General features: G+C 45.7%; 44 protein-coding genes and 1 tRNA gene. 17 read left to right on the top strand and 28 right to left on the bottom strand.

Going from position 1 to position 46,946, the window contains the following annotated elements; all coding sequences use genetic code 11:
• Nucleotides 1-300: ISAs1 family transposase (locus tag Q384_RS11955; RefSeq protein ID WP_037588525.1), on the top strand; the 300-nt coding region annotated here is incomplete at its 5' end.
• 261 nt (nt 301-561) lie between these two features.
• Here the strand turns inward: Q384_RS11955 and Q384_RS11950 are convergent.
• From Q384_RS11950 to ilvB, 3 genes are all read right to left on the bottom strand, one after another.
• Nucleotides 562-1,509 carry a LysR substrate-binding domain-containing protein gene (locus Q384_RS11950; RefSeq protein WP_037588523.1) on the bottom strand — a complete coding sequence of 316 codons (948 nt, stop codon included), beginning with the start codon at nt 1,507-1,509 and terminating at the stop codon, nt 562-564.
• A 115-nt stretch (nt 1,510-1,624) separates the two neighbouring features.
• Complete coding sequence (gene ilvN / locus Q384_RS11945; protein ID WP_084224490.1) at nt 1,625-2,122, bottom strand: acetolactate synthase small subunit; 498 nt, start codon at nt 2,120-2,122, stop codon at nt 1,625-1,627.
• Nucleotides 2,119-3,903, bottom strand: coding sequence for a biosynthetic-type acetolactate synthase large subunit (gene ilvB / locus Q384_RS11940; RefSeq protein ID WP_037588521.1), 1,785 nt, complete (start codon nt 3,901-3,903; stop codon nt 2,119-2,121). The genes ilvN and ilvB overlap by 4 nt, the downstream gene beginning before the upstream one ends.
• Before the next feature lie 32 nt (nt 3,904-3,935).
• Between ilvB and Q384_RS14445 the strand changes: the two genes are divergently transcribed.
• The 4 genes from Q384_RS14445 (at nt 3,936) to Q384_RS11925 (ending at nt 9,484) form a co-directional block, all read left to right on the top strand.
• The gene (locus Q384_RS14445) at nt 3,936-4,070 is read left to right on the top strand and encodes a hypothetical protein (protein ID WP_281174547.1); all 135 of its coding nucleotides are present in this window, start codon (nt 3,936-3,938) and stop codon (nt 4,068-4,070) included.
• A gap of 175 nt (nt 4,071-4,245) precedes the next feature.
• Complete coding sequence (gene purL / locus Q384_RS11935; protein ID WP_037588519.1) at nt 4,246-8,181, top strand: phosphoribosylformylglycinamidine synthase; 3,936 nt, start codon at nt 4,246-4,248, stop codon at nt 8,179-8,181.
• A gap of 343 nt (nt 8,182-8,524) precedes the next feature.
• On the top strand, nt 8,525-9,028 hold the full coding sequence (gene luxS, locus Q384_RS11930) for an S-ribosylhomocysteine lyase (RefSeq protein ID WP_037588516.1): 504 nt from the start codon (nt 8,525-8,527) through the stop codon (nt 9,026-9,028).
• Nucleotides 9,029-9,049: 21 nt separating this feature from the next.
• Nucleotides 9,050-9,484: a surface-adhesin E family protein gene (locus Q384_RS11925; protein WP_037588513.1), complete on the top strand. Its 435-nt coding sequence runs from the start codon at nt 9,050-9,052 to the stop codon at nt 9,482-9,484.
• A gap of 38 nt (nt 9,485-9,522) precedes the next feature.
• On the opposite strand, the gene Q384_RS11920 is transcribed toward Q384_RS11925, so the two are convergent.
• The gene (locus tag Q384_RS11920) at nt 9,523-9,723 is read right to left on the bottom strand and encodes a hypothetical protein (protein WP_156956580.1); all 201 of its coding nucleotides are present in this window, start codon (nt 9,721-9,723) and stop codon (nt 9,523-9,525) included.
• Nucleotides 9,724-9,773: 50 nt separating this feature from the next.
• Here Q384_RS11920 and Q384_RS11915 point away from each other — a divergent pair, with 50 nt between their 5' ends.
• From Q384_RS11915 to Q384_RS11900, 5 genes are all read left to right on the top strand, one after another.
• The gene (locus Q384_RS11915) at nt 9,774-10,094 is read left to right on the top strand and encodes a hypothetical protein (RefSeq protein WP_037588506.1); all 321 of its coding nucleotides are present in this window, start codon (nt 9,774-9,776) and stop codon (nt 10,092-10,094) included.
• Between the two features lie 810 nt (nt 10,095-10,904).
• Nucleotides 10,905-11,267, top strand: coding sequence for an FAD/NAD(P)-binding protein (locus Q384_RS12790; protein WP_051941005.1), 363 nt, complete (start codon nt 10,905-10,907; stop codon nt 11,265-11,267).
• Between the two features lie 212 nt (nt 11,268-11,479).
• Nucleotides 11,480-12,718, top strand: coding sequence for an FAD/NAD(P)-binding protein (locus tag Q384_RS11910; protein ID WP_156956579.1), 1,239 nt, complete (start codon nt 11,480-11,482; stop codon nt 12,716-12,718).
• Nucleotides 12,715-13,905, top strand: coding sequence for a YbfB/YjiJ family MFS transporter (locus tag Q384_RS11905; protein ID WP_051940999.1), 1,191 nt, complete (start codon nt 12,715-12,717; stop codon nt 13,903-13,905). Before Q384_RS11910 ends, Q384_RS11905 begins: the two co-directional genes overlap by 4 nt.
• Before the next feature lie 168 nt (nt 13,906-14,073).
• On the top strand, nt 14,074-14,700 hold the full coding sequence (locus Q384_RS11900) for a glutathione S-transferase family protein (RefSeq protein ID WP_037588505.1): 627 nt from the start codon (nt 14,074-14,076) through the stop codon (nt 14,698-14,700).
• 258 nt (nt 14,701-14,958) lie between these two features.
• On the opposite strand, the gene Q384_RS11895 is transcribed toward Q384_RS11900, so the two are convergent.
• The 7 genes from Q384_RS11895 to Q384_RS13560 form a co-directional block, all read right to left on the bottom strand.
• A tRNA-Leu gene (locus tag Q384_RS11895) sits at nt 14,959-15,044 on the bottom strand.
• A gap of 20 nt (nt 15,045-15,064) precedes the next feature.
• Entirely contained in the window at nt 15,065-15,397 is a 333-nt protein-coding gene (gene secG / locus Q384_RS11890; protein WP_037588503.1) for a preprotein translocase subunit SecG, read from the bottom strand.
• 8 nt (nt 15,398-15,405) lie between these two features.
• Nucleotides 15,406-16,167 (bottom strand): triose-phosphate isomerase, encoded by a 762-nt coding sequence (gene tpiA, locus Q384_RS11885; protein WP_156956581.1) that lies wholly within the window; start codon nt 16,165-16,167, stop codon nt 15,406-15,408.
• A 116-nt stretch (nt 16,168-16,283) separates the two neighbouring features.
• The gene (locus tag Q384_RS11880) at nt 16,284-16,481 is read right to left on the bottom strand and encodes a hypothetical protein (protein ID WP_156956578.1); all 198 of its coding nucleotides are present in this window, start codon (nt 16,479-16,481) and stop codon (nt 16,284-16,286) included.
• Between the two features lie 77 nt (nt 16,482-16,558).
• Nucleotides 16,559-17,089, bottom strand: a complete 531-nt coding sequence (locus Q384_RS11875; protein WP_037588553.1) for a P-loop nucleotide/nucleoside kinase family protein — start codon at nt 17,087-17,089, stop codon at nt 16,559-16,561.
• A gap of 141 nt (nt 17,090-17,230) precedes the next feature.
• Nucleotides 17,231-17,995 (bottom strand): class I SAM-dependent methyltransferase, encoded by a 765-nt coding sequence (locus Q384_RS11870; RefSeq protein WP_037588497.1) that lies wholly within the window; start codon nt 17,993-17,995, stop codon nt 17,231-17,233.
• A gap of 266 nt (nt 17,996-18,261) precedes the next feature.
• Nucleotides 18,262-18,459, bottom strand: coding sequence for a hypothetical protein (locus Q384_RS13560; protein WP_156956577.1), 198 nt, complete (start codon nt 18,457-18,459; stop codon nt 18,262-18,264).
• On the opposite strand from Q384_RS13560, the gene eno reads away from it, so the two are divergent.
• The 4 genes from eno (at nt 18,458) to Q384_RS11840 (ending at nt 23,606) form a co-directional block, all read left to right on the top strand.
• Nucleotides 18,458-19,741, top strand: coding sequence for a phosphopyruvate hydratase (eno, locus tag Q384_RS11860; protein WP_037588491.1), 1,284 nt, complete (start codon nt 18,458-18,460; stop codon nt 19,739-19,741). The genes Q384_RS13560 and eno overlap by 2 nt on opposite strands.
• A gap of 95 nt (nt 19,742-19,836) precedes the next feature.
• Nucleotides 19,837-20,643, top strand: a complete 807-nt coding sequence (locus Q384_RS11855; RefSeq protein ID WP_156956576.1) for a hypothetical protein — start codon at nt 19,837-19,839, stop codon at nt 20,641-20,643.
• A 189-nt stretch (nt 20,644-20,832) separates the two neighbouring features.
• The gene (locus tag Q384_RS11845; RefSeq protein WP_037588486.1) at nt 20,833-21,108 is read left to right on the top strand and encodes a septum formation initiator family protein; all 276 of its coding nucleotides are present in this window, start codon (nt 20,833-20,835) and stop codon (nt 21,106-21,108) included.
• A gap of 1,007 nt (nt 21,109-22,115) precedes the next feature.
• Nucleotides 22,116-23,606: an alanine/glycine:cation symporter family protein gene (locus Q384_RS11840; RefSeq protein WP_037588484.1), complete on the top strand. Its 1,491-nt coding sequence runs from the start codon at nt 22,116-22,118 to the stop codon at nt 23,604-23,606.
• Between the two features lie 303 nt (nt 23,607-23,909).
• Here the strand turns inward: Q384_RS11840 and Q384_RS11835 are convergent, their stop codons facing one another.
• The 4 genes from Q384_RS11835 to rplM all read right to left on the bottom strand — a co-directional run bounded on the left by Q384_RS11835 (nt 23,910) and on the right by rplM (nt 26,663).
• A complete protein-coding gene (locus Q384_RS11835; RefSeq protein ID WP_037588482.1) occupies nt 23,910-24,848 on the bottom strand; it encodes a BapA/Bap/LapF family prefix-like domain-containing protein in 939 nt (312 codons plus the stop codon).
• A gap of 90 nt (nt 24,849-24,938) precedes the next feature.
• Nucleotides 24,939-25,523, bottom strand: coding sequence for a tetratricopeptide repeat protein (locus Q384_RS11830; protein ID WP_051940996.1), 585 nt, complete (start codon nt 25,521-25,523; stop codon nt 24,939-24,941).
• Between the two features lie 308 nt (nt 25,524-25,831).
• Complete coding sequence (gene rpsI, locus Q384_RS11825) at nt 25,832-26,224, bottom strand: 30S ribosomal protein S9 (RefSeq protein WP_037588480.1); 393 nt, start codon at nt 26,222-26,224, stop codon at nt 25,832-25,834.
• Nucleotides 26,225-26,234: 10 nt separating this feature from the next.
• Nucleotides 26,235-26,663 (bottom strand): 50S ribosomal protein L13, encoded by a 429-nt coding sequence (gene rplM / locus Q384_RS11820; protein WP_037588478.1) that lies wholly within the window; start codon nt 26,661-26,663, stop codon nt 26,235-26,237.
• 61 nt (nt 26,664-26,724) lie between these two features.
• On the opposite strand from rplM, the gene Q384_RS13555 reads away from it, so the two are divergent.
• Nucleotides 26,725-26,919, top strand: a complete 195-nt coding sequence (locus Q384_RS13555) for a hypothetical protein (RefSeq protein ID WP_156956575.1) — start codon at nt 26,725-26,727, stop codon at nt 26,917-26,919.
• Here Q384_RS13555 and serC read toward each other — a convergent pair.
• Both serC and Q384_RS11810 read right to left on the bottom strand, forming a co-directional pair.
• Entirely contained in the window at nt 26,888-27,997 is a 1,110-nt protein-coding gene (gene serC / locus Q384_RS11815; protein ID WP_084224489.1) for a phosphoserine transaminase, read from the bottom strand. The two genes, Q384_RS13555 and serC, sit on opposite strands and share 32 nt — an antisense overlap.
• A gap of 328 nt (nt 27,998-28,325) precedes the next feature.
• Nucleotides 28,326-29,912 (bottom strand): lytic transglycosylase, encoded by a 1,587-nt coding sequence (locus Q384_RS11810; RefSeq protein WP_051940992.1) that lies wholly within the window; start codon nt 29,910-29,912, stop codon nt 28,326-28,328.
• Nucleotides 29,913-30,014: 102 nt separating this feature from the next.
• Here Q384_RS11810 and Q384_RS11805 point away from each other — a divergent pair, with 102 nt between their 5' ends.
• Nucleotides 30,015-30,788: a class I SAM-dependent methyltransferase gene (locus Q384_RS11805; RefSeq protein ID WP_037588476.1), complete on the top strand. Its 774-nt coding sequence runs from the start codon at nt 30,015-30,017 to the stop codon at nt 30,786-30,788.
• Nucleotides 30,789-30,860: 72 nt separating this feature from the next.
• Here the strand turns inward: Q384_RS11805 and Q384_RS11800 are convergent, their stop codons facing one another.
• The 7 genes from Q384_RS11800 to Q384_RS11770 all read right to left on the bottom strand — a co-directional run bounded on the left by Q384_RS11800 (nt 30,861) and on the right by Q384_RS11770 (nt 41,073).
• Nucleotides 30,861-32,090 carry an aspartate kinase gene (locus tag Q384_RS11800; RefSeq protein WP_037588474.1) on the bottom strand — a complete coding sequence of 410 codons (1,230 nt, stop codon included), beginning with the start codon at nt 32,088-32,090 and terminating at the stop codon, nt 30,861-30,863.
• An 82-nt stretch (nt 32,091-32,172) separates the two neighbouring features.
• Nucleotides 32,173-32,589 carry an RNA polymerase-binding protein DksA gene (gene dksA / locus Q384_RS11795; protein ID WP_037588473.1) on the bottom strand — a complete coding sequence of 139 codons (417 nt, stop codon included), beginning with the start codon at nt 32,587-32,589 and terminating at the stop codon, nt 32,173-32,175.
• A 162-nt stretch (nt 32,590-32,751) separates the two neighbouring features.
• Nucleotides 32,752-33,315, bottom strand: a complete 564-nt coding sequence (locus tag Q384_RS11790; RefSeq protein ID WP_037588471.1) for a YggT family protein — start codon at nt 33,313-33,315, stop codon at nt 32,752-32,754.
• A 1-nt stretch (nt 33,316) separates the two neighbouring features.
• Complete coding sequence (locus Q384_RS11785) at nt 33,317-33,955, bottom strand: MBL fold metallo-hydrolase (protein ID WP_037588469.1); 639 nt, start codon at nt 33,953-33,955, stop codon at nt 33,317-33,319.
• A gap of 29 nt (nt 33,956-33,984) precedes the next feature.
• Nucleotides 33,985-37,194, bottom strand: a complete 3,210-nt coding sequence (carB, locus tag Q384_RS11780; protein WP_037588467.1) for a carbamoyl-phosphate synthase large subunit — start codon at nt 37,192-37,194, stop codon at nt 33,985-33,987.
• Between the two features lie 919 nt (nt 37,195-38,113).
• Nucleotides 38,114-39,565 (bottom strand): NADH-quinone oxidoreductase subunit NuoN, encoded by a 1,452-nt coding sequence (gene nuoN / locus Q384_RS11775; RefSeq protein ID WP_037588465.1) that lies wholly within the window; start codon nt 39,563-39,565, stop codon nt 38,114-38,116.
• 11 nt (nt 39,566-39,576) lie between these two features.
• The gene (locus Q384_RS11770) at nt 39,577-41,073 is read right to left on the bottom strand and encodes an NADH-quinone oxidoreductase subunit M (protein WP_037588463.1); all 1,497 of its coding nucleotides are present in this window, start codon (nt 41,071-41,073) and stop codon (nt 39,577-39,579) included.
• A gap of 77 nt (nt 41,074-41,150) precedes the next feature.
• Here Q384_RS11770 and Q384_RS13860 point away from each other — a divergent pair, with 77 nt between their 5' ends.
• On the top strand, nt 41,151-41,585 hold the full coding sequence (locus Q384_RS13860; protein ID WP_211251116.1) for a hypothetical protein: 435 nt from the start codon (nt 41,151-41,153) through the stop codon (nt 41,583-41,585).
• A 286-nt stretch (nt 41,586-41,871) separates the two neighbouring features.
• On the opposite strand, the gene Q384_RS11760 is transcribed toward Q384_RS13860, so the two are convergent.
• The 4 genes from Q384_RS11760 to Q384_RS11750 all read right to left on the bottom strand — a co-directional run bounded on the left by Q384_RS11760 (nt 41,872) and on the right by Q384_RS11750 (nt 46,735).
• On the bottom strand, nt 41,872-42,654 hold the full coding sequence (locus Q384_RS11760) for an SPFH domain-containing protein (protein WP_037588459.1): 783 nt from the start codon (nt 42,652-42,654) through the stop codon (nt 41,872-41,874).
• Nucleotide 42,655: 1 nt separating this feature from the next.
• Nucleotides 42,656-42,808 carry a hypothetical protein gene (locus Q384_RS13545; RefSeq protein ID WP_156956573.1) on the bottom strand — a complete coding sequence of 51 codons (153 nt, stop codon included), beginning with the start codon at nt 42,806-42,808 and terminating at the stop codon, nt 42,656-42,658.
• A gap of 266 nt (nt 42,809-43,074) precedes the next feature.
• A complete protein-coding gene (locus Q384_RS11755; protein WP_169740867.1) occupies nt 43,075-46,422 on the bottom strand; it encodes a calcium-binding protein in 3,348 nt (1,115 codons plus the stop codon).
• On the bottom strand, nt 46,361-46,735 hold the full coding sequence (locus Q384_RS11750) for a hypothetical protein (protein WP_037588455.1): 375 nt from the start codon (nt 46,733-46,735) through the stop codon (nt 46,361-46,363). The genes Q384_RS11755 and Q384_RS11750 overlap by 62 nt, the downstream gene beginning before the upstream one ends.
• Nucleotides 46,736-46,946 lie beyond the last annotated feature (211 nt).

The raw sequence follows: 46,946 nt of genomic DNA, 5'->3' as shown, positions 1-46,946 counted from the left end.
GAATGGCGATATTTTATTACTTCTTTGAAGGATATAGATAAATTTGCTTATTCGGTTCGTCAGCATTGGTCGGTGGAAAATCATTTACATTGGCGATTGGACGTGATTTACGGAGAAGACCGTGCTTGCGCCCGTAAGGATAATTCTCCCATCAATATGAATATATTGAGAAAAACAGCTTTATCACTGGTGCAGAAAGCTGATTTCAAACAGAAGCGATTAAGCAGTAAAAAGAAAAGACTTAAAGCTGCGTTAAATCCGGAGGCTTTGATAACCATATTATTGGCAGGGTGCGGGTAAAAGTAAATGCTGTTGGTCTGGTATTTTTCTTGCATTGTTGTATTTTTGTTACAACCATACAAATACAGGTAAATCAAAGTCTTGTTTCAATAAACTCCATGCGTTCGAGTGCTCGCATGGGCTTTATTGAAATGGTTTGGCTGTGATTGCCATGATTACTTTGTACCTTGCCTCACCAATGGCAAACCTTAGGCTTACTTCAGGCTGCCTGAAATTGCAAGGGGAAAACCGAAGCAATATTTTTAAACGCAATCTGTTGTATTAAATAGAGAAATCTTCCACAACAGCGGTGTATAAAGCCTCGTCAATCCGTTCTCGGGTGAATGAAGAATCAAGCAGTAATAAAAACGCATACACAAAGCCGCGCAGGTAGTTGTCTTTGCGCAGTATCACATGGGGAAATGCGGAAGCGAATAAATGCTTTGTATCCAAATACATTAATTCTTTTTCATCGTTGTTAAATAAAGCTGCTGCGGGCAATAAGCCCAAACCAAAGCCTTGTTTAACACAATTTTTAATCATATTTGAGTCATCGCTGGTTAAAGCCGTTCGCGGTAATGGCAGATGCGCTTGCTCAAAAGCTTGTTTAATGGGTGAACCATCACAAAAGGCGAATGAATCCGCAATCAATGAATATTGGCTAATGTCTTTTAAACTCGGCGGATTGGGGCATGTGCTGTCTAAAGGTGCAATCAGGCGGTATTCATAATCCAAATTCGGGCAGCGGAGGCGGCATAATTCGGGATACGCGGAAGTGGGTTTCATGCCAATGGCAAAATCCACTTCGCTGTCTAAAACCATTTGATTTAAGACGGATTCGTTTGCCGTTAAAACAATCAATTCAACCGATTGATATTGATTCAAAAATTCTGTAATCGTTTGTATTAAGCCAATGCTTGCGATGGCAGGCAAGGCGGCAATGGTGAGTTTGCCTGCGGTTTGATCGGCAAATTCTGCGCTGATGTGTTTCATTCTGTCCACATTGCGTAAAATTTGCGCCGCTGTGTCCAACAATATTTTTCCCGGCTCGGTAACCGAAGCGATGCGCTTGCCGTGCCGCACAAAAATCGGTACGCCCAATTCTTCTTCCAACAGCCGAATTTGCTTGGATACGCCGGGCTGTGAAGTAAAAAGCACATCAGCGGCATCGGAAACATTTAAATTCTGCCGATAAACGGCAAGCGCGTAACGCAATTGCTGCAATTTCATTGCACACTCAATTCATTTATTTTTGAGGAAACGGTGTTAAATTCACAATAAAAGGCTGCCTGAAAGCACATAAAATCACTTTCAGGCAGCCTTTTCCAACATTGCAAAACAATGTTTAAATCCGCAACATTCTCTCGCCGCGCCCAATGCCTGCGGCACCGGTACGCACGGTTTCAAGAATGATGCTTTTGCCCAAAGTTTCAAGGAACGCATCAATTTTTTCTGACGTTCCGGTTACTTCTACGGTATAGCTTTTATCGGTAACATCAACCACGTGGGCACGGAAAATTTCTGCCAGCCGCAATACTTCGTCGCGGTCTTTGCCGACGGCGCGCACTTTCACCAGCATCAATTCACGCTCAACAAAACGATTGTCGTCCAACACATTGACTTTAATCACTTCAATCAATTTGTTTAATTGTTTGGTGATTTGTTCCAAAATCGCTTCGTCGCCGTGGGTAACCAAAGTCATGCGCGATAAGGTTGTGTCTTCTGTGGGCGCAACCGAAAGGGAATCAATATTGTAGTCGCGCGCCGAAAATAACCCAACAATACGGCTCATGGCACCCGATTCATTTTCCATTAAAATGGATAAGATGTGTCTTTGATTCATGGCACGCTCCGTGTGTCGTAATGGCGGTTGTGGACATCATTCACGTCGCTGTCGGCAGCGGTTTCGCGCATGTGCGGCGGCAGCACCATTTCGTCCAACCCTTTGCCGTTGCCCACCATTGGAAATACATTCTGTTTGCGGTCGATGATGAAATCCATAAATACCAAACGGTCTTTGAGGGCAATGGCTTCTTTCAGCGCACCTTCCACATCAGCGGGTTTATCAATGCGCATACCAACATGCCCGTAGGCTTCAGCCAGTTTAACAAAATCAGGCAATGAATCCATATACGATTCGGAATAACGATCGGCGTAATAAAATTCCTGCCATTGGCGCACCATGCCCAAATAGCCGTTGTTTAAATTCACAAGTTTTACGGGCAAACGATATTGATAACACGTTGAAAGCTCTTGAATATTCATTTGAATAGAGCCTTCGCCGGTGATGCAGAACACGTCTTCATTCGGGCAAGCCAGCTTTGCGCCCATCGCATAAGGCAAGCCCACGCCCATCGTGCCCAAACCGCCGGAATTGAGCCATTGGCGCGGGCGTTCAAACGGATAATATTGGGCGGCAAACATCTGATGCTGTCCCACGTCTGATGTAACGATGGCGTTGTTTTGGGTGAGCCGCGCCAAGGTTTGCACCACAAACTGCGGCTTAATCACGTCGTTCGACGGTTCAAACCAACGGCAATCGCGCGCGCGCCATGATTCGATGCTTTGCCACCATTTTTCCAATGCGGCACTGTTTAACACTAAAGACTGTTTTTTCCACAACGCCAAAACATCATTCAGCACATTTTTTACATCGCCGACAATCGGCACATCAACTTTCACGCGCTTGGCAATGCTGGAAGGGTCAATATCGATGTGAATGATTTTTTTCTGGTTGTCGGCAAATTTACCCGGCACGGAAATCACGCGGTCGTCAAAACGTGCGCCCACTGCCAGCACCACATCGGCATTTTGCATGGTTAAATTGGCTTCATAACTGCCGTGCATGCCCACCATGCCCAAAAATTGACGCTGTGATGAGGGATATGCACCCAAGCCCATTAACGTGCCGACACAAGGCGCGCCGATGAGCTGCACCAATTCCGTCAGTTCAGGAGAAGCATTGCTCAGGATCACGCCGCCGCCGAAATAGACCACCGGCCGTTTCGCCGCTGCCAAAACCTGCACCGCTTTTTTGATTTGCCCTGTGTGTCCATGCGTAACCGGCTGATAAGAACGAATAAAAATATCTTCCTGCGGATAGCTGAATTTTGCCATCGCTTGGGTTACATCTTTGGGAACATCAATCACCACCGGACCGGGGCGGCCGCTTTTGGCAATTTGAAAGGCTTTTTTCACCGTTTCAGCCAGTTTATGGACGCTGGTTACCAAAAAATTGTGTTTCACGCATGGGCGGGTGATGCCCACCATATCGACTTCTTGGAAAGCGTCCGAACCGATCGCGGGTGTGCCGACTTGCCCTGAAATCACCACCAGCGGAATCGAATCCGAATAAGCGGTGGCAATGCCGGTAATGGCGTTGGTGGCACCCGGGCCGCTGGTTACCAATGCCACGCCGATTTTTTCACCATTGCTTGCCCGCGAATACGCATCGGCAGCATGAACCGCCGCTTGTTCGTGGCGAACCAATATGTGGCGGAATTTATTTAACTGGAAAATGGCGTCGTAAATCTCAAGAACTGCGCCGCCGGGGTAGCCGAATACGTATTCCACGCCTTCGGCTTTAAGACTTTGCACCAAAATCTGTGCGCCGGAAAGTTGCATATGAACCTCTGTTGTGTCAGGTAGCCCAACTGATGCACTGCCGTCTTGCCTATGCTTTGTGGGCTGATGTGTGTTACAGCGATTTCGGGTACGCGCAGACACACATCGTGGCAACCAACGGCACAGCACCCAATAGTTGGAGTAGCTGCCTTGGGTTTGTCAATTGAATAAAGCGAAACGAAACAATATCGCAACCGCATTATTTGTGCAAGCCATTATCACCAAAGCGCATTGAATATTTTTATAGTTTGTTGTGTACTGATTTCTGCGTATCGAATAAGCCATCTTTATCGTGTAAAATAATCCGCTTAATCTAACTTTAAATGCGTTGCCGCACACATCATGTCTGTCTTATTCTCTTTGCGCGGTCAATCCGCTTTGTCTGATTTCCGCCTGAAAAAATTGCGCCACCGTGCGTCTTTGCTGGGTTTGCCTGCCGATATTGAAGTCAGCAGTCAATTTTGGTATTTCGTTGCCGCCGCCCGTGCGCTGAGCGAGCAAGAACTAAGCCGTTTAACCCGTTTATTGGCAGCCGAACCAAGTGCCGATGAACCGCGTTCAGGCAGCCAATTTTTAATTGTTCCGCGCATCGGCACTATTTCACCGTGGGCATCAAAAGCCACCGACATTGCACACAACTGCGGCTTGCGTGAAATTGAACGCATTGAGCGCGGCATGTTAATCATGCTTTCAGGCAGCCTGAACGATAAAGACCGCGCAGCATGGGCAGCATTGCTGCACGACCGCATGACTGAAAGCGTCTTGCCGCACATCAGCGATGCCGCCGCTTTATTTCAACACCCGAATGCGCAAACCCATGCTGAAATTGATGTATTAAACGGCGGGCGCGAAGCCTTGGTACATGCCAATCAAAACATGGGTTTGGCGTTGTCCGATGACGAAATTGATTACTTACTGGAAAACTACCGCTCATTGCAGCGCAACCCCGGCGATGCGGAATTGATGATGTTTGCGCAAGCCAATTCCGAGCATTGCCGCCACAAAATTTTTAATGCCGATTTTGTGCTGAACGGTGAAAAACAACCGAAATCATTGTTCAGCATGATACGCGACACCCACAATGCCCACCCCGACGGCACCATTGTCGCCTACAAAGACAATGCTTCTGTCATTGAGGGCGCACGCATTGCCCGTTTTTATCCGCATGCCGACGCAGACCAAGCCTACCGCTTCAGTGATGAAGACACCCACATCATTATGAAAGTGGAAACCCACAATCACCCCACCGCAATCGCTCCATTTGCGGGTGCGGCAACGGGTGCGGGCGGTGAAATTCGCGATGAGGGCGCTACAGGCAAAGGTGCACGTCCCAAAGCGGGCTTAACCGGATTCAGCGTATCCAATTTAAACCTGCCCGATGCCATACAGCCTTGGGAACACTATTCCGCCGCACAAGCACAATACGGCAAACCCGAGCGCATCAGCAGTGCTTTAGACATTATGATTGAAGGACCGATTGGCGGCGCGGCGTTTAATAATGAGTTTGGCCGCCCCAATTTGCTGGGTTATTTCCGTACCTTTGAAGAGCAATTCCACGGACAGCGGCGCGGCTATCATAAGCCGATTATGATCGCAGGCGGTTTGGGCAATATTCAGGCAGCCCAAACCCATAAAGACATTATTCCCGAGGGCGCGCTGCTGATTCAGCTGGGCGGACCGGGTTTGCTTATCGGCTTGGGCGGCGGCGCGGCTTCAAGCATGACAACCGGTGTAAACAATGCGGATTTGGATTTTGATTCCGTACAGCGCGGCAACCCTGAAATTGAACGGCGGGCGCAAGAAGTTATTGACCGTTGCTGGCAATTGGGTGCGGAAAACCCAATTGTTTCTATTCATGACGTGGGCGCAGGTGGTTTGTCCAATGCCTTTCCGGAATTGGTAAACGATGCCGGACGCGGCGCGGTGTTTCAATTGCGCAATGTACCGCTGGAAGAACACGGCATGAATCCTTTGCAAATTTGGTGCAACGAAGCACAAGAGCGTTATGTGCTGTCGGTTTTACCCGAAGATTTGCCCGTATTTCAAGCCATTTGTGAACGTGAACGCTGCCCGTTTGCCGTTATCGGCGTGGCAACCGACGACGGACATCTGCATGTGCGCGATGATTTATTCGGCAAAGATCCCGTGGATTTGCCTTTAAATGTATTGCTGGGCAAGCCGCCCAAAACCACGCGCACGGATAACGCCGAGCGGCTGCCTGAAATCCCGTTTGATGCCGATAAAATCGATTTGCATAAAAGCGTTTATCGGGTACTGCGCTTGCCCACGGTAGCGAGTAAACAATTTTTGATTACCATCGGCGACAGAAGTGTCGGTGGCTTAACCCACCGCGACCAAATGGTTGGCCGTTTTCAAACCCCTGTTGCCGATGCAGCAATCACGCTGATGGGCTTTGATACCCACCGCGGCGAAGCAATGAGCATGGGTGAAAAAGCCCCGCTTGCGCTCTTTTCCGCACCCGCATCCGCACGCATGGCAATTGGTGAAGCGATTACCAATATCGCCGCAGTACCCATTGGCGACATCGGCAAGATTAAATTGTCTGCCAACTGGATGGCGGCATGCGGTACGGCGGGTGAAGACGAAAAACTGTATCGTGCCGTGGAAGCGGTATCGCAATTGTGTCAGACCCTGCATTTGAGTATTCCGGTAGGCAAAGATTCTTTGTCGATGAAAACGGTGTGGCAAGACGGCGGCGAAGAAAAAGCCGTGATCTCGCCTTTATCGCTTGTCATTACTGCCTTTGCGCCTGTGTCTGATGTGCGTTTAAGCATTACCCCCGAATTACAAAACATTGCCGACAGCGTGTTGCTGCTGGTGGATTTGGGTTTCGGACGTGCGCGCATGGGCGGCAGCGTATTGGGGCAAGTGTGGAAACAACTCACCGGCACCGCCCCTGATGTGAACGAGCCGGCACATTTGGCTGCTTTTTTCCGTGTGATGCAAGATTTATCGGCAAGCGGCAAAGTCTTGGCGTATCACGACAGAAGCGACGGCGGCTTGCTGGCAACACTTGCCGAAATGCTGTTCGCTTCCCGTTTGGGCGTGAGCATTGACATTACTTCAGTAATTGAAAAAATCTACATTCATTCCGACAACATCAAACTGCACGATGCCGTTATCCGTGCCTTATTCAATGAAGAATTGGGTGCGGTGCTGCAAGTGAATGAAGCCGATTTACCCGCTGTTCAGGCAGCCTTTGCCGATGCGGGCTTGGCTGATGCTTTGCACACATTGGGCAAAACCAATCACGTTGAACGATTGCTGATTAATAACGGCAACACCATGTTGCTCAACGAAACCCGTTTGGATTTACAAAAAGCGTGGAGTCAAACCGGCTACCACATTCAAAAACTGCGCGATAACCCAAAATGCGCCGACAGCGAATACAGTTTATTGGCAGACGATAAACGCAGTGCCTTATTTGCTTCGCTTTCATTTGACATCAATCAAGACATTGCCGCTCCGTTTATCGGCGGTGCAAAACCCAAAATCGCGGTGTTGCGCGAACAAGGCGTTAACGGACAAGTGGAAATGGCGGCGGCATTCACCCGCGCCGGTTTTGATGCTTACGATGTTCACATGAGCGATTTAATGGCAAACCGCGCCGATTTGGCAGACTTCCAAATGCTCGCCGCCTGCGGCGGATTCAGCTACGGCGATGTGTTGGGTGCAGGTGCCGGCTGGGCAAAAAGCATTTTATTTAATAACCAGCTACGCGATATGTTTGCTCAATTTTTTGCCCGCCCCGATACCCTCACCTTGGGTGTGTGCAACGGCTGCCAAATGGTGAGCTTATTAACAGAAATTATTCCCGGCACTGCCAACTGGCCGCTGTTTAAACGCAATATTTCCGAACAGTTTGAGGCACGTTTGAGCATGGTCAGCATTCCCGCTTCGCCCTCGCTGATTTTGGCAGACATGGCAGGCAGCCAATTACCCGTTGTTGTCAGCCACGGTGAAGGCCGTGCTGATTTTACTCATTTGGCTTTCAACAAAACCCCGACAGCCTTAGGCGTTACCCTGCAATATATTGACGGTGAAGGAAAAATCACTCATGACTACCCGCTCAATCCCAACGGTTCGATTAACGGTATTGCCGGTGTTACCAACAACGACGGGCGCGTAACCATTATGATGCCACACCCTGAACGCGTTTATCTGACACAGCAAATGAGCTGGAAACCACCTCAATGGGACGGCGAATTATCAGGCTGGTATCGCTTGTTTGCGAATGCCAGAAAAGTTTTGGGGTAAATGCGTACCCAAACGCTGTGCTTTTTATGGCTGCCTGAACACATAAGCGCGGGAAAGTATCTATGTCTTTAAACAAAGCCAATGCTGTATTGTGTTCGTTATTAAAGACAGCACAGCGTAAGCAATTCAGCTGCCGCACCGCCGTTCCTCACCATAACGGCGGTGATGATTTACAGATTTAAATTTTTCAGGCAGCCTGAAAAATAAATTCTGCGGTCATGCCGCTGCCATGACGCGGCAACTTGTTTGCCAATCCGCAGTTAAAAATCGGAACACAAAACACAGCCTTACCGCATGATTTCCCCTAAAATAACCGCTTATTACTTCAAGATAAGGATACCCCATGCCGCTTCTCGATAGTTTCACTGTAGATCACACCCGTATGCACGCCCCTGCCGTGCGCATTGCCAAAACCATGACCACGCCTAAGGGCGATACCATAACCGTGTTTGACCTGCGCTTTTGCGCGCCCAACCACGATATTTTGCCGGAAAAAGGCATACACACGCTGGAGCATTTATTTGCCGGCTTTATGCGCGACCGCCTTAACGGCAGCAATGCAGAAATCATTGATATTTCACCGATGGGCTGCCGCACCGGCTTTTATATGAGTCTGATTGGCACGCCAAGCGAAGAACAAGTGGCGCAAAGCTGGGCAGCCGCCATGAATGACGTGTTGGCAGTTAAAGAACAAAGCCAAATCCCCGAATTAAACGAATACCAATGCGGCACTTATCAAATGCACTCACTTGAAGAAGCGCAAGACATTGCCCGCCGCGTATTGGCACAAACAATCGGTGTGAACCGCAATCAAGATTTGGCATTGGATTTAACCTTGCTGCCATAAAGGCTGCCTGAAAGGAAAAGCATGAATCGTTTACACACTCACTTTACCTGTTTTTTATCCGGTATTATTTTATTATTGAGCGCATGCGCAATAAATCCGCCAACCGGTTCTGCCGAACAATGGCAGCACGTTGGTCTTTCCGGCGACGGCAATATTCAATTTGCCATTGATAAAAACAGCATTCGCCGTCAAAAAGGCATCGTTTACTACCGCGATAAAAAAACCGTTACCGACGTAGAAAAACAAAGTTACACCCAAACACCCATTTATAAAACCGCCATTGGCACTTGGGAAATGGACTGCAACCGCAAAACCTATCGCCTCACCGCGCTTACATTATTAAACAACCGCGGCGTGTCTGTGGGTGAATACCGCTACGGCAGTAATGATTTGCGTCCAATGCCGATTGCCCGCGATACCGTTGCCGAAAAACAACAGCAACTATTGTGTAAATAACAGGCACAGCGGCGTGTGCTTTTAAAATCTTGACCACATTATTCATCTGCCGCAGCATCAAAACCAATAATGCTTTTAAAATAAAGCCGCTGCATTGGCAGGCTGTCTGAAACGCATAAAGTATCATTATTGCAAACGAGGTATAAAAACACACTGTTTACCGCTTGGGTGTATTGATGCAGCACACCCAATCGCGGCAATAGCAGATTATTTGTAATGCCGAAGAAACCGCACCGCATATTTTTTAAACACTGTCCAAAATGCAACCAAAAACAATAAGGAAACACAAATGAAAAAAAGCGTATTACTGATGCTTCTGTGTGCGGCAACAGCTGTGATGGCAGAAAGCACCACCGATGTAGAATTGCTGAGTGCACAAAAAGCCTACCAAACCGCTTTACAAGCACAAACCAATATACAAAGCAAAACCTTAACTTTGCAGGAAAATTTAAATTCGGCACAAACCCGTTTAACGCAAGCACAAGCCGAAGTATCGCGTTTACAAAACGAGTTAAATCAAGCTGATGTTGAACGCCAGCAAGCCGAAAGCCTATTACAATCAGCGGGTGAACGTTTAGACAACGCTTGGCGGGCGGTACACGTTCGCTGATACACGATTTTTCAGCAATATTTGCTTGCCGCCGCATTGAAAAAACAGTCTTGAAAATAGGCTGTTTTTTTCTGCCAATCGCAACCCTTTTTTACTGTTTCACCATATTTCGGTGGAAATTAAAAACAGCCAATTGAACTCAACGGTAAAAATCTTGAGGATAAAAACGTGGAAGAAGCGGCGTGAGCAGAAAAAGGCGCGGTTTTGGCGACAAATTTATGCCTCTTGATGCCCTGCGATCACCGCACAAACGCCAAGCGAGACAAAGTAAGCAGCGAGTGTTATCGCACGGCTTCCGAAACGGTGCATTGGCGGCAAGCCTGCCTTAAGTTTCACACAAGCAAAAATCCAACCGCCTTGATAAATCTTATAGCTAAACCATTAAATTTTTCAAAACGACTTGCCGGAAAAATTACGGCTAATTGTCTGAAATCTGCTGAATAGGCTGTGTTTGCTTATTTTGAAAATAATAATAGTATAGCTATATCAAGACGTTTTTTATCTTTTTATAAGTTTTAAAGCAGTGTAATTACACAGAGTTTAATAACATTAAATAATATTACTTTGATAATACAATTTAATAATATTATTATATTTTACTTAATGACGGAACTTAATAGAATTTTTCAAATAAAACCAATAGTTTGCTGTTTTTTATTCTTCCACAATTGATTTATAAATACACAAAATATAAAATTAAAATGAATTCATATTTAAATTTACAGAATTTGTTAAGTCTATGAATCAATTGATAACATGATTTTGTTTGTTGTTCTTAAAAAAAGCAGTTAACAAATGAGGAGAAATTGAATGGATATTACAACCATTGGTATCGTAGGCATGGGACCCAGGGGGTTAAATTTATTGGAAAGAATTATTTCAGCCGTGAACAGCGAATTGAATACCAAAGTTAATTTATTAATCTTTGAACCTTGTTTACCCGGTTCAGGCTGCCATAATATTAAGCAACCTGATTATTTGTTAGCTAATACCATTGCGGGGCAAATTACTATGTTTGCTGACCGATCCGTTAAAAATATAGAAAACATGATAGAAGGGCCAACATTTTATCAATGGCTATGTGATAAATCATTATCTATACCTGATTTAAGTCCTGTTGATTCAGATGCTTATTATTCAAGGCAGCTTTTGGGTGAGTATTTAAGTATCTGATTAATTTTTCTCATCATAATCTTTCTATTCAATACATCAGAATAGAAATCAATGATATAGAAAAAATTGATGATTACTGGTCGCTGGAAGACAAAGATAACCAGAGATACCATGTTGATTATCTGTTTTTAGCCACAGGACACGCACAAAATACAATTGGTAATCAAAATAATTTACTTATTATTGATAATCCATATCCTATTTCCGAAAAATTGTCTCATATTAATAATAAAATGCGTGTTGCCATTCAAGGAATGGGTTTAACAACTTTTGATGTATTATCTGCTTTAACAGAGGGCAGAGGAGGAAAATTTTTTCGTTCCGATATTGATAATAAATTAGTTTATATTCCATCCGGACAAGAGCCGATAATAATTGCATTTTCTCGATCAGGCTTACCTTTATCTGCAAGAGCGCGTAATCAAAAAGGAGCATCAGGGCAATACCAAGCTAAATTTTTAACGCTTGAAACGGTTAAAAAACTACGGCGGCAAGGTAAAATTGACTTTGAAAAACAAATATTACCATTGTTAATCCATGAAATGGAATATGTTTATTATGAAGCATATGTTCGCGCTAAAGAAGGGTTTATTGCAGCTTCCATATTTTGTAATCATTACTGTCATGCAGATAAAGAAGAAAAAATATCATTGATTAATAAAAATATTCCTAAAAAAGATCAATTTTCTTGGCATAAATTATGTAACCCCATTCCGCCGGAAGTTTTGATAAGTCAAGAAAATTTTTCAGACTGGCTGCATTGCTATTGTATGGAAGATTTGGCAGAAGCAGGAAAAGGTAATGCAGATAGTCCCATTAAAGCGGCAAGTGATGTATTGCGTGATTTACGTGATATCATTCGCCAGGCTGTTGACTTTTCAGGATTAACAGAAAATTCGCATCGATGGTTAAATACAATTTTTGTACCCATTATGAATAGAATTGCAGTAGGCCCTCCAAAAAAACGAATTGAAGAAATGCTGGCTTTAATAAACAGCGGTGTTCTGAAAATCGATTTTGGCCCAAATGCGCAATGTCAATTAAACAAAAATATGCACTCCGTCATCATTCAATCAAATTTGTGGGCAGAATATCAGGTTAGGTGCGATGTCCTGATACAAGCAAAAATAAATACAGTATTGACTGAAGAAACGGCAACACCTTTATGGCGTAATATTCTGTCCAAAGGATATGCTTATTTATGCCGTAATGGAGAATATTTTTCCGGTGGTATTGCGGTTTCCGAGAATATGCAAGTGTTAAATCATTCAGGAGCAGTTCATGCAAATTTATGGGCAATCGGATTACCAACAGAAGGCAGTAAGTTTTATACGTTCATTATGCCGCGGCCGGGTGTCAATTCAACTGCCATTATTGATGCCGAAAAAGCAGTAAGCAGCTTGATAGAGGTTTTAAAAAAACACACTGAGCCGGAGGAGAACGCAATATGACCCAAACCACTTTTTTCAATCGTTTCAGCCTTGCCGGTTTTGCAGCAACCCTAATCGGCAACGGTATTGGCCGCTTTGCCTACATTGCCTTAATGCCCGCCTTGATTCAGGCAGGTTGGTTCAGCAAAAGCGATGCGTCTTTGCTGGGATCGGCAACCCTGATTGGTTATATTTTCGGCGCACCTGCATCCAACTGGCTCACTCGCTATCTGGCGGTGGGCAACGCGATTCGGATAGCGATGTTGGCAAGTGGCATCAGTTATTTGGCGTGCTCGATACACGGTATGCCGCTGGCGTGGTTTTACAGCTGGCGGCTGGTAGCAGGCATCAGCGGGGCGATGTTGATGGTGTTGGCACCGCCGTTTATCGTGCGTCTGCATCAAGCCAAAATCAAGGCAAGGGTGAGCGGCGTGGTGTTTTCCGGTATCGGGCTGGGGGCAATGTTGTCAGGAACACTGATTCCCTTGTTGCTGCTGCACACCGTCGAAACCGCGTGGGTGGGCATGGGTATGATTACTTTGTTGGCAACCGCGCTGACATGGACGGTATGGTCGGAGCCGCTGACAACAGCACAGGACACGGGCAGTAAAACCTATACTGATTTGTCAAGCGCACAGAAAAAAGTGTTGGTGCTAACCCTTGCCGCCTATGTGTTCAACGCCATCGGCTATTTACCGCACACCATGTTTTGGGTGGATTTTGTGGTGCGCGAATTGGACAAAAGCATGAGTGTGGGCGGGTTTTACTGGGCAGTGTTCGGCGTGGGCGCAGCGATAGGCCCCATCATCACCGGACAACTGGGTGATAGCATCGGCGTGCGTAAATCCCTGTTGGTGGCGTTTGCCTTAAAATGCTTCGGTGTTGCCTTGCCCCTGCTCAGCACCACCGCACCGTCTTTATTGCTGTCCTCGCTGTTGGTGGGAATATTCACCCCCGGCACTGTTACCCTGATTTCAATTTACACCCTCGAATGTGTCGGCGTGAGCCTGCACAGCCGTGCATGGGGCTTGATGACCAGCGCATTTGCCCTGTCGCAGGGCGTTGCCAGCTACATCATGGCGTATTACGCCCCAATCATACCGTCTTATTTCCCGTTGTTTGTGGTCGGCAGTGTGGTGTTGGCATTATCGGTGGGTTGTATTTGGTTCACCAAACCACCGAGGGCATTGACTGAACAGGCTGCCTGAAATGCTTCGGCAGATACTGTATTAATTAAATGAAATGCTTGGTTAAAAGGTTTATCAGAATATCCACACCTGTTTGGGAAGCAATTTAATAGGTAATCCAATCATACAAGAGACGCACAATTGTGCGTCTCCCCCCGATACAATAAAACAACCACAAAGGAGCAAATCATGAAGCTGTATTTAAACGCCACTTCCCCCTTTTCCCGAGCAGTCCTTGCCGCTGCGATACTGAGTAACCACCAACTGGAATTGGTGTGGACTGATCCATGGCAAGAATCTCCCGAACTGATTGAGGTTACCCCGTTTGTCACCATTCCTGTATTGACGATTGATAATGGCAGCAGCATCAGTGAAAGCCTGTGTATTTGCCGCTACTTGATTGAAAGCGGCAAGGGCGAATCATTGTGCGACACCGATTTCAGGCTACCTGAAAACGTTGCCGTTTTGGGCTTTGCCAAAACCCTGATGGAAATCGCTTTTCGCACCGCCGTATTGCCGCGCTTTGACATGGCAGAATCAGCATGGGCGCGTAAAGGCAAGCAAACCTTGCAGCAAGCGGTGAAACAATTGGAGCAAGACTTAGCCGAACAGCCTGCCCGTTATCAAACAGCGGATTTAGCGGTGTTGTATTTGCAGGTGGCACTGGATTACCTGCAGCTGCGCCACGCTGATATTCTGTCCTTGAATGAATACCCTTATATTCGATCCTTTTTGCGGGAAACACCGTTTACGGCGGTATTACAACAAATCAGTTTGGCAACATTGGCAAAACAACCGCGGTATGGAGATTGGTGAGCGGATTAGAGGAGAAATATTGCGCCCTCAACTGGTTTCAGTTGGGGGCATATTTTTTGGGCAATTTTACAGGCAGCCTCAAATATACCCCCCATGAAATAAGTAATGCGTTTTGATTAGATGACTTTAAAACAAATGAAGCGAAGAAAAAAGGGCAAGGAATTTTAGATTAGTTATTGATAATCAAATAATTGATTTAAAATATTAGACTGTTTTAGGCATAAAAAAACATGCCGAAGCATGTCTTTTTTATGTATTTGGTGCCGACAGCGAGACTTGAACTCGCACGACCTGCGGTCACTACCCCCTCAAGATAGCGTGTCTACCAATTTCACCATGTCGGCAAGAAAATTCTGTGAGGTATTTATTCCGGAATAATCGGCTTGGAGGCTTCTGCCGGCTGAGTTTGCGCCGGTGCGGTTTGTTGCACAGTGCTGAAATCCAGATTGCTCTTACCTGCGTTTGTGGCAATAAAACCCAAACCCAAACAAGTGGCAAAAAATACAGTAGCGGCAAGCGCGGTGCTGCGGCTCAAGAAATTGGCATTACCCGCCGCGCCGAAAACCCCTTGCGCACTGCCCGAACCAAATGCCGCGCCTGCGTCCGCGCCTTTGCCTTGTTGCAGCAATACCAACACCACAACCGCCAGCGCGGAAAAAATATTCATAATCCAAATAAGGGTTTTAAAGGCTTCCATAGTCTGCTTTAGTTTTGGGCTTCAATTTTCGCGGCGGCTTGGATAATGGCGGCGAAGCTGTCTGCTTTTAAAGATGCACCGCCAACCAATGCCCCGTCCACATGCGGCACAGTCAAAATATCGGCGGCATTGCTTTCATTAACACTGCCACCGTAAAGGGTGCGGATTTTAACATTGTTTCCGCACAAAGACAAGATTCGTTCATGAATGAACGCGTGCATCGCACCGATTTGTTCATGGTTTGCCACTTTGCCTGTACCAATCGCCCACACCGGTTCATACGCCGCAACGACATGGCTCAATTCCCTGCCGTCCAGTATTGACAATTGTTCTGCCACCACGCTTTCAGCCAGCCCTGCCTCACGCTCGACCAAAGTTTCACCCACACACAACACCGGCACTAAATCGGCATTTAAGCTGTTTTGCCATTTTTCGGTTAATATTGCATTGTTTTCGCCAAAATACTGCCGCCGTTCGGAATGACCGATTAACACAAACTGCACACCCGCATCTTGAAGCATGGCGGCATTGATTTCTCCTGTGTATGCACCGTCTGCGGCAAATCGGCTGACGTCTTGCGCGCCGATAACACATCGGCTGCCTGAAACTTGCGCTGCCGCCGCGCCGATGTAAACCGACGGCACGGCAATGCCGACAAACACATTTTCCGAAGCGATTGGCTGCTTCAGTAATCCGCTCAACACATCAGCGTTTTGCGCCAGCCGCCCATTCATCTTCCAATTACCCAATATCCATTTTTTCTGCTGCATCATTCTGCCTCACAATGACATTCTACTTAACGTTTTTGCGGCTGCGATAAAGAAAACCGTGGGTTTTCGGTAAGTGCAAAAGTACGGCAAAGAAAAACCGCACAAAGGGCGTAAGCTCAAAAATGCTGCTGCACCCAAAGCACATACAATCCCGCAATCCCGCTGTGTGCTGTTACTTTAATTATTTTAAACCATTTTTTTGTATTATTGGCTACTTTTACCGGAATGTGCATTATCGAAATTTCAATCAATACACCGACAATCGTTGCAAGAACAACAGGGCTTTGGATTCCGAAAATAGATATTGCAACCATAACAAGTAATTCAAAAAAATTGAATCTCCAAACCATGCCAACGAGGTTGGCTATATTATGCGGAAACTTATATTTTGCTATATTTTATTTAATTCATTATTTATTTTTTCCAACAGCTCTTTTGTACATTTCTCTATTGTTTTATTTGCCGTATCTATTATTATATGCTCTTCTTCCCAAGGCTTATAATATAAATAATAATTTGGATCATTTTCTCTTTTTATTACATCTTCCCATGTATTTAATTTTCTTTTTTCAATTCTATTTTTATATTCAATTTTATTTGAACATATAATTTCAATATTTATATATTTGCAATTATTGTCTATTGCAATATTATTAAATTCATGGCGGGTTAAATCCCACGGGTTACATTGATCTGAAACAACACTATTTCCTATTTTTAAATTATCCTCAATGATTCTATGTGCCAGCCGATAGCCTTCTCCCTGCACCTTAAAATTACACAAATCCACAAGACCTTGTTCAATCGTATCAATTCTTAAGTAAACCGCTTTTAATACATTTGAGATGTTTTTTGCCAATGTGGATTTACCGCTACCGGGCAATCCTGAGAAAATATATAAAACAGGCTTTTTATTTTCCATTATGTCTTCCATAAATAACCTTATGTTATTTCATAAAAAATAAAACCTATTTATAATCATTATTTACATATATTCAAACCAATTCAGCCTGTATTCTATATAACATATATTATACGAAGCAGCAGCATATATCATTTTATATTATATTTTTTGTCCAATATAAAATACATATCCATAATACTGTTTATATTTTGAATACAAATCTGCCTCACGCCTCATAAATGCAATCATATCTTCAACGGTTTTATTTTCTGCATATTTTTTTAAGAATTCTTCCTGCCTTGCTTTTTGCGGAATAAAATAATTGTCTATCCAACAATTTTCAGGCAGCGTAAATGAGGCAACGGGAATATAACCTGCTTTTTGCATAATGGAAATATTATGCCCTATTGTGTTCATTTCAGGAACTGCGCCCAACCACCACTTCTCAATTTCAGCGGGGCGTTCATCGGTAAACCATAATTCATATGTTACGGCAAAAAATCCGCCTTTTTTCAGGAAGCCCTTCCAGTGATTCAATCCTTTTTCAAAACCGATATTGGCAATAGCCCCTTCAGACCATATCAGATCAAATTCATCACTCTGAAACGGTAAATTATCCATTGACCCGACAATGCCTTTTACCCTATCTTGCAAACCCATTTTGCTGGCCGTTGCATTGAGTTTTTCAATTGAGCCGGGAAAAAGATCAAGGGCGGTTATTGTTCCTTTAATATTTTTTGCCAAAACCATTGTTTGACAGCCTGTACCGCAACCCAAATCGGCAATTTTTGATTCATTTGAAAGATTACCGATAAAACTTAATGCTTTAATAGTGGATTCAGAGCTACCGGGTCCTTGTCGTTCCATTTCTACAAAATACTCATTGATTAAAGCAAAATCAAGCGCTTGTACCCTATCTTCCATGTCCCATTCCTTAAGGTTAAAGCGGCATGACACATGAGCGAAAAAAGCCGCCCTTTCTTGGTGCGCCCGCAAGTGGAAGTATGCTATCCGTGTGCTGCACCCTGCATTCAAGCAGACAACAATTGATAAATAATCAGCACATTGTAACTGAAAATACATCGCTGCATTATCGGCTGAAATACACAAATTGCTCATCGTTTTTTGCCGCACCAAAACATGAGCCTTCAGCCTTTAAGCAGGCGTCATTCGGCGTTTGGGAACAGTCTTCACCGCGCCCAAACCACACGCCGCACGACACCTTTCCCTTTATGATCAAGTTTAAAGGCGGCAAGGTAAAGAATGAGAAAGTAAGAAACTTTTCGTTTCAGGCAGCCGAAAGCATTATAATTCGGCATTCTGTTTTTCAGGCTGCCTGAAACAAACGGCAGACCATATCCATTGATTGAATTGAAGGAGTTGGGCATGAGTGCCATTATTGATATTTTTGCGCGTGAAATTTTGGATTCGCGCGGTAATCCCACCGTTGAATGCGACGTGTTGCTGGAATCCGGCGTCATGGGGCGGGCGGCTGTGCCCTCCGGCGCGTCCACCGGCGAGAAAGAAGCCTTGGAATTGCGCGACGGTGATTCTTCCCGTTATTTGGGCAAAGGTGTTTTGCAAGCGGTGGAACACATCAATAATGAGATTGCTCAAGCCTTAATTGGTATTGATGCCAGTGAACAAAGCTATATTGACCAAACCATGATTGATTTAGACGGCACGGAAAACAAAGGCCGTTTGGGTGCAAATGCCATGCTGGCGGTTTCTATGGCGGCGGCACGTGCGGCGGCGGAAGATGCGGGATTACCTTTGTACCGCTATATCGGCGGTGCCGGTCCGATGGCGATGCCTGTACCGATGATGAACGTCATCAACGGCGGTGCACACGCCAACAACAGCTTAGACATTCAAGAATTTATGATTATGCCTGTGGGCGCAAAATCATTTCGCGAAGCCTTGCGCTGCGGTGCTGAAATATTTCACCACTTGAAAAAATTGTGCGATGCCAAAGGCTATTCAACCACCGTGGGCGATGAAGGCGGTTTCGCACCGAATTTAAACAGCCATGAAGAAGCCATTAAACTGATTTTAGAAGCGATTGATGCTGCCGGCTACACGGCGGGTGATGATGTGGTGTTGGCATTGGATTGTGCATCCAGCGAGTTTTACCGCGATGGTAAATATCATTTAAGTGCGGAAGGTTTGGCGTTAAGCAGTGCCGAATTTGCCGATTATTTGGCAAAACTTGCCGATGAGTATCCGATTATTTCCATTGAAGACGGCATGAGCGAACACGATTGGGACGGCTGGAAGTTATTAACTGACCGTTTGGGCGGCAAAGTGCAATTGGTGGGTGATGATTTATTTGTTACCAATCCCACCATTTTGGCAAAAGGCATCGAACAAGGTTTGGCAAATGCGCTGTTGGTGAAAGTAAACCAAATCGGTACGTTAAGTGAAACCTTAAAAGCGGTGGATTTGGCGAAGCGCAACCGCTATACCAGCGTGATGAGCCACCGCTCCGGCGAAACCGAAGACAGCACCATTGCGGACTTGGCAGTCGCCACCAACTGTATGCAAATCAAAACCGGTTCGCTTTCCCGCTCTGACCGCATGGCAAAATACAATCAACTGCTGCGCATTGAGGAAGAATTGGGTGAAGCGGCATACTATCCGGGTAAACAAGCGTTTTATCAGATTGGGTGATTAGCCGCTGATTTATTCTTTGTTTTCGGGGCGGTATGCCATTGCCGCTCCGCTTAATAACATTATCTGAATCAATCATAAATAAAGACAGCACCATGAAAAAATATCTGCTTTTATCCTCTATATTATTGATTTTAACCGCCTGCGCCAGCACCGCAACAAAATCACCGCCGCCGACACGTGAGCAGCAACTAAAATACCAAGCGTACCAAATTCAAAATAACTACGACATTGTGCAAGATGAAACAAAAACATGGGGCGATAAAGGACAGCTGCGCGTGGTGGCGGGATTGAAACAAGGCAGTCAAGAAAAGCCGAAAGACGATGCCCGATATGTCCGCATCACCCATCGTTCTCACGCCGTTCAAGGCAACGCACTGAAAGCCGCCGCCTTTGTATTGAGCATTTTGGCACCCTCCGGCTATAGCCACCAAAGCAATACTAAATATGATTTATATGGTGATGCACTTGACGGCGTCGATAATCAATCTTTAAACACCATTTATACGCCCATTAAAAATTATTTGTTTGAGCAATATGGCGGTAAAGCCGATAAAGAATATTTTCCGTTTTTAATTGCCGGCAAGCAGCTCTATCTTGTTTATGATAAATTCACCCAAGACAGTAAAAATGAATATCAATTGGTCAGTGAAATCTCTTTTGAAAAGAACAACGAAGATTTAAATGGTCGTTTTGTATTTAATTGCCAGCAAAGCAATGCCGTTAAACCGCTGGCAGAATGGGAAGCCGACAACTACAAAGCCGTGCATGAAGTATCGCAGCAATATGCGGAAAAATGTGCAGATATTTTATTAACCGCCCGCCGCAGGCAACTCGCGCACAGCTACGCCGAGCCTGAAAAACCGGCAGCAGCGGCTGCGGCAGCACAAAAAAGTGAATAATGGCTTGATGATGTTCACCCTTATTGCAGGTTCGCGTACCATACCCATGAGTTTTATCCGCAACAAGGAGCAAATGCGGCTGCGAATCAAGTCGGCAGCAATACTTATTTTTTCTGCCGTTCACTCGGCAATACTTCAAACATCATTTTGCGCCGCCAAAAACAGTTTCATAAATATGGATTTAATCACATGAAATGGGTAACTTGGGTGTTGAGCATTTTATTGCTGAGTTTGCAATACAATTTATGGTTTTCTGAAAACGGATACAACCTACTGGAAATGCGTAAAAAGGAAATTGCAAAACAAGAGGCTGTTAATTTGAAATTGGAAGCCCGCAATCAGGCTTTGGCTGCCAATATTGCCGACTTAAAAGACGGCAATGATGCCCTTTCTGAAATGGCCCGCATGGATTTTGGTTATATCCAAGAGGGTGAAGTATTTTATCGTCTTGTTGAGCTCAAGTAAGCTGTTCAGGCAGCCTGAATCATGTACTTGCGCCTAAAGGGGCCGCCTGAAAAATAAGCCGTGTATCGGCAAGTCTGCTTGGGCAGTACGCTTGCGGGCGATAAAATACGAAATCAGAGGCTTGGGATTTCGCAAAACGGCCGCCATCGCCCGCGCCTATTCAGCTTTACCTGCTTACCCATTACATACCAGCATTATTCGCGATTCACTGCTGCCGCTCAACGGCATAACATGGCGGCAACCGATCTGATCATAACAAGAAATTGATGCGCTGACACAATGACTCTGCTAAATTGTAACCAAAAATTATCTCATGAGTGCTCGCAGGCACATTTGTGTGGTATTGGGTACTTCAGCGGCGGCAGTTCTTCAGAGCAGCCATAAAAATTACTGCTCCATTGTTTTTATGACATTTTTATGAATAATACACATTTCCTGTGGATAAGTTTGTGGGTAAACTGTTTGAAGCAAACGCAAACCCTAATAAATAAAGCGTTTTAAGTTGATTGCCTAAAAAACAGGTAATTTATTATTCTTTTAAAATCAACAATATAAAAATAAATCATTCTTTTTGTTACTGAATCGCCATTATTTTTTCAGGCTGCCTGAAAAATAAGAAGCTGTGTAAAATATTTCAACCGTTCTTGGTCATTTGCATGGATTTTTAGGTGAAAACCGATACTTGATTACCACAAGCACCGCCCAATAAATACCCCAATACAGCAGCTCAATGGAATATTCGGCAATTTGTTTGTTCTTACCAAAAGATAAAAATCGATGCAACCTTATGTTTGTTGGCGATGACACATACAATTCGGACATTTTCTTGCAGGTGCAATGTTAATTATTTGCTTTTCTTAAAATTAAGGCTAGATTTTTACGCCAGTTTATGGCAAAGTACATTTAAAATACAAATTTTAATAAAATAACTTACATCTTAATATTTATTAATAAATTGCACTTTTCCTCCTTCTTTTTAACTTTTATTTTTCATTGAAAGGCATCACATGGAAAACTTAGTTAACATCTTAAATGCTTGGATCTGGAGTCCTGTGTTGGTGTATTTGTGTCTGGGCGCAGGGTTGTTTTTCTCAATACTCACACGCTTTGTCCAAGTGCGCCATTTTAAGGAAATGCTGCGTTTGCTGTTTCACCGCCAATCCTCTGAGGAAGGCATCAGTTCATTTCAGGCATTGTCAGTCGCATTGTCTGGCCGCGTGGGCATGGGCAATATTGCCGGTGTCGCCGCTGCCATCGGTTTTGGCGGTCCGGGTGCGGTTTTCTGGATGTGGATGGTCGCTTTTTTAGGCGCAAGCACCGCTTATGTGGAATCAACCTTAGCGCAAATTTATAAAGAAAGCGATCGCGGACAATACCGTGGTGGCCCCGCCTATTACTTGGAGAAATTTCTGGGTTCTAAAGCCTACGGCGTGGTGTTTGCATTGGCTGCGATTGTGGCTTGCGGCTTATTTTTACCGGGTGTTCAAGCCAATGGCGTGGTCAATGCGGTTGCCATGGTGTTTGGCGAGGGTGATTTGGTTAATACGTCATTCGGCAGCATCGGTACAAACCGTTTGGTCGGTACTGGCGTGATTCTGGTGATTTTGGGCTTGATTATTTTCGGCGGCATTAAGCGTATTGCCAAAGTAGCCGAAGTTGCCGTACCGTTTATGGCATTGGGCTACATCATCATGGCTTTGCTGATCGTATTCATTAACATTGAGCAAGTACCCACTCTGGTGGGCATGATTTTCGGCGATGCGTTTACGGCACAGGCCGGCTTCGGCGCGGCGATTGGCTGGGGGGTAAAACGCGGTGTTTATTCCAATGAAGCCGGTCAAGGCACAGGTCCTCATGCTGCCGCTGCCGCGGAAGTGGCGCATCCGGCACAACAAGGATTGGTTCAAGCATTCTCCGTGTATGTGGACACTTTGTTTGTGTGTTCTGCCACGGCGTTTATGATTTTGATTACCGGCCAATACAATATTCAAGGCACTTTGGAAGCCGGACAATTCTTGGTTCAAAATGTGGCTGCCGATACCGTTATCAATGGTCCTGCATTCACACAAATGGCGGTTTCCAGCGTATTCGGTTCGTTTGGTAATGTGTTTGTGGCAATTGCGGTGTTCTTTTTCGCATTCACGACTATTTTGGCGTATTACTACATCGCCGAAACCAATGTGGCATACCTTACCCGTACCTTGCGCAGTGAAAGTGCTTTGTTTTGGATTAAAGTCATCATCATGATTGCTGTGGCTTATGGTTCAATCAACAGCGCAGGCTATATCTGGGCAATCGGTGATATTGGGGTTGGCTTGATGGCTTGGCTGAATATTGTGGGTATTCTGATTGTCTTCTTTATCGGCAAACCCACCATCAAAGCCTTAAGAGACTATGAAGCACAACAAAAAGCCGGTGTGTCTCAATTCACTTTCGACCCGAAAAAACTGGGCATTAAAAACGCCACGTTTTGGGAAGACCGTTTGAAAAACAAATAATCGTTTCTCTTTCAATCATAGCGTGTTTAAGTGAAATGCCGACCATTGCGGTCGGCATTTTATATGGCTGAATAACGTTATTTTTCACTGTACCAAAGTGATGGTATTCATGAACCATTTAAAAACATTATCTTAAATATTAAAACTCATGCCGAAATGATGATTTTTTTACTTACTCAGCTATCGCTGCATCAGCACGCAATAATCTTAATCATTACATCAATAGTACTCAACACACAAAAACACCCAAGAAGCCGGATAATATCCAACTTCTTGGATGCTTTCAGCTGAATTTTAGTTAAATCACACGATCAGCTGATGATTTGCCAACAAAGTATCCAAATCGGTACTGACATCGCGCAAAGTAACCACTTGGGTATCGTACTGACCATTACCGTTTGTATCCACGCTGACAACCGTATCATTACCGCTGTGGCTCACACTCACCAGACCAAGCAAATCATCAACAGTGGTATTGCTTTCCAGCAGCTGACTCAAATCAATAGTATCTGCCTCTTTGTCCGCGCCCACTGCACCGACATGAAAATTCACAGCTTCTTGTGCGGTTTGATTGGCATCAAGCAAGCTGAATTCAAGGGTTTTTGCACCGCCTGCCATATCATGCGCGGAAGCATCATTGCTTGTTTGCTCTTCATCAGGAGCAGTACCGATCAACGACTGTGCCGGTTGGTTTTGGGCGGGAATGGACGGCGCAGAAGCTGTGGTATTGTCATCATCGGCATTGATACCAACTGCGGCAATGGCTGCCACGCTGCCGTAAGCCAAAAGCGGAATCAGCCATGTTGTACCCGCAAGAAAGGAGGAAGAAGCATTGTCAACATTCGGATTCAATAAAGGCTCAGTGCTTTCAATAGCATAGTATTCCACCGGTGCAAGGCAGCCATTGTCAAAATGTGTTTTTGCCCAAATTAAATTCTCTTGCCCGTCTTCAATCAGCAATTGGTTGCCTGAAGTATCATGCACATCGGCGGCAACTTGCGTATTGGCTTGTTTTTCTGCATTGGGGGCAACGCAAGCCGGATCAAAGAAATGACTGACAGTAATCACTTCGCCGTTACTCAACACCACAACCAACTTATCTTCTTCTTGCTTCACTTCTACAACCGTATTGGCACCAACACCCAACTGTACAATGGCTTCTTCGCTCAATGCCGCGCTGTTGCCTTTAATTTCTTGTACCGCAGCCGGGTTGGTTTTGGGAATGATTTTAATAACCGCCATTTGTGTTTCTCCTGTCTTAAACTGGGAATTATCAACTTAAGGTTGATTCAGTTAAATTAAAGTTAGTTAAACTGAAAAAACAGATGCGTCTTACATAATACGCAATAAGTTTTCCAGTGCAATTGCCCGCAACAGCGGATCGTGATGTTGCTCTGCCACTTTAGTCAGCCAGAACTTAGCATCATCCTGATTTTTTTTGACACCTATCCCATGTGCATACAACATACCCAGATTATTGCGTGCTTTCACACAGTCCAAACTGGGGGTAACATCACAGCCTTCCGCTGAAGCCAGCCACCATTTAGCAGCTTGGCGATCACTTTGTTTACCAATACCGTAATCGTAGAAATACATTTCACCTAATCGGTATTGCGCTTCTCCATAGCCTTGTTTTGCGGCACGTGAAAACCATTTAAATGCCTCACGATACGAACGCGTATCTTGTTGACCTTGGGTAAAATACCACGCACCCAAAAAACTTTGCGCCTGCGCGTTACCTTCTTCTGCCAGCCGAACCAACTCTTGATGCGCCGCCGCTTCATCACCTTGGCTAAGACTGTCTTCAATTTTCTGCTGCTGCTCTGCCGTCAAGTTTTGTGCAGTCGGCACCGGTGCGGCAAAACAGAAAGATACAGACACTGAACACAATGCCAAGCCCAAACGCAAGTAATGCATTTTCTTTCCTTTTCTTCAAAATTCAGAATGGTTAATTTTATAGTAATATTTAACCGACAGCACATTGAAATATCGGATTTTTTATCACAGTATCACAACTATTCACAATACCGAAAATTTAAGTTATTTTCAATCTTAAAACAGTAAAAAATCAATATCTGTTCACATAAGAACAATGTGTGCATTATAACAACAATGTCAAATAAAAATACTAAAAATATCAGGGGTTGTTCCGGATAAACGGAGCAACCCCTGATATTAACAAGCTGTCTGAAAAACCCAACAGCCGAAACACAAATTCGTCCAAATTAACGTTTGGAAAACTGTTTGGCACGGCGGGCTTTGCGCAAGCCGAATTTTTTACGCTCTACTTCACGTGCATCACGAGTAACCAAACCAGCCGCAGATAATGTGGGTTTCAAAGCAGCATCGTAGTCAATCAAAGCGCGGGTAATGCCATGACGAATCGCACCGGATTGTCCGGTTTCACCGCCGCCGATAACATTCACTTTAATATCAAATGCTTCTAAATTATCAGTCAGCGCCAAAGGCTGACGGACCACCATGCGTCCGGTTTCGCGGCCGAAAAATTCATCAAGCGGACGACCGTTTACAATGATTTGACCACTGCCTTTTTGCAGAAAAACGCGGGCAACAGAGCTTTTGCGGCGGCCTGTGCCGTAATAATATTTACCGTTCATGTGCCTGTCCTTAAATGTCCAATACTTTGGGTTGCTGCGCCGCATGACCGTGTTCACCGCCGGCATACACTTTTAATTTTTTGATCATGGCATAGCCCAGCGGACCTTTCGGCAACATGCCTTTAACGGCTTTTTCCAAGGCACGGCCGGGAAATTGCTGCTGCATTTCAGAGAACGTGCGTTGGTAAATGCCGCCGGCATAACCTGAGTGGCGGTAGTAGATTTTATCGGTTTCTTTGGCACCGGTTACACGCAATTTATCGGCATTGACCACAATAATGTAGTCGCCGGTATCCACGTGCGGCGTGTATTCCGGTTTGTGTTTACCGCGTAGGCGACGTGCGATTTCGGCAGCCAAACGTCCCAAGACTTTGTCTTGGGCATCAACCACATACCAATCACGCTTCACCTCGTGCGGTTTCGCTGAAAAGGTTTTCATGGAAAAGTCCAAATTAAAGATAGAAAACCGCCAATTTTAGAGAAAAAGCAGTGGCTTGTCAATGAATACTGAATGTTGCCGCCATGTATTTCCCCCTGAAATCAATCCACTCAAGACAACGATACACCGTTTTTCAGGCTGCCTGAAAAACACAAAACCCGCCAAAGTTTCATTTGTATCGGCGAGCATTGTGTTTACTTTAAACCCGCTTTATCCAAACCAAATCAGCCGTAGCGTTTTTGAAATTCCTGCATGAATTCAATCAATGCTTCCACACCTTGCAAAGGCATGGCATTGTAAATACTGGCGCGCATACCACCCATGCTCTTATAGCCGCGTAGCAAACGTAAACCACGCGTGGTGGACTCTTCCGCAAACAATTCATCTAATTCGGGGCGGGCGGTGTGAAAAATCACGTTCATCTGCGAACGTGCGCGCGGTTTTACCTTATTGATATAAAAGCCGCCGCTGTTGTCAATAGCATCATACAAAATTTTGGCTTTCAGCGCATTGATGGTTTGCATTTGGGCAATGCCGCCCTGTGATTGCAACCAGCGAAACACCAAACCGGAGATATAAATCGGATAAGTGGCGGGGGTGTTGTACATGCCTTGACGCTCAACATGGCTCTTATAATTCCACACATCAGGCACACGATCAGAGCAGCGATCAAGCAAATCCTCGCGAATAATAATAATGGTTGTACCGGACGGTCCGATATTTTTTTGTGCACCGGCATAAATCAAGCCGAAATCAGCCACATTAATTGGGCGCGACAAAATTTCACTGGACATATCACACACCACCGGCGGCATACCGTCGGGCTTGGGAATATCACGGTATTGCAAACCATGAACTGTTTCGTTGATGACATAATGCACAAATGCCGAATTTGGGCTGACATCCCAAGTTTCAGGAGAAGGCAAGTCTGTGTAATCATACAAATCGCCGCCGTGCGCCGCCAAATGAATATTCGCATCAGATAATTTGCCCATTTGGCTGTGTGCAATGCGGCTCCAATTGCCGGTAACCACTGAATCCACCCGATCAAAGCCATTGCAGAGATTCATCACAGTCATATTGAATTGCGCACTGGCTCCGCCTTGCAAAAACAAAACTTTGTAATTATCGGGAATATTCAGAAGCTGGCGCAAATCCTGTTCGGCGTGATACAAAATACTCATGAATACATCGGAGCGATGGCTCATGGTCATCACCGAAAAACCGGTACCGTTGTAGTCGAACATTTCCGTTTGTGCAATACGCAGCACCGATTCAGGCAAAATGGCAGGACCGGCAGAAAAATTATAAATAGAGGGCATTTGAATGGTCATGATAATTGAGTATCTATGGATAAAAGGTTGCCTGAAAAAGTGAATGATGCAGAAAATTTAAGATTAACTGACTATAACACGAATTAACCACGCTTTAATACGCGGCCATTATAATAAACGCATCACCGCGTTTAAATTATATTGTAACGATATTTTTATTCCCAAACAGCTTTGCCGCCGATATCCTCTCCCTTGGTATCGGCGGTCTTTTTTTGTTTTCAACCATTTACCGATTTGTATCAAACACAACATTTTGACCTTGTTTCATTTTTTAGCAAAGTTTCCGCAAAATATTGTATTTGGCAATTTTAAGGATAGCTTGCCTGTGCTATTTTTTCCTACTACCCGATACTTTTAAAACCTGATTTAAGCTCAATTGATCGCTCTTAAGCTTATTAACGCTGATCAAATCTGCCACACTCGTTTTATATTGCAAAGCCAGCGAATACAACGTATCTCCGGCGGAAACTTTATGGGTTATTGTTTTTGCGGCAAGCTCTTTTTTATTAGTCTGCCGTTTTGCCGGCTGTTTTTTCTCTTCCACATTGGATTGAGCCAATGCGTTCTGAACGACTTTTTCAACCGATAATGAACCCGCTGCATCAGCCACTGCCGAAGATTCAGCCGATGCCGTTTGTACGGCAATCAATGACGAAGCGGCTGTATTCAACTTATCCGCAGTATTTGCCAAATTAGCGGCTTCTGTTTTTTCAGGCAGCAATGAATTTTGGGTATATTCTATTTGGGTCTCTGATTTTTTTATTGATGACACCACTTTTTCAAATACCGCTGTATCGGCAGCCGTATTTTTACTGAGCAATATACTGCGTCCGGCTGCCAGCATATTGCCTTTGAAACCATTAACCCGCTTAATGTCGCTCAAATCCGCTCCTGTTTGCATCGCCACATCAGCAAGGCTGGTCGGTACTTCAGCTGTGTAAACATTCCATGACAGCAACTCGTTTTTGTCTGCTTTGCGGTAATTATTTTCAAAAACGTGTGCCGCAGAAACCGGCAGCAACATGCGGCGATTGTCCTTCGGCATAAATACCGGCAGCTTAAAACCGGGATTCAAACTTAAAAATTCAGCTTCCGAAATATTCGCCAACCGTGCGGCTGCCTGAATATCCAACGGTTTATCAATATTCACCGCCTTAAAATAAGGGCGGTTTTCTATTTTAGTTAAATTCAAGCCAAATGCCGCCGGATTGCTGACAAGATTGCGCACTGCCAATAATTTAGGTACATAATTGCGCGTTTCATTGGGCATACTCAGATTTTCGTAACTCGGATCCAATCCCTGCGATTGCGCACGGGCAATTGCACGGCTCACACTGCCTTCGCCCCAATTGTATGCAGCCAAAGCCAAAGACCAATCGCCGAACATACCATGAAGATATTGCAAATAATCCAGAGCAGCATGGGTAGCGGCATAAACATCATGCCTGCCGTCGTATAAATTGGTTTGTTCCAAACCGTAATTTCTGCCGGTTGCCGGCATAAACTGCCACAAGCCGCTCGCCCCCACACGGGATTTGGCATTGGTAACAAAAGCACTTTCAATAAACGGCAGCAATGCGATTTCTGCCGGCATTTTTCGCTTTTCCACTTCCAACACAATATAATAAAGATAGGGCTGACTGCGCATTACGGTACGATTAAAATAATCACTTTTATCCGTATAATATTGTTCATAGCGGCGAACGAGTTCGGGATTAACTTCAGTTAAGCGAAAAGCAGGGCGCATACGCCCCCACAAGTCCCCCCGATACACACCGCTGTCTTGCACCACAACAGCATTTAAATTCATCAGTGCCAAGCCGACACTGTTGCTGCTGTAATCTTGAGCAAATGAAACAATGGGGTATAAACAAAGTCCGCCCAATAATATGGATAATCGATTTAATTTTATCATAATGAAAATGCAAGAATAATTCGTTCAATACTAATAAAATCAACGCTTCCGGTCAAGAAAACTGCCTTGATTTTACATTGATTTAAAACATAAATTCACCAAATGAGCACAAATAAAAATTCATCGCCGTTATCAGAATCCGCATCAGCATCGCCCTTTTGGCAATACTTACAGACACAGGAAACGGCTTTTTTTTCACAAAAACTGACTGGCATACCTTGTACCACCGTATTACAAATCGGCTTGAGTCAATGGCGTTTGGCAGACCGGCTGCCGCGCAGCACACAAGCCATTTACCAAAACAGCCTACCCAACGGCAAACCCGACGTTTGCGCCCATGCAACAGCCCTGCCTTGGCAAACGCACAGCATTGATGTTGTGTGTTTGCCGCACGGCATGGATAATCAAACCCATGTCTCTGAAATATTACAAGAGATTTACCGCATCTTGCCGCCCGGCGGGCATTTATTGCTGACCGGTTTAAACCCTTTGGGCTACTGGCGTTTTAATCAATCTGCTTTGGAATTTTCAGGCTGCCTGAAAAAGCGTTTCCGCATTGCAAACACACCAACAGGAAAATTATACCGCGCGCAAACCGCCCGCCAATTATTGGCAGCAACCGGCTTTACCGTAACTGAAGGGCAATTTATGGCTTACGCCCCACCGTTTTTAAAACAGCCTTTTCAGCAAAAATGGGAGTTGGCGGGCAATCGCTGGTGGCCGCATCTGGGTGCAGTGTATGGCTTGGTTGCCGTCAAACGCAGCGTAACCTTAATCCCTGATGAGTCATTGGTGAAAAAACTGGCATCAGACTGGGAATTGCAGTTAACAACCGCCGGACGTTTCAGGCAGCCTGGAACACAGAATACCCAATAAATGAAACAGATAATCAAAAGGCAGCCCGAACGATTCACAGGCTGCCTGAAACGTTATCTCAAGCACAATCAATCACGCCGATGTTTTTTCCAAGCCAAAGGCTTTGTGCAGTACACGGGTGGCGAGTTCCAAGTATTTTTCGTCAATCAACACCGATACTTTGATTTCAGAGGTGGAAATCATTTGAATATTGATGTTTTCTTCCGCCAACGTGCGGAACATGGTTGCCGCCACCCCTGCGTGTGAACGCATGCCCAAGCCGACAATGGATACTTTGCACACCGTATCATCACCATCAACTTCTGCCGCGCCGATGTTTTTTTGTACTTCTTGCAATAAATTCAAAGTTTGGCGATAGTCGCCGCGCGGCACTGTGAATGAAAAATCGGTTGTGCCTTCCGCACCGACATTTTGAATAATCATGTCCACTTCGATATTGGCATCAGCAACCGAACCCAAAATTTGGTACGCAATGCCCGGTTTATCAGGCACACCGCGCACATTCACCCGCGCTTGATTTTTATCGAAAGCAATGCCGGAAACCACAGCCCGTTCCATGTTTTGGTCCTCTTCAAAAGTAATTAAAGTGCCTTCACCGCCTTCTTGCAAGCTACTCAATACCCGCAAACGCACCTGATATTTACCCGCAAATTCTACTGAACGAATTTGCAGCACTTTACTGCCCAAACTCGCCAATTCCAACATTTCTTCAAATGAAATCGTATCCAGCCGCCGCGCTTCCGGCACCACGCGCGGATCGGTGGTGTAAACGCCGTCCACATCGGTGTAAATTTGGCACTCATCGGCTTTCAATGCCGCCGCCAATGCCACGGCAGAGGTGTCCGAACCGCCGCGTCCCAATGTGGTGATGTTGCCGTTGCTGTCCACGCCTTGAAAACCCGCCACAATCACCACGCGCCCTGCCGTTAAATCCGCACGCATGGCAGCGTCATCAATGTGTTCAATCCGCGCTTTGGTGTGTGCCGAACTGGTTTTCAATGCCACTTGCCAGCCGGTGTAACTCTTGGCATCAACACCGATTTCTTTTAACGCCATCGCAAGCAAGCCGATGGTTACTTGCTCCCCTGTGGACAACACCACGTCCATTTCACGCGGATCGGGCATGGTTTGCATTTCATGCGCCAGTGCCACCAGCCGATTGGTTTCGCCGCTCATGGCAGACACCACCACCACCACATCATGCCCTTCGGCACGGGTTTTGGCGATGCGGCGTGCCACATTTTTGATGCGCTCGGCGGAACCGACTGAAGTGCCGCCGTATTTTTGTACGATTAACGCCATAACACTTGCTTGCCTTCTTTAATACTCAGTTGATGAACCCTGCGATTTTTTGTTTTCAGGCAGCCTGAAAAACACAACGCGCTTAATCCGCAAATTGTTTTTTCAAGCGTTCACTTCTGTCTTGCGCTTCCACCGATAAAGTGGCGGTCGGTCTTGCCAGCAGGCGTTTTAAACCAATCGGTTCGCCTGTGTCTTGGCAAAAGCCGTACTCACCCTGATCCAATTGACGCAGCGATGCTTGAATTTTGCTTAATAATTTACGCTCACGATCACGGGTACGCAACTCCAGTGCATGTTCTTCTTCCAAAGTGGCGCGGTCTGCCGGGTCAGGTGTGGATTCTTGTTCTTGCAGATGACCGGCAGTATCGCTTGCGTTTTGAATCAATTCGTCTTGCAGCCGAAGCAACAGCTCCCGAAAGAAAGCCTGTTGATCTTCGTTCATATATTCTTCTTCCGGACCATTCCACTTCAGAATATCGTTTTCAGTGAGTTTCGCCATAATTCTTAAAATCCCTCAATCACACGTAATACTACACCAATTACTTATTTTTACTGCCCAAACAACAATTTGAGCTAAAAGAAACCGCGCATCATAACACGATTTTTTCAATACGCCAGCACTTTACACTTTGTAACATCACCGAATTATTAATGTTTTTCATCAGCTGCTCAACAGCCAAATATTGAGTTTCTGCATCAGCTGCGGCAACCAAATACTCAGCCACAGCCACAAAACCAACACCAATACCGTTGCAGAAAAATCAAGATGACCAAACCGCAAAAATGCAAACGGTCGCGTGAGCGGTTCAAAAATACGCTGCAACGCCGGCATCAGCGGTGAGTAAGCTTGACTGAAACTCAACACCATGCGCAGCACTAAGCCAAACAGTAACACATAAGCGGCGGCTTTTGATGCGTATAAAAGCGTAAATAATACATTAACCGCCATGATTTTTGCGCTGATGTGGCTTTCAGGCAGCCCAAGCAGAGACAACAATCCCAATATCAGGTAATACACCAGCAACACCGCCAGCAGACACGCTGCGTCCCACTGACCTAACGGCGGTGCAATTTTACGCAGCGGTTTGATTAACCAATTGGTGGTATTAACACAAAATTGCGCCAGCGGCTGGCGGTAATCCAACTTTGCCCATTGCAGCAAAGCACGGGCAAAACACACAATCGCCAAAGCATCTGCCAGCAGCAGCAACACACGATCAATCATGTTATGCCCTCACAAACGGATTGCGGGCGATTTCGTGCTCAATAGTGGTCATCGCGCCATGCCCGGGAATCACGCGGGTATTTGGCGGCAGCATCCACAATTTTTCACGGATACAACGGATTAAATCATCGTGATTGCTGCGCGGAAAATCGGTGCGCCCAATGGATTCACGAAACAGCACATCTCCCGCAATCAACAGCGGCATCTTCGCACAATAAAACACCACATGCCCGGGTGTATGCCCGGGAATATGCAGCACTTGAAACACATATTGTCCAACCGACAGCGCATCGCCGTCTTGCAGCCACTGTGCCGGCGTAAACACGGGGCTGGGCGGGAAACGATATGCGGCAGCGGCGGCAGGCAATTGCTGTATCCAAAAATCGTCATCACGGTGCGGTCCCAACACAGGGACATCAATTTGCCCGCGCAGCGCAACCACACCGCCGACATGATCAACATGCCCATGCGTGAGCCACACCGCGGTGAGGGTTAAGCCGCGTTTGTTTACTTCTGCCAGCAAACGTTCACTTTCACCGCCCACATCGGTTAATACCGCTTCTTGGGTTTCATCGTCCCACAACAAGGTGCTGTTTTGCAAAAACGGGGTAACCGGTATGATTTCATAACGCAAAGCCATGATTTTTTTCTTTCTGTTTTACCGCAAACTTATTCAGCCAGCTGCCGATGCAAATCTTGTAAACGGTACACATCGGTGTTACTCAAGCTCTTCACCCCTTCGCTCATGGCTTCACCGCCGGCAATGGTGGTGTATAAAGGCACACGCATCACCAAAGCATTGCGGCGAATGGAATGGCTGTCTTTCACCGATTGCGCATCACTGCGCACCGTATTCACCACCAAGGCAATTTCTCCGTTTTTAATGGCATCAACAATGTGCGGACGCCCTTCCAATACTTTATTCACCACTTGCACATGAATATCATGCTGTGCCAAATAAGCGGCTGTGCCTCGGGTGGCACACAAACCATAACCCAATGATTGAAAATTGCGGGCTATGGTTAATACCTGCGGTTTGTCTTCATCGCGCACCGCCAAAAACACTTTTCCGACATTGGGCATGCGTTCGCCCGCACCCAACTGTGCTTTTAAATAGGCTTCGGAAAACGTTTTTCCCACGCCCATTACTTCGCCGGTGGAACGCATTTCCGGTCCTAAAATAGTATCGACACCAGGGAATTTGATAAACGGAAACACCGCTTCTTTGACCGCGTAGAAATGCGGAACCACTTCGGCGTAAAATCCTTGCTCTGCCAAAGAAATGCCCGCCATCGCCCGTGCGCCGATTTTTGCCAGCGGCACACCGGTTGCCTTAGACACAAACGGCACGGTGCGCGATGCACGCGGATTCACTTCCAACACATACACCACGCCGTCTTGCACCGCAAATTGGGTATTCATTAAACCCACCACATTCAAGGCTTTTGCCATGTCTTGGGTTTGACGGCGAATTTCGTCTTGAATGGCGGGGTTCAACGAATACGGCGGCAGCGAACAGGCAGAATCGCCGCTGTGAACCCCCGCTTGTTCAATGTGCTGCATGATGCCGCCAATCACAATGTTTTTGCCGTCAGAAACGCAATCCACATCAACTTCAATGGCATTATTCAGGAAGAAATCCAGCAAAACGGGGCTGTCATCGGATACTTGCACCGCTTCGCGCATATAGGTTTGCAGCTCGGCAGGCGTATGCACCACCTGCATGGCACGGCCGCCCAATACATAAGACGGACGTACCACCAAGGGATAACCAATTTCTTCTGCCAACACCAAAGCCTCTTCTTCAGCACGGGCAATTCGATTGGGCGGCTGACGCAAACCCAAATCGTTTAAAACCTGCTGAAACCGTTCACGGTCTTCGGCGGCATCAATGGCATCGGCTGATGTGCCGATAATGTTCACGCCGTTGGCAACCAGCGCATTTGCCAATTTCAGCGGCGTTTGTCCGCCGTAATGCACAATCATTCCGTCAGGCTGTTCGGTATGCACGATTTCCAGCACATCTTCCAGTGTGAGCGGCTCAAAATACAAGCGGTCAGAAGTATCAAAATCGGTGGATACGGTTTCGGGATTGCAGTTCACCATAATGGTTTCAAAGCCCGATTCACGTAATGCCAGCGCGGCATGAACACAACAATAATCAAACTCAATGCCTTGCCCAATGCGGTTGGGGCCGCCGCCCAAAATCATGATTTTTTTGCGATTGCTCGGCTTGGCTTCACATTCTTCTTCATAGGTCGAATACAAATAAGCAGTATCGGAAGCGAATTCAGCGGCACAGGTATCCACCCGTTTATACACCGGACGCAAGTTCAGCGCATGGCGGTGCTGACGCACCGTTTGTTCATTGATGTTCAATAATTGCGCAATTCGTTTATCGGCAAAACCTTTGCGTTTCAAAATACGCAAACGATCATAATCCAAATCATTCAGGCTGCCTGAAACCATGCGCGCTTCTTCTTGGACTAAGTCTTCAATTTGTGCCAAAAACCACGAATCTATGGCGCAAATGGCATGAATTTCCGCCGAAGAAAACCCTGCGCGAAACGCATCGGCAACATACAGCACACGCTCAGGACCCGGGTTTGCCAATTCTGCTTGAATCCGAGCTTTATCATTGCTGCGCGGATTAAATCCGCACAGCCCCACTTCCAAACCACGCAAGGCTTTTTGCATTGATTCTTGCACCGTTCGCCCAATTGCCATAACCTCACCCACCGATTTCATTTGGGTGGTCAGGCGATCGTCGGCGGCAGGGAATTTTTCAAAAGCAAACCGCGGGATTTTGGTAACCACATAATCAATCGACGGCTCAAACGAAGCGGGGGTTCTGCCGCCGGTGATGTCGTTTTGCAATTCATTTAAGGTATAGCCCACTGCCAATTTTGCCGCCACTTTAGCAATCGGAAATCCGGTGGCTTTTGATGCCAAGGCAGAAGAACGGCTCACCCGAGGATTCATTTCAATCACAATCATTTCGCCGTTGGCAGGGTTCACCGCAAACTGCACGTTTGAGCCGCCCGTATCCACACCGATTTCACGCAACACCGCCAAAGAAGCATTGCGCATGATTTGATATTCTTTATCGGTTAAGGTTTGCGCGGGGGCAACCGTGATGGAATCGCCCGTATGCACCCCCATCGGATCGAAATTTTCAATGGAGCAGACAATAATGCAATTGTCATTTTTGTCGCGCACCACTTCCATTTCGTATTCTTTCCAGCCCAATACCGATTGCTCAATCAGCAACTCATGGGTAGGCGACGCATCAAAGCCGCGTTCACAAATGGCAACAAACTCATCTTTATTATAAGCAATACCGCCGCCGCTGCCGCCCATGGTGAACGAAGGACGAATTAACGTGGGAAATCCCACTTGTATTTGTGCTTTCAGCGCATCATCCATACTGCGGCACACAAACGACTGCGGCGTATTCAGCCCGATTTTGCGCATGGCTTCTTTAAACCGACCGCGATCTTCGGCTTTATCAATGGCGTCTTCCGTTGCACCAATCAATGCCACGCCGTATTTTGCCAACACCCCATGCCGCGCCAGATCCAAAGCACAGTTCAGCGCGGTTTGCCCGCCCATGGTGGGCAAAATCGCATCAGGGCGTTCTTTTTCAATGATTTTTTCCAGCGTTTGCCACAAAATCGGCTCGATGTAGGTAACATCAGCCATTTCCGGGTCGGTCATAATGGTGGCGGGATTGGAATTCACCAAAACAACCTTATAGCCTTCTTCGCGCAAGGCTTTACACGCTTGCGCACCCGAATAATCGAATTCGCATGCTTGCCCAATCACAATGGGGCCAGCACCGATGATGAGAATGGTGTTGATGTCTGTGCGCTTTGGCATGTTTTTTCCTAACAAATTAACTTTTATAAATATCGTTATGTTTTTGGATTTATTTAATGTGCTACCACAATCTTCATTTTATTGAACCGTGTAAACCAAAAGAAGCAATTACATCCATTTATCAGATCTCTTTGGCTTGCCGCCATTCAATTATCACCGTATCGGCGCATCATGATTGATAAATCTTTCAGGCAGCCTGAAAAAATATTCTTTATTATCAATATAATATTTTTATACAAATATTTTTCATAAAATTTCAGGCAATCACCGATAATCGGAGCTGCCTGAAAAAAGCCTTACTTCTGCCGCAAATCCAATGCAGCAATCAAAGTGTGCAGTCAGTCTAAACAATCGGCTCATGCTCTGCCAACGGCTGCCTGAATAAGGGCTGACAACACATTTTTATAAAATGCTTATTAAAACGTTTATAAAATTCCCGCCGTTTGCATCAGTCGATTCATCTGATTCAATTCATCAAACACCGTCATTGATTGCGGCTGCGGGTCATAATCGGTGAGGTAATCTGTGTTTGCCAACACCGCGTCGGTAAATTCAAACCGTTCAATTATAGCACCTCCTTTGCTGTTTAACTGATTGGAAAATGTGATTAACTTTAGAACCTATGTTCAAAAAAATTCTTAATAAAATCATATGATGTCAAAAAACGATTCAATCATCGCCCATTGGCTATTTATCAAATCACTCGGGTACATAAAGGATTACCTACTATCTTGGTTTATCTACTAATTACAAACCATATGATTTTATTAATAATTTTTTGAATATTGGTTCTTAAATATTATTGAACATAGGTTCTTAGTTACATAAAATTTTTCGCCACTGTTGATACAGTGTGATACAAAAAAAACCGCACCCAGTAACGGGCACGGTTTTTCTGTGTTTTTCAGGCTGCCTGAAATCAATAAGTACGCACCAATGCTTCAACGCACCAATTCATTACGCTGTCAGGCAAAATGCCCCACGCCAACAGCAATAATCCATTCACCGACAACAATACTTTTGCCAAGCTACCCATTTGCCCATTGGTTTCGGGGGCAGTATCGGCTTGGTCGAAATACATGGTTTTGACGACACGCAGGTAATAGAATGCACCAATCAATGACATGACCACGGCATACACTGCTACCCAAACAAAGCCTTGTCCCAGCAGTGCTTTAATCACGAAGAATTTGGCGTAAAAACCCATTAACGGCGGAATGCCTGCCATGGAGAACATTGCCAACAACATTAAAAAGGCATACCACGCATTTTTTTGGTTTAATCCCGCCAAATCGCTGATGTTCTCGCATTCATGGTCTTTATCAGACAGCAACATCAATACGCCGAACGCCAATGCAGACATCAGCGCGTATGTAATGGCGTAATACATTGCGGCTTCAAGGCCGGTTTCTTTGCCCAAAAATGCCAGTAAAATAAAACCCATGTGTGATATGGTTGAATATGCCAACATGCGTTTGATGTTGGTTTGCATGATTGCCGCTAAATTACCCACCACCAGCGAAGCAACCGCCAAAATCAAAAACAATTGCTCCCATTCGCCGGAACTTGCAGCCAAGCCGGTAACCATAATGCGGAAAGTAAATACCGTGGCGGCAATTTTCGGTGCAGTGCCCACTAAAGCGGCAACCGCTGTCGGTGCGCCTTGATAAACATCAGGCACCCACATGTGAAACGGCACTGCGCCAAATTTAAACGCAATGGCCACAACAATAAATGCCAAGCCCAATGTCAGTAGCCAAGTGTTCACTGCTGCGCTGACTGTTGCCGTCAGCACATCGCCCAATTGCAAAGAGCCGGTTGCGCCGTACACCAAAGAGATGCCGTACAGCAATAAGCCGGAAGCCAACGCACCCAGCACAAAATATTTCAACGCGGCTTCTGCCGCTTTGCCGTCATCGCGGCGCAAGGCAATTAAGGCATAAAGCGAGAGTGATAAAATTTCCAAACCCAAATACAGCATCAAGAAATGCGCCGCCGATACCATGATGCACATGCCCAGCAATGCAAACAAGGTCAGGGTATAGAATTCTCCCTGATATATGTTCCGCACTTGCACATAAGATTGGCTATAGACAAATACGGCAATCACGGCAAGGTATAAACCTATTTTTGCCAACTGTGCCATGCCGTCTAAAATAAACATGTCGTGAAACGCCAATTGCGATTCACTCACCCACAATACGCCTTGCACCGCCGCCGTTACCACCACGCTTAAAATTGCCAAGCCACAGGTTAGCCAGCGTTGGCTGTCTTTCAGCCACAAATCCAGCAGCAATACGATGAATAATGCTGTTGTCAGCACCATTTCCGGCGCGGCTGCCGCCATATTTAAATCAGTCCAATAGTTCATTCATACGTCCCTTACAGTTTGCTTTGCGCCGCTTGGACAATCAAATCATTGGCGGTTTGATGCACCACTGCGATAAAAGGTTCGGGATACAAACCGAAACCCAACACCGCTAATGCCAATATCGCCAAAATCAAAAATTCACGTTTATTCACATCGTGCAGTTTTGCCACTTCCGAATTGGCAACCGCACCGAAAATCACCCGTTTGTACATCCATAAGGTGTATGCCGCGCCATAAATCAAGGTTAATGCCGCCAAAGCACCCACCCAGAAATTGGTTTTCACCGCACCCACAATCACCATAAACTCGCCCACAAAACCGGAAGTACCAGGCAAACCGGCATTTGCCATCGCAAACAGCATCATAAACGACGCAAAAATCGGCATGGTGTTCACGACGCCGCCGTAATCGGCAATATTGCGGGTGTGCATGCGGTCATACATAACGCCGATACACATAAACATGGCGGCTGAAACAAAGCCATGCGAAATCATTTGTACAATCGCGCCTTTTAATGCCCAATCGTTCAAATAACCGCCGGTAAACAAAAACATGCCCAGCGTAACAAAACCCATGTGGCTGATAGATGAATACGCCACCAATTTTTTCATATCGGTTTGCACCAATGCCACCATGCCGATATAAATCACCGCAATCAAGCTCAATACAATCATCATCGGCGCAAAAAACCGCGCGGCATCGGGCACAATCGGCAGCACAAACCGCAGGAAACCGTATGCGCCGATTTTCAGAGTAATCGCCGCCAATACCATTGAACCGCCGGTAGGGGCTTCCACGTGTGCATCAGGTAGCCATGTATGCACAGGCCACATCGGCACTTTCACGGCAAAGGACAAAAAGAAACCGATAAACAGCAAAATTTGTATGTTTTTGGCAATTTGCTGAATATTTTGCATATCCACAATGGCAAAGCTGCCGTCAGTCAGCTGTGAAAGATAAATCAAGCCCACCAGCATCAACAGCGAACCCAATAAGGTATAAAGGAAAAACTTCACTGAAGCATACACGCGGCGCGGTCCGCCCCAGATACCGATGATAAGATACATCGGTATCAACATGCCTTCAAAGAACACGTAAAACAAAATGGCGTCCATCGCCGCAAACGCGCCGTTAATCAAACCGGACATGATTAAAAACGCCGCCATGTATTGCGCGGTGCGCTTTTGAATCACTTGCCAGCCCGCCAGCACCACCAATAAAGTGATGAAGCTGTTCAAAATCACGAACAACACCGACAAACCGTCCACGCCCAAAGCATAATTGATATTGAGCGTGCTGATCCAAGTATGAAATTCAGTGAATTGATAGCCGCCGTTTAATCGGTCAAAGCCGATAAACAGCGGAACGGTTATCAGAAATCCGAGCAACCCGCCTGCCAGTGCCACTATTCTGGCAAGACCTGCGCGGCGGTCTGATCCGGTGAAAAGCACCAGCACACCCGCCAATATCGGTATCCAAATCGCCAAACTGAGTAAGTTATCGTACATACTTATCGCCTAAATAATGCAAACTTAAAGTGTGATAAAAATACTGCCGCTGCTCAATGCCGCGCCATATTTATGTTTTGCACACACTGCCCGCCAAAAAATTAAGTTCAAATTCAACCAATACCAAAGAGGCTTGCTGCTGCATCTTTATCGGGTATTTCTCTGTTGTTTTTGTGTTGTTTGACCCGAGTTCGCCAAACAACACCAATCAAATCAGTATCATTGCGGTGAAAGTCCACACATCGCCGCTCAATGCACAAAGGCTTGCAGCGGCTGCCGCGCCTGTTTGTGGTGGTCAATACCGCTTGCTGAAGCATGATGCTCGAATTGTGACTATTTTTTCACCAAAACGCAAAGCCAACATCATATTCTATCTTCAGGTCATTCAGCAAATCTTTGCAAAGAAGTGTTCAAGCAATTGTCTGCACAGCACCTGCTTGGCAGATTGCCGGATGTCCTCGGCAATGCGGAATAAAAACAGATTGCCAAGCCGTTTCGCGCTTGCCGCATAACAACAGTTACACCGTCAGCATATTTACAAAGGCTGCCTGAAACTCAAAAGATTGGCCATTGCCGACATACAGATACAACAATTCACTTTTCAATTCAGCAAACCAACGAAAATCGGGTAGTAAATTATCGCATCATTTTTCGGTTTGTGCGCAAGACAGCCACTTGGGACGCCATCAATAACTGCAACTGCTGCTTTTCTTCCTTAGTACAATGGCTTTGTGCAAGCAGATTCATCAAGCAACAACAGGCAGCTGCTTTGTTTATTCACGGCAACGCCGCTGCCGCTCACTTCTCCTGTTTGAAAACGGTGATTGGTGTATTTCCGTACAACGGTGTTTTTCCGTCCCATTTTTCAATAAACTGCTGTTGCAGCAGCTGAGGGGTAATGCCTTCAGAAATTGCCTTATTGGTGGCTGCCTGAAGCTGTGCCAGCTCTAAGCGTTTCTTTTGTTCTTCAATTTGCTGTTCGATCACGCTGATATTGGTGTTCACTTCATTGCGTTTATCAATGCGCTCGGTAACCGATTTACTGAATTCCAATTGAGAACTGAATGTAATCAATTCCAAACCGCGCTTTTCAAATTCTTCTTTCACCAAAGTTTGTACTTTTTGTTCAAACATCAGTGATCCGCCTTTTGCCATGAGTTCATCAGTGGTATAGCGGCGCGATTCTTCTTTCATCAAATCAAAAATCTTGGGTTCTAAAATATTGTCTTCCAGTGATTCAATGAAATTATCACCCGCTCCCAGTTGTTTATTGTCAAACACCACATCAACGGCACGGCTTTTAATCACACGGAATGAGTACATAGGTCTGGCGCGAAATTCGGTATTGTCTGCCGCTTTCAGTGTCAGATATTCTTTAAATTCACCACGCTGTTCCCACAACGGCACTTGATACAATTCCGTACCGGGGCTCATCGTCCACACACGTCCGACAACAATAGAAAAGTCTGATTTGCCGTTTCTGCCGTAGTTCTCCATTAAAACACCGGCTTGATTGGGTTCAACGCGTGAGCAAGCCGCCAAAGTGGCAATAAGCACCGCACTGATCATTAATTTTTTCATTTCACCCTTTCAGAGAAGTCAATAAGTAATAAAACGGCAATGCCAGTGCAACCAAGACCCCTGCAAGCGGATAGGTAAAATGGTTAAACACCCACATGCCAATAAAAAATAAAAGCAGACAAGCCAAAATTCTGATGATGTTTTTTCGGTTCACTTAAATCTGCTCCTGTAAACGACCCAATGGCTTCAAGTTTAAACCAATCAACCGCTGCCGTTACCGATATTTTTCAGGCAGCCTGAAATAAAACGACCCGCCGCTCGCCGTTCTGCACACACTGACGCAAAGCACAGCCAATCAGCACCAATGGGCATGGCTTCGGCGCGGCAATCCGTTTTCCAACAAACAACAGATTACCGCGCCGTTCTGTACCGCTCAATAACATTCACAGATAGAAAGCGTGTTATCGAGTGGTAATACCATTACACCACCAGATACTGCGTAACCATCATCATATCCAAAGTCTGGTCTGCCAATTGAAACTGCTCTACTTGGTATTTCTCGTTTAAGAAGAAGTTTTTTACCGTCAGCGTGTCTTGTTTGTCGGTGCTGAGGATTTTCAAATCAAAGCCGGATTTGCGGAACGTGGTTTCTGCCAGCGTTTGCCCGCTCAGCTGTATCGTATCAAAGCCGCCGCTCTCTTCAATGGTGTCCTGCCCTTCTCCTTTGGCTTTCAGGTAAACATCATCACCCAATCCGCCCGCCAGCTTGTCATTACCCGCACCGCCGATTAAGGTGTCATTACCGTTCTCTCCGTATAGGTAATCGCTGCCGGCACCGCCGTTTAGTTGGTCGTCATTATTGCCGCCGTACAGCCAATCAATGCCGTCATTGCCTTCCAGCAAATCGCGGCTGTCCCAGCCTTTGAGTATGTCAATTCCGTTTGTTCCGTGATGGCTGAACGTCATTTGGGCAATGCTGTCTAAATTCAATACTTGGTCGTCAAACACCAAGCTGTAAGCACGGCTGAGGCAGTTGTCGCGGTTGAAGAAATCAGGCAGATTCACTTGGTCTTCCGAATTATCGTATGCACGGATAATCAAATGATCGCCGCTGCGGGTGAATTCGGCATCATTGGTTTGGGCGTTTTCAAACACGATTTCGTTGAGGTGATCGCTGTGATTTGCCAAACCCAAATCACGCACTTCGTCCTGTCCGTGTCCCGCTTGAAACACATAGCGATCCTGCGCACAATCGCCGCCGCGCAGCACATCATTGCCCGCGCCGCCGTTGAGTGTGTCAAAACCCGCATTTCCGTATAGCGTATCCGCACCATCGCCGCCGAATAAGCTGTCGCTGCCGCTGCTGCCAAGCAGGGTATCGTTGCCGCCCAAGCCGTACATGGTTGCGTGTTTGCGGGCGGCAATCATGAGGTCATTTTGTTCTGTGCCGAATTCGGCGATGTCCATATCGAATACGGTTTTGCCGCTGACGGTTTGGTCGGTAAAGGCAAAACTGAAGTTTTGGCCGTAAAGAAAGAATTTTTCAAGCAAAATGCTGTCATTCGTTTGATGGTGTTTGATAAGTAAATCATAGCCGTGCCGTTCAAATACGGCTGCCTGAAAAGCCCAATCGGTGAATTGCACGGTGTCTTTGCCGCAAACATCAAGACACAAGGAAACAATTTTGTCTTGTCCGCCGCCTTTGGCAAATAGGTACACATCATCGCCTGATGATTCGTGCAAAACATCGTTGCCGCGATCGCCGCTTAATGTGTCTTTGCCGCTGCCGCCGTCCAAAACATCATCGCCGTCGCCGCCGTTGAGGGCATCATTGCCCGCATCGCCTTTTAATACATCGTTGCCGCCATCGCCGTACAACACATCATCACCTGCGCCGCCATATACGGTGTCTTTGCCTGCTCCGGCAAAAACGGTATCGCTGCCCGCCAGTGCGTTGATGTTGTTGTCTTGACTGTTGAGATAAAGAAAATCATCGTTTTTGGTGGGAACGGGTTTGAGTTTGTTTTCAATATCCTGTGCGGTGAGGCTGGTTCCGTCGGCAAATTGTAGGGTTTCAATCACGCCTTCTGCTAAATTGCCGTCGAAATCATAGAAATTGTCGATTTGAATCACATCATTGGTTTTTTGTCCGTTTTCGTCCAAACGGGTGAGGTAAACAGCGGTTAAATCACGGGATACGGCGATGTCTTTGGCGGTAATGCCTGCGCCGAAGATGATTTTATCGCTGCCTGCGCTGTCATAAATACGGTCTTTGCCAAAGCCGATGTTTTGTGTATAGGTGTCGTTGCCTGCGCCGCCGTTAAGTTGGTCATCACCTGCGCCGCCGTTGATGTATTCGTCTTTGGCACTGCCCATTAATACATCTGCGCCCGCTGTACCGTTGAGTATGGCACTGTTATAGAAAGCCGCCAGTAAAGGGTTATCGAGGGCTACGGCTTCGATGTTTTGCTGCCAGTCGCTTTGATAAAGGCTGTTGTAATTGCCCAGATTGCGGGCTGTTTTCAGCAAAGCGGCGGCTTCTTCAAATTGATCGTTGTCAATCAATTTACCCATTTCATAATTAAACAAATACCAGTCGTAGCGGAGGGCTTTTGCTTCGGGGTCAGTGTAAGACCAAAACAGCGGATTATGAAATGCTGCCAAATGCGCGGCAACATAGTCAGCAAACAGGTTAAATTCGGCAATCAGTTTCGGGGCGGCTTGTCCGTGCGGATTGGGATCGCGCTCACCCCAGCACCAAGTACCGAGATAATCTGAACCCGTTAAATGCTCCAGCGTTACCAATTGGCGCGCATCCATCACATGGTTGTAAACTTGTTTCGGGTCGCGGCTGTAGGGATCAATATCATCACTGCCTGTCCAGCGGTAAATCAGGTTCAGCAATTGTTCACGGCTCGGTTGTGCGGTGTTCAGATAATCTTTGACCATGTCTTTCAAGACATGGTCATTGGTTGCGGCATCATGCAAATCCATCACATTGCCAAAAGCGTAAATCTGCGGCAATTCGCGCACAACGTCTGCGTCCACAGTCATATCACCGATATAAAAGGTATCGGCAATATTGGTTTGAAACCACACATCATCGGCTTTGGTAATCCTGCCGTCTTGCCATTCAACGGTGGAAGTTTGTTTGTGTTGATTGCCCGCTTCATCGGTGCTGTTGATATTCAGATAATCCAGATTGATTTGTTTTAAACCGTGCTCGGCAAGCGTTTTTAATTCACCCGCATCAACTTTGCCGTTTTGATTGCTGTCTTGCCACAATTGCAGGGTTTGCCACGCGCTGTCTTGTTCGTTTAAAACATTGTCTTGGTTTTCGTCTAAGGCTTTTAAGGCTTCAAAGCCGTTTACTGCACTTGTGCCGTCGGGCAAAACCGAATGATTGCCGAATAATTCGCTGCCGCCGTCGATTTTGCCGTTTTGGTTGCTGTCAATCACCAAAATCGCATCTTGTGCATCTGCCCAACCCGTGCGCTCGGCAAACAAATTATTGTCGTGGTCGAAACGGATTTTATTTTGACTAACGGCGACGGTTTTTACGCCGTCGCCGTTTAGGTCAATGATAATCGGGGAAGTGGTGTGTTCCGCATCGTCTTTACTGGGTTGGTCAGTGTTGGGATCACCGCCGCATTTGCCGTCAGTATTGACGTCATTTAAATGATCGTTATGAATTTCTTCAATAATATGGTCTTTTAATATTGCTTGAAGATTATCACTATTATTGCCGGGCAAAAGATCACCTTGATTATCTACTTGGTTTAATCCGATAATATGAAACAAAATCAACACAGCTATTGGCAATAACATTGTAGTCTGTATCATAACCATAGTTTGCGGGGTTTCGTTGATAATCCAACAAGGTCCTCGCTTGGTCAGTACTGATATCTACGATGGCAGTATAAGCAGCTTTTTCATAACGACTGGCATCATCATTAACAGTTTTACCCGGTCCGAATGCCTCGCCATCTTGAGAAGCAAATCCAATACTGTCCCTTAAAACACCATTGTCAGTATAGATTTCAATCCACATATGCCCAGCCAGAGAGATTTTGTAATATGGGCAATCATCAAGTTTATACAAAGTGCCTGCTTCTGCAATTCTGATGTATAGCTTAGCCATTTTGATTTCCTTTTTGAAAATAGATTAAGAACCTATGTTCAATAATGTTTAAGAACCAATATTCAAAAAATTCTTAATAAAATCATATGGCGTATAATTAGCAGATAAATTAAGATAGTAGGTAATCCTTTATGTACCCGAGTGATTTGACAGATAGCCAATGGGCGATGATTGAGTCGTTTTTTGACATCATATGATTTTATTAAGAATT

It is taken from the genome of Stenoxybacter acetivorans DSM 19021 (genome assembly GCF_000745895.1).
GTDB classification, from domain to species: domain Bacteria; phylum Pseudomonadota; class Gammaproteobacteria; order Burkholderiales; family Neisseriaceae; genus Stenoxybacter; species Stenoxybacter acetivorans.
Note: the sequence above shows the minus strand (reverse complement) of the source record. Positions and strands in the feature narration are given on the sequence as shown.

What these genes read in the sequence shown, in the direction of transcription:
- Q384_RS11950 (WP_037588523.1), bottom strand. Translation starts at nt 1,509, where the DNA reads ATGAAATTGCAGCAATTGCGTTACGCGCTTGCCGTTTATCGGCAGAAT.
- ilvN (WP_084224490.1), bottom strand. Translation starts at nt 2,122, where the DNA reads ATGAATCAAAGACACATCTTATCCATTTTAATGGAAAATGAATCGGGT.
- ilvB (WP_037588521.1), bottom strand. Translation starts at nt 3,903, where the DNA reads ATGCAACTTTCCGGCGCACAGATTTTGGTGCAAAGTCTTAAAGCCGAA.
- Q384_RS14445 (WP_281174547.1), top strand. Translation starts at nt 3,936, where the DNA reads ATGCACTGCCGTCTTGCCTATGCTTTGTGGGCTGATGTGTGTTACAGC.
- purL (WP_037588519.1), top strand. Translation starts at nt 4,246, where the DNA reads ATGTCTGTCTTATTCTCTTTGCGCGGTCAATCCGCTTTGTCTGATTTC.
- luxS (WP_037588516.1), top strand. Translation starts at nt 8,525, where the DNA reads ATGCCGCTTCTCGATAGTTTCACTGTAGATCACACCCGTATGCACGCC.
- Q384_RS11925 (WP_037588513.1), top strand. Translation starts at nt 9,050, where the DNA reads ATGAATCGTTTACACACTCACTTTACCTGTTTTTTATCCGGTATTATT.
- Q384_RS11920 (WP_156956580.1), bottom strand. Translation starts at nt 9,723, where the DNA reads ATGCGGTGCGGTTTCTTCGGCATTACAAATAATCTGCTATTGCCGCGA.
- Q384_RS11915 (WP_037588506.1), top strand. Translation starts at nt 9,774, where the DNA reads ATGAAAAAAAGCGTATTACTGATGCTTCTGTGTGCGGCAACAGCTGTG.
- Q384_RS12790 (WP_051941005.1), top strand. Translation starts at nt 10,905, where the DNA reads ATGGATATTACAACCATTGGTATCGTAGGCATGGGACCCAGGGGGTTA.
- Q384_RS11905 (WP_051940999.1), top strand. Translation starts at nt 12,715, where the DNA reads ATGACCCAAACCACTTTTTTCAATCGTTTCAGCCTTGCCGGTTTTGCA.
- Q384_RS11900 (WP_037588505.1), top strand. Translation starts at nt 14,074, where the DNA reads ATGAAGCTGTATTTAAACGCCACTTCCCCCTTTTCCCGAGCAGTCCTT.
- secG (WP_037588503.1), bottom strand. Translation starts at nt 15,397, where the DNA reads ATGGAAGCCTTTAAAACCCTTATTTGGATTATGAATATTTTTTCCGCG.
- tpiA (WP_156956581.1), bottom strand. Translation starts at nt 16,167, where the DNA reads ATGCAGCAGAAAAAATGGATATTGGGTAATTGGAAGATGAATGGGCGG.
- Q384_RS11880 (WP_156956578.1), bottom strand. Translation starts at nt 16,481, where the DNA reads ATGGTTGCAATATCTATTTTCGGAATCCAAAGCCCTGTTGTTCTTGCA.
- Q384_RS11875 (WP_037588553.1), bottom strand. Translation starts at nt 17,089, where the DNA reads ATGGAAAATAAAAAGCCTGTTTTATATATTTTCTCAGGATTGCCCGGT.
- Q384_RS11870 (WP_037588497.1), bottom strand. Translation starts at nt 17,995, where the DNA reads ATGGAAGATAGGGTACAAGCGCTTGATTTTGCTTTAATCAATGAGTAT.
- eno (WP_037588491.1), top strand. Translation starts at nt 18,458, where the DNA reads ATGAGTGCCATTATTGATATTTTTGCGCGTGAAATTTTGGATTCGCGC.
- Q384_RS13560 (WP_156956577.1), bottom strand. Translation starts at nt 18,459, where the DNA reads ATGCCCAACTCCTTCAATTCAATCAATGGATATGGTCTGCCGTTTGTT.
- Q384_RS11855 (WP_156956576.1), top strand. Translation starts at nt 19,837, where the DNA reads ATGAAAAAATATCTGCTTTTATCCTCTATATTATTGATTTTAACCGCC.
- Q384_RS11845 (WP_037588486.1), top strand. Translation starts at nt 20,833, where the DNA reads ATGAAATGGGTAACTTGGGTGTTGAGCATTTTATTGCTGAGTTTGCAA.
- Q384_RS11840 (WP_037588484.1), top strand. Translation starts at nt 22,116, where the DNA reads ATGGAAAACTTAGTTAACATCTTAAATGCTTGGATCTGGAGTCCTGTG.
- Q384_RS11835 (WP_037588482.1), bottom strand. Translation starts at nt 24,848, where the DNA reads ATGGCGGTTATTAAAATCATTCCCAAAACCAACCCGGCTGCGGTACAA.
- Q384_RS11830 (WP_051940996.1), bottom strand. Translation starts at nt 25,523, where the DNA reads ATGCATTACTTGCGTTTGGGCTTGGCATTGTGTTCAGTGTCTGTATCT.
- rpsI (WP_037588480.1), bottom strand. Translation starts at nt 26,224, where the DNA reads ATGAACGGTAAATATTATTACGGCACAGGCCGCCGCAAAAGCTCTGTT.
- rplM (WP_037588478.1), bottom strand. Translation starts at nt 26,663, where the DNA reads ATGAAAACCTTTTCAGCGAAACCGCACGAGGTGAAGCGTGATTGGTAT.
- Q384_RS13555 (WP_156956575.1), top strand. Translation starts at nt 26,725, where the DNA reads ATGAATACTGAATGTTGCCGCCATGTATTTCCCCCTGAAATCAATCCA.
- serC (WP_084224489.1), bottom strand. Translation starts at nt 27,997, where the DNA reads ATGACCATTCAAATGCCCTCTATTTATAATTTTTCTGCCGGTCCTGCC.
- Q384_RS11810 (WP_051940992.1), bottom strand. Translation starts at nt 29,912, where the DNA reads ATGATAAAATTAAATCGATTATCCATATTATTGGGCGGACTTTGTTTA.
- Q384_RS11805 (WP_037588476.1), top strand. Translation starts at nt 30,015, where the DNA reads ATGAGCACAAATAAAAATTCATCGCCGTTATCAGAATCCGCATCAGCA.
- Q384_RS11800 (WP_037588474.1), bottom strand. Translation starts at nt 32,090, where the DNA reads ATGGCGTTAATCGTACAAAAATACGGCGGCACTTCAGTCGGTTCCGCC.
- dksA (WP_037588473.1), bottom strand. Translation starts at nt 32,589, where the DNA reads ATGGCGAAACTCACTGAAAACGATATTCTGAAGTGGAATGGTCCGGAA.
- Q384_RS11790 (WP_037588471.1), bottom strand. Translation starts at nt 33,315, where the DNA reads ATGATTGATCGTGTGTTGCTGCTGCTGGCAGATGCTTTGGCGATTGTG.
- Q384_RS11785 (WP_037588469.1), bottom strand. Translation starts at nt 33,955, where the DNA reads ATGGCTTTGCGTTATGAAATCATACCGGTTACCCCGTTTTTGCAAAAC.
- carB (WP_037588467.1), bottom strand. Translation starts at nt 37,194, where the DNA reads ATGCCAAAGCGCACAGACATCAACACCATTCTCATCATCGGTGCTGGC.
- nuoN (WP_037588465.1), bottom strand. Translation starts at nt 39,565, where the DNA reads ATGAACTATTGGACTGATTTAAATATGGCGGCAGCCGCGCCGGAAATG.
- Q384_RS11770 (WP_037588463.1), bottom strand. Translation starts at nt 41,073, where the DNA reads ATGTACGATAACTTACTCAGTTTGGCGATTTGGATACCGATATTGGCG.
- Q384_RS11760 (WP_037588459.1), bottom strand. Translation starts at nt 42,654, where the DNA reads ATGAAAAAATTAATGATCAGTGCGGTGCTTATTGCCACTTTGGCGGCT.
- Q384_RS11755 (WP_169740867.1), bottom strand. Translation starts at nt 46,422, where the DNA reads ATGTTATTGCCAATAGCTGTGTTGATTTTGTTTCATATTATCGGATTA.
- Q384_RS11750 (WP_037588455.1), bottom strand. Translation starts at nt 46,735, where the DNA reads ATGGCTAAGCTATACATCAGAATTGCAGAAGCAGGCACTTTGTATAAA.